The organism is Fretibacterium sp. (genome assembly GCF_057312375.1).
This window is the reverse complement of record NZ_DBHLDX010000011.1, coordinates 1-45,479: the sequence shown is the minus strand read 5'-3', so window position 1 is coordinate 45,479 and position 45,479 is coordinate 1. Positions and strand designations below refer to the sequence as shown.

The following is a 45,479-nucleotide window of genomic DNA, read 5'->3' as shown; positions in this document are numbered from 1 at the left end:
TGCGCCAGGTGAACTGCTGGCGCGAGGCCGCAGCGCCGCTCAGCGGCAGCTCGACCCATCCCCAGGGGGTTACCAGGATGAAGCGCAGCGTCACGCCCTGCTCGGTCAGCGCGTCCACGTGGGCCGCGTAGCGCATGACGTCGTCGAAGATGAAGGTGTCGCTCACGATCCAGACGCGCTTGCAGTTGGGGCGGTTGAAGAGCGCCGCGTAGTCGATGGCCGTGCGCAGGCCGCTCTCGTAGTCCGGGGGCGGCGTCAGGCTCACGACGATCACGTCCGCCCTGCCGTCGGGGCGGTGGGTGTTGGGGATCAGGTCGACGTACTCCTCCAGCTCCTCAAGGCTCTCGAAGAGCGTGTCCACGCCGGGGCCCTCATCGTCCTCATCCTCGCCCTCGAACAGGGCGGAGAAGGGGTCGACGCCGCGGTTGGCCGGCGCGTTGATGGTGTCCCGCATCCACCCCTGGATGCGGGAGAGCGCGTCCAGGATGTACTGCGGGTACTCCGTCATGGAGATCGCCGAGATGAGGTCGTTGACGGTCATATCCCTGCCGGAATCGTTCTTCTTCTGGTCCATGGTGTCTTCTCCTTCCCGGACGGGCCGCGTCCGGATACAGTATAGCACAGAGCTTTTGGAATGGCGGCGAAAAGGGGCCCCTAGGGCAGGAGCAGCTTTGCCGCGATGAGGAGCGTCCCGACGACGGTACTCAGGATCGTGTGGACCTCGCTCCGGCGAAGGACCGCCCAGCTGAAGGGCCCGCAGACCGTACCCGGCCATGAGCGGGGGAAGAAGGCCCCCACCCGCGCCCGATAGGCGCGGTACTCCTCGCCGAACCTCTGAAGGAGAAAGGACTCCTCATGGGGGATGATGACGAGGCCGTACAGGAGGACGAAGCCCGCGAGGAAGGCTCCCGCGGCCCAGGGGCCGGCCATCAGTCCCCAACCCAGCCCGATGAGGCCGTTGCCGAAGTAGAGGGGGTTGCGCATGAGAGCGTAGGGCCCCCAGGTGACCAGCCGCTCCGCTCCCACGGCCTCTCCACGGTAGCGCCCGATGGAGCCCGCGGCCCAGAAGCGCCACAGTTGCCCCAGCGCTACGGGCACAAGCCCCAGCGCCACGGAGCGCGGCGTCGGGCGCGCGACGGCCAGGATCAGGACGAAGAGGGCCGTCCACAGCCCGCCTCTCAGTTGAAAGGCCCGCTCGCGCAGCGTCACGGCTGCGGTCCCTTCGCCCTTTCGTCCTTCAGGGCCTCCTCCTCCGGTGCGGCCCCCTGGTGCAGGTCCTCCGAGACGCCCCAGCCCAACATGCGCACCACCACCACGACCCCCATGAAGATCGAGAGGTACTCCGTGAAGAAGCGCCAGATGATGGCCATGATGCCCGCCATGTTCCAGGGCATGAGCATCCCGAAGAGGAGGGCGCCGCCTCCTTCTGCGACGCCGCTGGCCCCTGGAGTGGGGACGAAGTAGAGGATGAACATGAACACGGCCTGGATGGCCACGGCCTCGCTGTAGCGGAAGGGAAGTCCCACCGCGTGCATCAGGATGGGCAGGACGGTGAAGAGCGCGAGCAGGTGCATGACGGAGAGGCCCGCCGCGAGGAGCAGGTAGAGCCGGCCCGAGCGGGATTGGAAGAGCAGCTTGAAGTTCAGGAGGTAGTTGTCCATCTCCCGGTCCAGCCACTGAAACGAGCGGATGATCGTCCGCTGGGAGCGCAGGAGCTTCAGCCGCCGGCCCCAGAGGATGAGGACCTTGGCCAGGCGCTTGAAGGCCTTTGGACGCGCTATGGTAAAGGCGATGAAGACCCAGGTGGCGAGGATGACGACGAAGACGTAGGAGACGATGCCCTTCAGGAAGGGGCTGCGCTGCAGGATCGCCGGGTCCAGCACCAGCACGGTGGGCACCACGACGCTCAGGATCAGGACGGTGAGCATCGTGCGCACCAGCGTGATGGCGATGCCCTTCCCGATGGCGACGCCCTTCTTGTACAGGACGTAGACCTGGAAGGGGCCGCCGCCGCTCTGCATGGGGGTGACGGCGCTGCCGAAGTAGTTGAGCCATGTCAGCACGAGCCCCATGGGAAGGCTGACGTGTTCCTGCGCCGCGCAGGACAGGGCGCAGAATCGTCCCGCGTCGCACAGCCAGGTGAAGAACACGACGCCGAGCGCCCCCAGGAGCGCGAGCTTATCCGCGTGAAGGAGCGAGCGCAGGGTTCCCGCGTCGACGCTCTTTGCGATGATGACCGAGTTCGCGGCAAAAGCCAGCAGGACGAACACGATAAGGCCTTTTCGAAGGGACAAGCGACATTCCTCCAGCAATAGAAATTTATGGCGGGCCGGCGACGGGACGAAGGCGTCAGCCGCCGGGGACGTTCCACCGCCGGAAGGTCAAAGGGGGCACAGCGGCCCCCACCCCCCTGGGGCGTTCCCCTCCCCGCGTGGGCGAGGTCATCTGAAAAACCTTCCGTATTCTAGCACAAGCACGACGCTCCCGCGACGGCCCTCAACTTTTCGCCCCCGTCGCCGATAACCTTAACGGGATAGCGGGCGGCGCATCGGGTGTAAAATATCGAGGTGGCGGACGAGGATGGATCCGCGCCGCCGTCTGGATTTCAAGCATTCAACAGGAGGTTGCTGTCATGGCTTCTACGACCGTGTCGGGCGTTGCGTCAGGGATCGACTGGGAGGGCATCATCAAGAAGATGACCGAGATGGCCTCCAAGCCCGCGCAGGTTCAGGTGAACAAGCGGAAGAACCTGAACAACAAGAAGACCCTCTTTGAGGAAATGAAGGTCGCGATGCAGAAGATGCACTCCTCGATCTCCTCGCTGAAGCTGCCCTCGACCTATCGGGCCAAGGAGGTGAAGGTGGAGCGCTTGGACTCGAACGGCTCCTACAAGGGCGTGCTGACGGCCTCCGTCACGAGCGACGCGGAGGTCAACGTCTACAACCTTGAGGTCCAGCAACTGGCCCGGGCTCAGTTGCAGCGGTCAAACTCCTTCTCGGGCTCGCTGTCCGACGTCTTCCAGGGTCCCTTGCAGGGCCTGACCAGCACCCGCCTTTGGATCAGCTCCGGGGGGCGGAAGGCCCAGGTGGACGTCCTCGCCTCGGACACCTTGGATTCGCTGGCCAAACGCATCAACACGACGATCAAGACCATGAACCCGCCCATGGGGGTCACGGCCTCCGTCGTGGACGGACGGCTGATCCTGAAGAGCGACAAGACGGGCCTGGAGGAGACGACCTCCAAGGAGGTCATCAAGCGCTCCGACCAGTCCTGGGACGCCCTCTCCACCCTCTCCATCGACCCGTCCACGCTGTCGGGCGGCGACGTCACCGTCACGGGGGACGGCAAGACTTGGATGAACGGCAAGGACTTCGACGTGGTGGGGAACCAAATCCGCTGGCGCGAGTACGACGACCAGACGGCCAAGGCCGGCGACACCTATCACGTGACCTATAAGGCGAAGGCGGGCGACGTCTACTCCAGGGAGATCACCCGGGCCTCGGGGGACCTCCTGGACCGCACCGCGCTGGACTTCGTTCCCCACAGCGCGACCCTGACCGCAGGCACGTCCAAGATCACGATCAAGGACGAGGACGGGGCCTCCTACGAGTACGGCACCGCCTTCACCCTGGCGGGCAAGTCCATCGTCTGGAAGGGCGACAACCGGCCGGCGGACGGCAAGAAGTACACGGTGACCTACGAGCCGGCGAATGACGAGGAGTTAACCCTCCAGGTGAAGCGGGGAGACACGGACGAGATCAAAGATTCGGGTAACGCTATAACCTATTCGTCGATTGCCGGGGGCACGGCCGTCATCACGCAGGGGGGTAAGACGTACCGGGAGGGCGAGGACTTCGACCTCATCGCGGGCACGGACGGAAAGGCCAACGTTCGCTGGCGCCGCGAGGCGGCCTGGAGCGCTCCAAAACCCGGCGCTGACTACACCCTCTCCGTCTCGGGGCTGACGGGAGGGGGCAAGACCTTTAGCGTGACGCGCACCGATACAGATTCGCTCATTATGAAGGACCGTGGGTTCTCCACGGCAGAGGGCACGATCGCGAAGGTGGAGTACGGCAATCTTTCCACGGCTGGCACCCTGGGGGTCGCGAATACCGGCTCGGGCTCGCCCAAGACGTTTACGTTCACCTGGACTCCGACGTCTACGCCCACGCATCTGACTGGCCTTCCCAATGCCGGCACGGAACTTACCGTCAACTACAAGCGTCGGGCGAACACCTTCACGCTGTCCGACAACGGCTCGGGGCTCCTGAGCGCCCTGGGGCTGGATCTGAAGGACGCGGAGCACTTCACGGAGGCTCAGGACGCCGTCATGCTGCTGGACGGGAACAAGGTGACGCGCTCCTCCAACGACATCGGCGCGGACTACGGCAACGAACTGATCAAGGGCATGACCCTCAAGTTGAAGGGCGTCGGCAAGGTGTCGATGGACGTGGAGCACGACGCGGAGAAGGCGGTCAAGGCCATTGAGGGCTTCGTGGAGAGCTACAACGACCTGATGGGCTGGATCAACACCCGCTCCTCCGAGAAGGAACTGGACAAGTCCGCCAAGGCCACGGTGGACGCCAACGACTTCCGCATGAGGTGGGGCGCGCTCTACGGCAACTCGCTCCTGCGCGACTGCAAGAGCCGCCTGCGCACCATTGTCTCTCAGGACTACACCTTTACCTTCAAGGAACGGAAGAGCGCGGACGCCCTCTACGGCACGATGGCCCGGAACGGGCTGGCCGGCGAGGCGACCCTGCGCGTGAAGGTGGGGGACCGCTCCGCCGATATCCCCGTGAAGCCGGAGGACACCCTGGAGACCATCGCGGAGAGGATCAACGACACCTCGAAGGGAGGGGTGGCGGCGGCCCTGCACTACGACGGCGAGGGGAAGGAGAAGAACTACGTCCGGGCCTCGGTGGAGGGCGACCGGCTTGTGGTCCGGGCGGCCGACAAGACGGAGGTTTCCCTCTCCGGCCAGGCCGCTATGAAGGCCCTCAAGCTGAACTACACCTACCGGGGCGCCTACCAGCTGGGGCTCAAGACGACGAAGGACGACTACGGCAAGAGCGGCAAGCTGGAGTTCGACTCGAAGGATTTCATGAAGGCCATGACGAGGAACCCCGAGGAGGTTCAGCAACTGATGGTGTCCTTCGCGGGCGAGATGGACACCTACTGCAAGTCGATGCTGAGGTCCTCCGAAGGGGGAACCTCCGGGACGCTGACCCGCGAGATCGGGGATCTCGCCAAGCAGATCAGCAACATCGACAAGGACCTGGAGAAGTTCCAGAAGCGTCTGGAGGAGAAGCAGGAAGCCCTGCGCAGGCGGTACGCCAGCGCAGAGAACCGGATCGCCAAGCTCTCGCAGCAGGCCAATGCCCTCAGCAACATCATTGGGATGATGCAGCAGAACAACAAGGGGTCGGGCTCGCAGTCCTCGTAGTCCGGCCCGTTGCAGGGTCCGGATGGTGCGAAGACGGCGCCGCGGCATGGAGTCCCTCCATGCCGCGTTTTTTATGCCTCGGACGGCGGACCTCAAGCCCTCCGCGCTATGTTATCATTATGTGCGGACGGCGCGGGGGAACCGACGCCCTACGGAGGTGCTTTTGTCTTGAAGGAGTTGGAGCGTGAAGGCGGGCACTATTTCGGTGAGATCGTGGAGATCATCGAGCGGCTGCGCGCGCCGGGCGGCTGCCCCTGGGACCGGAAGCAGACCATGGAGAGCCTGCGCTCCTGCATCACGGAGGAGGCCTACGAGCTGGCGGACGCCATCACGCGGCGCGATATGGCGGGCGTGAAGGAGGAGGCGGGGGACCTGCTGCTCCAGGTGGTGTTCATCGCGTCTTTGGCGCGGGAGTCCGGAGCCTTCGACATGAGGGACGTGGTCCGGGGAATATGCGACAAGCTGATCCGCCGCCACCCCCACGTCTTCGGCACGGAGGAGGCCCGCGACAGCGACGCGGTGCTGCGCAACTGGGAGCGCATCAAGGCCGAGGAACGGCAGGAGAAGCACCAGGACCTCTCCATCCTGGCGGGAGTGCCGGAGGGCCTGCCGCCCCTGCTCAAGGCCAGCCGCCTTCAGGGCAAGGCCGCCCACGTGGGCTTCGACTGGCCCGATGGCGACGCGGCCCCTCTCTTCGCCAAGCTGGACGAGGAGCTGGACGAGCTGTGGGAGGCCACGAGCCGTGGGGACGCCCGGGACGTGGAGGAGGAGCTGGGGGACGTGCTGTTCATGACCGTCAACCTGGCGCGCCGCCTGAAGGTGGACCCGGATGCGGCGCTATCCCGTGTCTGCACCAAGTTCAAGGACCGCTTCCAACTGATGGAGCGCATGGCCGCGGAGGAAGGCCGGACGATGTCCGACCACTCACTGGAGGAGCTGGACGCCCTGTGGGACCGCGCCAAGGAGCGCCTGCTCCGCGAGGAGGAGCGGGGCCGCGGGCCGTCCCCACGCTGAGGCCCTACGGTTTTTTTATCGAGTACGGAACGAATCGGCGGCTGATCGCCGAGGGATCACTTAAAGAATCGGCGCGGCGCCGGTCGCCGCGGACAGAGCACGGAGGTTTGTGATGGGTGAGGCAAGAAGGGTTCGCATCACGGAAACGGTGCTGAGGGACGCGCATCAATCCCTCATCGCCACGAGGATGAGCACGAAGGATATGCTGCCCATCCTGGAGAGGATGGACGAGGCGGGCTATTGGGCCCTTGAGATGTGGGGAGGCGCGACGTTCGACAGCTGCATGCGCTTCCTGGACGAGGACCCCTGGGACCGCCTGCGCCTGATCCGGTCCCGGGTCAAGAGGACGAAGCTGCAGATGCTCCTGCGTGGCCAGAACCTGGTGGGCTACCGTCACTATGCGGACGACGTGGCGCGGGAGTTCGTCAAGCGCGCCGTGGGCAACGGCATTGACATCGTGCGCATCTTCGACGCGCTGAACGACCTGCGCAACGTGGAAACGACGGCGGATCAGGTGAAGAAGGAGGGGGCGCACCTCCAGCTCTGCATTTCCTACACGCTGTCCCCCGTCCACACCCTGGAGGCCTTCGCGGAGATGGCCCAGAAGATGGCGGAGATGGGGGCGGACTCCATCGCCATCAAGGACATGGCAGGCCTCCTGAACCCCGTGGATTGCGCGAAGCTGGTCCGGGCCATCAAGGAACGGGTGAGCCTGCCCATCGAAATCCACAGCCACTCCACTACGGGCCTTGCGTCCATGACGTACTACGCGGGACTGGAGGCCGGCGCGGACATCGTGGATACGGCGATCTCCCCCTTCTCCCTGGGCACCAGCCAGCCCCCCACGGAGTCCATGGTGGCGGCGCTGGCGGGTGGGGAGTTGGACACGGGCATCGACCTCGAGAAGCTGCTCCCCGTGTGTGAGCACTTCAAGAAGGTCCGTGAGAAGTATAAGGCCCTTTTGCCGGCCGTGGCGGGTGTCAACATCAATATCCTGCGCTACCAGATTCCGGGCGGCATGTACTCCAACCTCGTGAACCAACTGAAGGAGCAGAACGCGCTGGACAAGCTGGAGGACGTTCTGAAGGAGGTGCCGGTGGTGCGCAAGGCCATGGGCTACCCGCCCCTCGTGACGCCCAGCAGTCAGATGGTGGGCACCCAGGCGACGCTGAACGTCCTGACGGGCCAGCGCTGGAAGGTGATCCCCAAGGAGATTCGCCTGTACTTCCAGGGCTACTACGGTCAGCCGCCGGCGCCGGTGGACCCGGAGGTCCGGAAGATCGCCATCGGCGACGAGGAGCCCATCACGTGCCGCCCGGCGGACAAGCTCGACCCGGAGATGGACGAAGCGCGCAGGGCCGTGAGGGCCTGGTCGCTGCAGCCGGAGGACGCGCTGACCTGGGTCATGTTCCCGGCGGTTGCGAAGGACTTCCTGCCGCGCAGGTTCGGCAGGGTGACGAAGCGCGACATCGGCTTCGGAGACCCCGTGGACGGCATGGCCTACCCGGTGTAAAGACGCCATGGACGAGCTGAGGCAGGGGCGCGCCGTGCCCCCATATGCGGAGATGGTGCCGCTGGTTGGCGAGGGCGCGATGGCGCGCCTCGTCGGGCCTCACGACGAGAACCTGGAGGCCGTGGAGGCCCGGTATCCCGTGTCCCTCTCCGTCCGGGAGGGGGCCGTGCGGGCGTCGGGGCCGGACGAGGAGCCCGTCCGCATCGTCGCCCGCCTCCTGCGGGAGCTGGCGGCGGTGGCGGAGAGCGGGCACGAGGTTCGGGCCGCCGACGTGAGGCGCGCGATGGACGCCCTGGCGGAAGGGCGCGAGCCGAAGCTGGAGGCGCTCTACAGCGAGGTCATCTGCACGACGGCGCGGGGCAAGCCCATCCGCCCCAAGACCGCGGGGCAGAGGGCCTACGTCCGGGCCATCCGGGCGAACGACATCCTCTTCGCGGTGGGGCCGGCCGGGACGGGCAAGACGTACCTGGCGGTGTGCGAGGCCGTTTCCATGCTCAAGGAGGGCAGGATTAGCCGCATCGTGCTGGTGCGGCCCGCCGTCGAGGCGGGTGAGAGCCTGGGCTACCTTCCGGGGGACCTGCGAGAGAAGGTGGAGCCCTACGTTCGGCCGCTCTACGACGCATTCTACGACCTCCTGTCCCCGGAGCGCTTCGCGCGCTGCGCGGACAAGGGCGTCATCGAGATCGTCCCCCTGGCCTACATGAGGGGTCGGACCCTGAACGACAGCTTCATCATCCTGGACGAGGCCCAGAACACGACCCCCCCGCAGATGAAGATGTTCCTGACGCGGCTTGGCTTCGGGTCCCGAGCCGTGGTCACGGGGGACGTCACGCAGATCGACCTGCCCCAGGGCCGCCCTTCCGGCCTCCTGAGCGTCCGGGAGATATTGAAGGGCATCGAGGGCATCGGGTTCTTTGACCTGACGGATGCGGATGTGGTCCGTCACGAAATCGTCCAAAAGGTGGTTCAGGCCTACGAACGCTATGAAAAGGATAATGCTTGATTCCGGCGCCGTGCCCGCGGACAGGGCGCGGCGCGCGGCGCTCCTGCGGGACTACCTCGTTCCCGTCCTCATCCTGCTGATCGCGGGCGTTTCCATCGTTCTGGTTCAGTGGGCGGTCCTCAGGAACTCGGAGCGCGGCTACCAGACGGGGCGCCCCTCGCCGGAGACCTACCGCGTCGTGTCGCCGATCCGGTACGACGACCACACGGCGGCGGAGGCGCTGCGCAGGATGGCCAACGAGAGCGTAGTGGGCGTCACCGTGCGCGACGTGGCGGCGAAGGACCGCCTGAATCGACGTCTTACGGAGCTTCGTGCGGTTCAGAGCCCCGCGCAGGAGGAGGTGACCTTCATTCCCGCTCCCCTCCTGAACGCCATCGTCAGCCTGAGCGACGACAGGCGGCAGAAGCTACTGGACCTGACGTCCCGCGTGGGGAACGCCTACATCGACCGGCTGGAGTCGGGCGACGCGATGGGGAACTCCACGAAGGCCGCGCTCTTGTGGACGGAGATCAACCGGGAGAACCCCTCCGCCGAGGACGCGAACCTGGTCTACCAGATCCTCGCGAAGCTCGGGGACCTCGTCTATCACGTGGACAGCAAGCTGACGGAAGGGGTGCGCCGCCTGGCGGAGAAGGGCATCCCGTCCATCGTCCGGCGCCTGGAGCCGGGGGACGTCATCGTCGAGCTGGGGCAGGTCGTCACGCCTCAGATCGCGTCCCTGCTCCACATGCAGGGCTACGCGGAGGACGCCTTCCCCATGGTGCAGCTGATCATCGTCCTGGTCCTGGTTATGGTCCTTCCGCTGTGGCTTGAGGTCCTGGGGCGCGACGTGGGGCACAACCGCCCCTCCTGGATGTGCATCGTCTTCACCGTCGCCGTTTCGTGGCTCTGCGGCGCTCTGGCGGCCCGCCTCGGCTCCGCCGGAGCCGGCGTCCTGCCTGCCGTCCTGACGGTCTGCCTCTGCGTTTCCGGGTCCTTCGCCTTCAGCGTGGCGCTGGCGGGGACGGCGTCGGGGGTGTTCATCATCATGGGGCTTTTGGTTTCGGACCTGCTCCTCCTGCTGTCCATGTCGGTGATCGCCTCCACGGCGGGCTTCTACCTGCTGATGCGCCTGGACTCGCGGGAGCAGCTGACGCGGCGGGTGTTCGCGCTGGCGGTCCTCATGGCCCTGACCAACGTCCTCATTCGCTGGCTCGAGGGCTTCCCGCTGGATGCGGATTCCTTCCGCATCTTTCCGGTCCCCGGCGCCTTCTGGATGGAGAGCGGACGGTTTGTCCTCGTCGAGCTGGTGATGTGCGTCGTCATCACCCTGCTGCTTCCGATGGTGGAGAGCTACATTGGAGTGCTGTCGATCCTGCGGCTGCGGGAGCTGAGCCACCCGTCGAGCCCCCTGCTGCGCGAGCTGCAGCGCTCCGCCCCCGGTACCTACCAGCACTGCCTCACGATAGCGACGCTGATCGAGGAGCCCGCCATGGCCCTGGGGATGGACATCAACCTGGTGAAGGCGGGCGCCTATTACCACGACATCGGCAAGCTTCACGACCCCCTTTTCTTCGTCGAGAACCAGGGAGGCGGCTTCAACCCCCACGACGGCATGAGCCCGACGCTGTCGGCCTACACCATCATCTCCCACGTCCGCTACGGGTTGGACAAGGCCCAGGAGAACGGCCTGCCGCGCCGGCTCCGGGACTTTATCGCGGAACACCACGGCACGACCTGCGTCCGCTACTTCTACAACAAGGCGCTGGCCAAGGCCAAAGAGGGGAAGGAGGGAGAGGTGGACCGTTCCTCCTTCTGCTACCCCGGCCCCCGGCCCCAGTCCCGCGAGACGGCGCTCCTGATGATCGTGGACTCCCTTGAGGCCGCGGTGCGCAGCATGGGACTAGACCAGGAGCTTCAGGAGCAGGGGTCGGAGGGAGTGGAGGCCTCCCACGACAGCGGCCGGACGGCGCACCCCAACCGGGGCCGCAGCCAGTCCATCAAGGCGTTGGAGCGGACCATCGATCAGGTGATCGCCAGCAAGATGGCGGAGGGGCAGTTCGACGACGTGGACTTCACCCTGAAGGACGTCACCTGCATCAAGGCGGCGCTCCTGCGGGCGCTGCTCAACATGTACCACACCCGGCGGGTCCGGAAGATCGAGCGTCCCCAGTCGGGGCGGACGGAGCCGATCGCCGGGAAGGAGTCGCCGGCGCCTTGAGCTGGACCGCCCGATCTGCGGCCGTGCCTTCGGGGCGCGGCCGCGCCCTTGTGGTATACTTTCAAAACGGCGTCCCCGCGGGCGGGAGCGCCGGATGGGGCGGCACCGTTGCCGCGCGACTTCGTCTTTTGCGGCCTTGGGGCCGTTTGAACTCTTTGGGGGGTATTTTCTCTTGAAGTTAGTGTTGAGCGTCGAGGCCCCGGAGGGCGGGGATCCTCAAAATCCCGTTCCGATATCCGCGTGGAGCGCGTTTGAACCGGTGCTGGAGGAGGAACTTCTGGACCTCTTCCCGGAGATGGCCGGCTATGGGAACGTGGAGGTGTCCATCTCCATCCTGAGTCCGGAGGAGATTCGGGCGGTGAACCAGGACTACCGGGAGTGCGACGAGGCGACGGACGTGCTGTCCTTCCCCATGTGGGAGGAGGACGGACGCTTCACGCCGGACTCGATGCTGGCCGGCTCCGTCCTGCCCCTGGGGGACGTGATGATCTGTCCGGGGGAGGCGCGCGCGCGAAACGACGCGGCGTCGGAGGAGGAGGCGCTGTGCCTGGTGCTAGCCCACTCCTTCCTGCACCTCCTGGCCTGGGACCACGACACGGAGGAACGACAGGCCGCCATGTGGGATCGTCAGGCGCGCCTTCGGGATCGCCTTTTGGCCGCGCTGGCCTCCGCCGGACGGGAGGCGCGCTGAGATGGGAGGGATCGACGCGCACGCCCTCGCCGGCGCGTTGAAGGACGGCCTGTGGTTCCTGTTCCTGTTCCTCCTCTCCGCCCTTTTCAGCGCGGCGGAAACGGCCATCACGACGACGGGGCGGAGCCGTCTGTTCCTCCTGCAGGAGAGCCGGCCGTTTCTCCGCTCCGTGCTTCAGTGGATCGTCGACGACGTGCAGCAGCCGCTCACGGTCTGCCTGATCTCCAATAACGTCGTAAACATCGCCGCCAGCACGCTGGCCTCCAGCATCGCGCTGCACGTGTTCGGACCTCGCGCGCTGGTATGGGTGGTGCCCATCATGACGCTCCTCATCGTCATCTTCGGCGAGATCCTGCCGAAGAGCGCTGCGATGGTCCACCCCGAGGGCATCCTGCTGTTCACGTCCCCCTTCCTTCGCTTGCTCTCCTTCGTCCTGCTGCCCTTCGCGTGGCTGATGCGGAAGTGCGTGAACTTCATCGGCTTCCTGCTGCACCTGAACCTGGAAACGAAGAAGGTGTTCGTGACGCGGGACGAGATCGAGCAGGTGGTGAAGATCGGGGAGGAGAGCGGCGCCCTGGAGGCCTCGGAGCGCCGCATGATCGACGGGATCATCGACTTCGACGAAACCCGCGTCCACGAGATCATGGTGCCCCGGACGGACATGCTGACGCTCGAGGCGGAGGACACGCTGGAGGAGGCCGTGAACCTTTTCATCGAGCACGGGCACTCCCGCATCCCCGTCTACGAGGAGAACCTGGATAACGTCGTCGGCATCCTCTACGTGAAGGACACGCTGAAGTGCCTGCGGGACGCGGACCTGAGCTGCGAGGTGCGGAGCCTGCTGCGCCGGCCCATCTTCGTTCCGGAGACGATTCGGACGGCGGAGCTGCTGGAGGCCATGCGGCGGGACCACATCCACATCGCCATCGTCGTGGACGAGTATGGCGGCGTGGCGGGCCTCGTGACCATGGAGGACATCCTGGAGGAGATCGTTGGGGAAATCCAGGACGAGTACGACCAGGAGGCGCCCGACATCCAGAGGATGGAGGACGGCAGCTACCTCGTCCAGGGCAGCACCAGCCTCGAGGACCTGAGCGAGGCGCTGGGCTGTCCCTTCGAGTCCGAGGACGCGGAGAGCCTGGGAGGGCTGGTGCTCCTCCTGTCGGGGGGCTTCCCACGGGCGGGCGACGAGTTCCTCTATCGGGATTGGCGAATCAAGGTCGTGGACCTTGGTGAGCACCGGATCAAGGTCCTGAGCATGAGGCGGAAGGACGCCGGGGCTTCCGCTTGAGGCGTTTTGAGGGGGAGGGGATCGTGATGGACGGAGAGGGACGGAGCGCGTGGCCCTTCCGAGAGGTGACGCCGGAGGCGCTTCTGGCGAGGGCGGAGGCCGCCGCGTGGCGCGCCTACGTGCCCTATTCGCGCTTTCGCGTGGGGGCGGCACTGCTCATGGAAGACGGCGCCGTGGTGACCGCCGGCAACGTGGAGAACGCCTCCTACGGCCTCACCCTCTGTGCGGAGCGCTGCGCCGTGGCCGTCATGGTCGCGCAGGGGCGGCGTTCCCCCGTGGCCGTGGCCGTGGTTGGGTTTGGGGTGGAGGAGCGGGAGCGCCGCGGCGTCGTCCCCTGTCCCCCCTGCGGTGCCTGCCGTCAGACGCTCATGGAGTTCAACCCGGAGCTGCGGGTGGTGCTGGCCTCGGAGGAGGGGCCGCAGATCTTCGCGCTGTCGGAGCTTCTGCCTCACGCCTTCACGCTGAGCGAGGGGGGCCGCCGGTGAGTGGGGCTGCGGCGGCGGGCCTCCGGTGCGGCGTGGTGGCGCTGGTGGGGCGCCCCAACGTGGGCAAGTCCTCCCTGGTGAACGCGCTCCTTCGGGCGCGGGCGGCCGTGGTGTCCCCCAAGCCCCAGACGACGCGCAGCGCCGTGCGCTGCATCTACAACGACGAGCGGGCTCAGATCGTCTTTACGGACACGCCGGGGCTCTACTGCCCCAGGGACAGACTGGGGCGCTTCCTGACGGAGTCCGCCGCGGCGGCGCTGGAGGACGCGGACGCCGCCTGCTGGATCGTGGAGGCGGGGGACCGAAGCCTCCGAGCGGAGGACCGGGAGGCGGCCCGGGCGCTGGCGGACTTCAAGGGCCCCGTCGTCCTGGTGGCGAACAAGGCGGACGCCGCGGACCCCGAAGGGGCCTTTGAGCTCTACGGCAGGTTGCGCCCCTTCGCGGGCCGTGCCGCCGTTTCGGCAAAGATGGGGCGGGGGATCGAGGCCCTCGTGGACCTGCTCCTGCCCTTTTTGCCGGAGGGGACGCCCTGGTACGACCCGGACGTCCTGATGGACACGACGGAGCGGTTCATGGCCTCCGAGGCGATCCGAGGCCACGTGCTGGCCCTGCTGCGGGACGAGGTGCCCCACTGCACGGCGGTGGAGGTTCAGGAGTACAAGAGCCCGGAGGAGTACCCGGACCGGAAGCGGCTCTACATCCGCGCAGCCCTTATCGTGGAAACGGAGGGGCAGAAGGCCATCCTCATCGGCGCGTCGGGGTCCATGATCAAGCGGATCGGCCGCGCCGCCCGGACGGAGCTGGAGGAGATCACGGGCCTGCCGGTCTACTTGGACCTGTGGGTAAAGGTTTCCCCGCGCTGGCGACAGTCGGAGGCCGTGCTGCGCCGTCTGGGCTATGCCTGATGCCGAGGCAGGGGCTCCTCTCGGCGTCGGGCACGGTGCTGTCCCGCCGGAGGGCAGGGGAGGGCGGGCTGAGGCTGACGCTCCTGCTGAAGGGGCAGGGCCTGACCTGGGCCTCGGCCCCCGGAGCGGAGCGGGGCCGCGTGCGCCTGGGCGGAGGGACGGAACCCTTCGTGTGGGGCGTCTTCGGCCTGTACCGAGGGCGCAGCGGCGGGCTCTACGTGAACAGCGTGGACGTCGCGAAGGACATGCTCTTCCTCCGGCGCCGGCCCGAAGCGTTGCGGCTGGCCGTGAGCTGGTCCAGGCTCCTGACGCGCCTTTTGATGGCGGACCACCCGGCGGACGACGTGCTGGCGAACCTCTACTGGAACATGACGCTCCTGGCCGCACCTGAGGTCCCCGTGCCGGCGGTGAACTGGCGCTTCCTGCGGCGCTGGCTCGTCCTGTGGGGGCTGGCGCCGGACCTGACGCGCTGCGCCCGCTGTGGGGCGCGGCCGAAACGGGCGGCCTGGACGGAGGAAGGGCTGCTGTGCCCGGACTGCGCGCCGGACGCGGCGCGGACCCATCCGGCCTTTACGGCCGAGGAGCTGGCGCTGCTCCTGCGCGTGGCGGAGTCCTCCGCGGACGCGCTGCCCCGCGCCTTCGGCTCTTTTGAGGGACGGGGGCCGGCCGGAGGCGGAGAGCCCTTTGCCGTCGCCGCACGCTGTGCGGCGGGCCTGCTGGAGGGCGGGGCGCGGTAGCCGCGCAGGGCGGCGTCGAGCGCCTTCCGAGCCCGCGTCAATTTCGTCAATTTAAGAGAGAGCGCTTCCGAACGCCTTTGCTGCGCCTGAGGCGGCTTGTCTTCTGCGGCCGTCGATGCGTCAATCAGCGCGATTCAGCGCTTCCCTAAGGAGAGATGAGGTTTCATGAACTTTCAGGAACTGTGCTTTCGGCTTCAGCGCTTCTGGAGCCAGAAGGGCTGCGTGGTGCGGCAGCCGTACGACGTCGAGGTCGGCGCGGGGACGATGAACCCCGCCACGGCGCTGCGGGTGCTGGGGCCGGAGCCGTGGCGAACCGCCTACGTGGAGCCGTCGCGCCGTCCGGCCGACGGGCGCTACGGCCAGAACCCCAACCGCCTTCAGCACTACTATCAGTATCAGGTCATCATCAAGCCGGCGCCGGCCAACATCCAAGACCTCTACATTGAAAGCCTGACGAGCCTGGGGATCGAGCCCGAAGAACACGACATCCGCTTCGTCGAGGACGACTGGGAGAACCCCTCCACGGGCGCCTGGGGCCTGGGGTGGGAGGTGTGGCTGGACGGGATGGAGATCACGCAGTTCACCTACTTCCAGCAGCTGGGCGGCGTGAACATGGAGGCCGTTCCGGCCGAGCTGACCTATGGCCTGGAGCGCATCGCCATGTACGTTCAGAAGGTGGACAGCGTCTACGACCTGAAGTGGACGGACAGCGTCACCTACGGCGACGTACACCTCCAGGGCGAGATCGAGCACTCCCGCTACAACTTCGAGGTGGCGGACACGGACATGCTCTTCAAGCTGTTCCGGGCCTACGAGGCCGAGGCGGGCCGCATCCTGGACGCCGGCCTGGTGCTGCCCGCCTACGACTACGTGCTGAAGAGCTCCCACACGTTCAACCTCCTGGACGCCCGCGGGGCCATCAGCGTCACGGAGCGCACCAGCTACATCGGGCGGGTCCGCGCCCTGGCCTGCCGCTGCGCTGCGGCCTGGCGCAAGCAGCGCGAGGACATGGGCTTTCCGCTGATGGGGCGGTTTGACGCCGCCCGCGCCGGAGAATCGTTCTTCGAGGGGGGGAATGCGTGATGGCGCTGAAGAACGTGGTGCTGGAGATCGGAACGGAGGAGATCCCCTATCGTTTTATACCGGACGCGCTGGCGGCGCTGAAGCAGGGGGCCGCCTCCGCCCTGACGGGAAGCCGGATTGGCTTCAAGGACGTGAACGCTTACGCCACGCCTCGCCGCCTGGTGCTGATCGCGTCGGGGGTTGAGGAACAACAGCAGGCCCTGATGGAGAGCTTCAAGGGGCCGCCCTTGGCCTCGGCCTACGACGACGAGGGGAACCCCACGCGGGCGGCCCTGGGCTTCGCGAAGAGCCGGGGCGTTTCGGTGGACGACCTGAAGAGGGATACGGTGAAGGGCGTTGAGTACGTCATGGCGGAGGTCCGCGAGGAGGGCCGCGCCACCCGGAGCGTCCTGCCGGACCTGCTGCGCGGCCTCATCGAGGGGCTGACCTTCCCCAAGAGCATGTACTGGAACGATCCCGGCGTGCGCTTTGCGCGGCCCATCCGCTGGATTCTGGCCCTTGCGGACGACCAGGTGATCCCCTTCAGCTTCGCCGGCGTGGAGAGTGGACGGATGACGAGCGGGCACCGCTTCATGGGCAAGAAGGCCATCGAGGTGAAGGACGCTGCGGACTTCATGGGGGCGCTGTTCGAGAACAAGGTCATCCTGGACCAGGACCGGCGCCGCCAGGAGATGCTGGCAGCGGTCACGAAGCTGGAGAACCAGTTCGAGGGGAACCTGAAGGCGGAGCTGCCGCCCGAGCTGGTGGAGGAGAACCTCTACCTGGTGGAGTACCCCGTTCCTTTCGTCGGCTCCTTTGACGCGCGCTACCTGGAGATTCCTGAGGAGGTGCTGGTCACCTCCATGAAGAAGAACCAGAAGTACTTCCCGGTCCGCAACGCGGACAGCAAGAAGCTGGCGAACTTCTTCATCGGCGTCAGCAACAACCGGGCGGAGAACATGCAGGTGGTCCGGGAGGGCAACGAGCGCGTCCTGAGGGCGCGCCTTGAGGACGCCGCCTTCTTCTGGAAGGAGGACCTCAAGCGCTCCCTCTCCTCCTACGTCGACCGCTTGAAGGACGTGACCTACCAGGAGAAGCTGGGAAGCATGAAGGAGAAGGTGGAGCGGACGCAGAAGCTGGCGCTCTGGCTGTGCGGGGAGCTGAAGCGGAAGGACCTCGCCCCCCTGGTGGAGCGCGCGGCCTGGCTCTCCAAGGCGGACCAGGTGACGAGCATGGTCTTTGAGTTTCCGGAGCTTCAGGGAGTCATGGGCCGGGAGTACGCCCTGCGTTCCGGGGAGGACCCCCGCGTGGCGAAGGCCATCTTCGAGCACTACCTCCCCCGCTTCGCGTCGGACGCTCTGCCGACGGACGACGTGGGGGCCATCCTTGGCGTTGCGGAGCGCCTGCACATCATCACGGCCTGCTACAAGGTGGGGCTTGAGCCCACGAGCGCCCAGGACCCCTATGCGCTGCGGCGCGCGGCCCGCGGCATGAACGAGATCCTCTGGGCCAGGAACCTGGACCTCGACGTGGATGCCGCCGTGGACGAGGCCTGCCGCATCAACGAGGTGGACGGAGACACGCGGCTTCGGATCGGGGCCTTCCTGTCTGAAAGGCTGAAGGGACAGCTTTATGAACGTGGCTACGACAAGGACCTGGCTGTCCTGGCCATCTCCGTCATCGGCCGGATGCCCAACCAGGCGCTGCGCCTGATGGAGGTCCTCACGGAGGTCCGGGAGCAGGAGTGGTTCGTGAACCTGGTGTCCGCGGCGGTGCGCGTGCGCAACATCCTGCAGAAGGCGGGGCGCGAGGTGCAGCGGGGTGAGCGCCTGGAGGCGGACCCCTCCCTCATGACCGTTCAGGCAGAGCGCGAGCTGGACGCCGCCGTTTCAAACCTGGAGCCCTCCGTGCGCATCGCCCTGGAGTCCCACGACTGGCAGGCGCTCATGGAGCTCCTGGCGAAGCTCTCCCCTGTGGTGACGACCTTCTTCGACGAGGTGATGGTGATGGATCGGGACGAGGCCGTGCGGAACAATCGCCTGATGATCCTGGAGCGGTGCGGCGCGCTGTTCAGCGAGGTGGGCGACATCGGCTCCATCAAGCTGGCGTCCGCGGAGGAGCTGGCGCCGAAGGGATAGGCGGGCCTTCATGGTCCGATGGGGGCGGCCGCGTGCGGCCGCCCTTTTTTCAGAGCTTGGCGGGGAGGGAAGGGACTTGGGACAGGACAGGGAGTTCGCTCAGCGGGTGCGCCGCCTGAAGCGCGAGCTCTACGACGAGTACGGCTTCTTCTACTATGTGCCGATGGCGGAGTCCTACGCGGTGCAGCTTCCCGTCACCGTCAGCTGCAGCTATGGGCGCTGCCTGTTCTGCGACCTGAACCAGGGCATGCGGTTCCGCGCGCTCTCCATGGAGGAGATCGCCGCGAACGTCGAGCGCCTTCAGGCGATCCACGAGCGGGACCGCAGGCCTCCCACGCGCTTCCTCCTGGCGGGAGGCAACCCCCTCGTGCTGGGGACGGAGGCGCTCCTGCGCATTGCGGGGATGGTGCGCAGTGCGTTCCCTTCGTGCGCCTACATCTCGGCCTTCGCGCGGGCGGACGACGTGCTGCGCAAGACCCCGGCGGAGCTGGAGGCCCTGCGCGGCGCCGGGTATGACCGCTTCTGCCTGGGCGTCGAGTCCGGGTCGGATCGGGTGCTGCGCTACCAGGAGAAGGGCGTGGGGCGCGAGGAGAACGCTCGCGCTATGGCGGCGCTGGAGGCGGCGGGGATAGCCTTCTCCGTCTACGTCATGCTGGGCCTGGGAGGGCGGGAGATGTCGGCGGACCACGTGGAGGGGACGGCCAGCCTGCTGAACGCGGCCCGCCCCTTCGAGCTGACGGTGGTGACGCTCGTGATCTTCAAGGGCGCCCGCCTGGCGGAGCGAGTGCGCGCCCGCGAGTTTCGGCGCCTCTCGCCCCTGGAGGCGATGCGGGAGGGGCGGGACCTCCTGTCCCGGCTGACGCTCTCCACGGTGTGGAACGCCACGCACAAGACGAACCTCTTTCCCATCAAGGGGCGCATCCCCCTGCATCGGGAACGGCTGTTGCAGCGCCTGGATGAGGCCGACCGGGAGTTGTCGGGCCCTGGCGCGGGGGAGCGCGATCTCCTGCGCTGGCGCAGCTGGGGGGTGGAGTAGTGGGGACGCCGCCGCTTTCTCCGCGCGAAGGCCTGTGCTAGAATTTTTCATAAGGAAGCTGCACACGCGAACCAGGGAGGTGGAAGGATGGACAGGCCTCAGGCCGTCACGGCGGCGGATCAGGCGTACCGGGAGATTCGCCGCTGCATCCTGTTGCGGCAGTACGCCGCGGGGGAGCGGCTGTCGGAGGTGGAACTGGCGCGCCAGGCCGGCGTCAGCCGCACGCCGGTGCGCGAGGCCCTGCGCCGTCTGGGGGAGGAGGGCTTCGTCGTCGTCGTGCCCAGCCAGGGCGTGTGGGTGGCGGACCCGACGCCGGAGGGCATGGAGCAGGCCTACGAGGTGCGGGAGGTGCTGGAGTGCAAGGCCGTCGCCAAGGCGGCCGCCAACGTCACGCCGCTTCTGATCGCGCGGCTTGAGGCGAAGGTTGCGGAGGAGGAGAGCATCATCCAGAACCGGGACATAGACCGCTACATGACGGTGAACACGGATTTCCACATGACGCTGGCCATGGGCAGCGGCAACGGGGTGATGGTGGACTTCATCCGGCGCATCCTCATGATCACGGGGGTCTACATGGCCTTCTTCAACCCCTTCTTCGACGAGTCGACCCTGGAGGAGCACCGTCGGATCGTGCGCGTGGTGAGCACGGGCGACGTGGAGGGCAGCGTTGCCGTCATGCGGGAGCACATTCGGCTCCGCGTCCCGAATGCGGAGTGGCGCCTGCCGGGCGGAGCGTGACTGACGGCCCGTGAGCAAAGGCGAACGGCAGCCGGAAGGCTCCCCGAAGGGGAGGAGTGTGGGGACGGCGAGTGTTTTTCATAAGACGTGCCTGTCTGACATCTCCCGCCAACGCCGAAAGGCAATAAATTGTCCTCTTTCGGCACAGCCGACCGGCTGGCCGCCGCAATCCTCCCGAAAGATCGGCTTGCGTGAGGCCGGTCGTCTGACCGAGCTGCGGAAGTCCCCCGGACTTCCTTCGCCTTCAGCCGACCGACACGACGCCGACCGCCTGTCGGCATCCGTAAGTCGTGTCGTCTGGCTGACCCCCTTCAGTCCTTCGGACCACCTCCCCTTATAGGGGAGGCTTTTTGTTTTAAGGCTGGCGTGCGAAGCCAAACGTGGCAGGTGCGCTGAAAAAAGCAATAAATTGACAACGGCTTTGCCCTGAGTGTATACTTTGTATACACTGGGTACAAACGCACTGAATCAATACAACAGCACAGGAATGTCAATTTTCAAAAAACGCGCAGACTGATGCGCGGGGAGGAGGAGTCGCGATGGAGGACCACATCTCTCTGAAGGGCAAGGTCGCCGTGATATCGGGTGGCGCCGGAGGCATCGGGCTGGGCACGGCGCGGGTGCTCGGACGGCACGGCGCGTCCGTGGTGCTGCTGGACCTGAAGGCGGAGGCGGGAGAGGCCGCCCGTTCCGAACTCGCCGGCATAGGCATCGACGCTATGTTCGTCCGCTGCAGTGTCACGTCGGAGGTCGAGGTAACGGCAGCCGTGGACGCCGTGGTCGAGAAGTACGGCAGGATCGACATCCTGTTCAATAACGCGGGCGTCACGGTGCGCAAGACGGTGGTGGACCTGACGGAGGCGGAGTGGGACTTCGTGCTGGGAGTGGGTTTGAAGGGGACCTTTCTGCTCTCAAAGCACGTCATCCCCGTCATGGCGAAGGGCGGTGGCGGCAGCATCATCAACACCGGGTCCGGCTGGGGCCTGAAGGGTGGGGACAAGGCTGCGGCCTACTGCGCCGTGAAGGGCGGCATCGTGAACCTCACCCGAGCCATGGCCATCGACCACGGTCCTCAGAACATCCGTGTGAACTCCGTCAACCCCGGTGACACGGACACGAACATGCTGCGCGACGAAGGCCGTCAACTGGGGGAGGAGGAGGGCGCGTTCCTGAGGGATTCCGCAAAGGGCCGTCCACTGGCGCGCCTCGGCACGCCGGAGGACATCGGACGCGCCGTGCTGTTCCTGGCCAGCGACCTGTCGTCGTGGGTAACGGGCGCCGCCCTCGTCGTGGACGGCGGCGGCATTGCTTAACGGACGGACCGGGGAGGTCTTAATCCATGTCAAAACGCAACGTCCCCTACATACCGAACTCGGACCCCGCCATCCAGGCTGAGATGCTGAAGGCCATCGGAGTGAGGTCCATCGATGAGCTGATCGAGCAGAACATCCCGAAGGAGCTCCTGATGAAGGAGCCGCTGAAGCTCCCGGCGCCCTTCACTGCGGAAGGCGAACTGGTGCGCCACGTGTCGGCCATCCTGGACAGGAACCGCACGGCGCAGGAGCTGACGTGTTTCCTGGGCGCGGGCTGCTGGAACCGTTACGTCCCCGCGCTGGTGGACGAGGTGATCGGCCGCTCGGAGTTCCTGTCCGCCTACGCCGGCGAGCCCTACGAGGACCACGGCCGCTTTCAGGCCTGCTTCGAGTACGAGAGCATGATGGCGGAGCTCCTGGACTGCGACGTCGTCAACGTTCCAAACTACGACGGCTCCCAGGCGGCGGGTACGTCGCTCCGCATGGCGACGCGCGTGACGAAGCGCAACGAGGTGCTGGTCACGGCCGCCCTGAACCCGGACGTGCTGGAGGCTGTGAGGACCTACCTCGATCCGGACGTTGCACTGACCCTCGTGGACTACGACCGGAGGACGGGCCGGATGGACCTGTCCGACCTGAAGAAGAAGCTGAGCAGCAATGTCGCGGCCGTCCTGGTGATGAACCCGAACTTCTTCGGCATCGTCGAGGAGGAGGCGGAGGAGGTCGCTCGAATGGCCCACGGGGCGGGCGCGCTCTTCCTGGTCTACGCGGAGCCCTCGCTGCTGGGCGTGATGAAGCCCCCCTTCCAGTACGGCGCGGACATCGCCTGCGGCGATATCCAGGGCCTGGGCATCCACATGAACTACGGCGGTGGCGTGGCGGGCTACGTCGCCTCGAAGGACCGGCCTGAGATCGTTCGGGAGTACCCTTCGCGCCTGTTCGGCCTGGCCCCCACCACCCACGGGGAGTGGGGCTTCGGGGACGTCATGTGGGAACGTACGTCCTTTGCGAACCGCGACCACGCCAAGGAGTTCGTCGGCACCCACGCCGCCCTGTGGAGCATCGCCGCGGCCGTCTACCTGGCGAGCATGGGGCCGGAGGGGATGCGCGAGCTGGGGCAGACGATCCTGCAGCGCAGCCTTCTGGCCCGCAAGCGCCTGGCCTCCGTGCCCGGCCTGACGGTCTGTCCCCTGTCCGGAACGCCCTTCGCGGAGTTCGTCGTCCGGTTTGAGGGGCGAAGCGTGGCCGAGGTGAACGAGGCGCTCCTCGCGCGCGGCATCCTGGGCGGGTACGACCTCAGCGCGAAGTTCCCGGAGCTGGGGCAGTGCGCTCTCCTCTGCGTGACGGAGCGTACGACGGAGGAGGACATCGACGGGCTGGCCGCGGCCCTGACGGAGATCCTGGGCTGAGGGGAGGCATTTTCCATGGACAAGATCGCGGACAAGAGGGATACGAGCCTGGCGAAGTTTCATCAGGCCAGTTGGAACGAGCCCATCATCTACGAGCTGAGCGTGAAGGGGCAGCGCGGCGTACTGGTCCCGCAGGTGTCGGAGAAGGTGGCTCTGGAGGTCGGGGACGGCGTGTCGAGCCTTCCGGCCTGCATGAGGCGTGAGACGCCGCCGGACCTGCCGGAGATCGGCCAGCCTCAACTGGCGCGGCACTACAACCACCTGTCCCAGGAGAACCTGGGGGTGGACAGCAACATCGACATCGGTCAGGGCACCTGCACGATGAAGTACAGTCCAAAGGTCAACGACCGGCTGGCCTCCGGCCCCAAGGTGGTGGACATGCACCCGCTGCAGCCCGATGGGACGGCCCAGGGCATCCTGGAGATCGTCTGGCGGCTGGGGCAGCTCTTTGGCGAAATTTCGGGGCTGGAGTGCTTCAGCGTCCAGCCCGGCGGCGGCACCCACGGCATCCTGGCCCTGGCCTCCATGGTTCGAGCCTACTGGCGAAAGAGGGGGGAGGAAGGGCGGGACACCATCATCACCACGTTCTTCTCTCATCCCTCCGACGCGGCCTGCCCCGTCGTCAAGGGGTACAAGGTCATCGTGCTGCCCCCGGATGAGGAGGGGTTGCCGGACCTGGAGGCCTACAAGGCCGCCTTGGACGAGCACACGGCCGCCATCTTCATGACGAACCCGGAGGACACGGGCATCTTCAACCGACGGATTCGGGAGTTCACGCGGCTGGCCCACGAGGTCGGAGCCCTCTGCTGCTACGACCAGGCCAACGCCAACGGCCTCCTGGGGATCACCCGCACGGTGGAGGCGGACTTCGACATGTCCTTCTTCAACCTGCACAAGACCTTCTCCTCTCCCCACGGCTGCGGTGGCCCCGCCGTGGGCATGATCACCTGCCGGAAGGAGTTCCGCGACTGTATGCCCGTCCCGTTGGTGGAGCACAGTCCTGAGCGGGGGTACTACCTGGACTTCGACCTGCCTCACACCTGCGGAAAGGTCAAGTCCTTCTGGGGCGTGGTTCCGGTGGCGGTGCGCGCCTACGCCTGGATCATGAGCCTGGGCGCGGAGGGCCTGAAGGAGGCGTCCCGCGTCGCCATCCTGAACAACAACTACTGCATGAAGCGAATCCTCGACATCAAGGGGGCCTCCATCAGCTTCCCGGCCCACGCGCCTCGCGTGGAGCAGGTGCGCTATAGCTGGCAGAAGCTGAAGGAGGACACGGGCTTCGGCACGGCGGACGTCTCACGCCGCATCCCGGACTTCGGGACGCACTACTGGTCCAGCCACGAGCCCTGGGTCATCCCGGAGCCCTTCACCATCGAGCCCAGCGAGTCCTATTCCAGAGAGGACCTGGACACCTACTGCGACATTCTGAAGGAGATTGCAAGGGAGTGCTACGAGGAGCCGGAGGTCATCCGTGCGGCCCCGCTGAACAGCACCGTACACCACACGAGCCACGATTACTTCGACGACCCGGACCGCTGGGCCCTGTCGTGGCGGAACTACCGGCAGAAGTACACGGGCTACTTTCAGCCTCGGAAGAAATAGATGAAGATCGGCTTCCTCGTCAACCCCGTGGCCGGGATGGGGGGCACCGTGGCCCTGAAGGGGACGGACGGCGCGGAGACGCTGCGCAGGGCGCTTGCACTCGGCGCCGTTCCCCGCGCCCACCTTCGCGCAGGTTCGGCCCTCTCCGCGGCCCTTCCCGTTCCCGATGGGGTTCGTTTCCTGTCCTGCGGCGGGGAGATGGGGGAGGCGATCCTGTCGTCCTTGGGCATCCCCTGCGGCGTCGTCTACGCGCCGGAGGGGAGGACGAGCGGCGAGGACACCCGACGGGCGGCCCGCGCCATGGCGGAGGCCGGGGCGGACCTCATCGTCTTCGCCGGCGGGGACGGCACGGCCCGCGACCTGTGCGCGGCGCTTGAGGGCCGCGACGTCCCCGTGATCGGCGTTCCGGCGGGGGTCAAGATCCACTCCGCCGTCTACGGCGTCACGCCCGCCCGGTCGGGGCAGCTTTTGGCGAAGTTCATGAGCGGCCAGGTGAGGGACTTCACCCGCGCCGACGTGATGGACATCGACGAGGAGGCCTTTCGTCAGGGCCACGTCAACGCCCGGCTCTACGGCTGCCTGACGGTGCCTTTGGACCGGAGCTGCCTTCAGGATCGGAAGTCGGGAGGCATGGCGCGGGACGAGTACGACCGCACGGCCATCGGCGCCTGGCTGGCGGACCAGATGAGGCCGGGGCGGCTGTACCTGGTCGGGTCCGGCACGACGACTCAGGCTGTGATGGACGCCCTGGGCCTGCCGGATACGCTCCTGGGCGTGGACGCGGTGAGGGACCGACGCCTGGTGGGGCTTGACCTGACGGAACGCGCGATCCTTGAGATGGCGAGGCCGGAGGACACGACCCTCATCGTGACGGTCATCGGTGGGCAGGGGCACGTGTTCGGCCGGGGAAACCAACAGATCAGTCCGGAGGTGATCCGAACCACGGGGCGCGAGAACATCGTCGTCGCCGCCACTCCGGCCAAGCTGAACGCCCTGTTTCCACGTCCGCTCCTGGTCGATACGGGCGACGCGGACCTGGATCGGGAGCTGTCGGGCTACGTTCCGGTGGTTACGGGCTGGGCCCGCCGGCAGATGTGCCGGCTGTCGCGGTGAACGGGGCCGCACTTTGCGGGTGTCGGCAAGTCGTTTATTGTGTTCATCTTGAGGTTGAAAAAATTGAGAGAATTGTGCAATAAGTTAATTCATACTGCTTAACTTTGGGAGGAAAACGCGATGGCCAATGAGGACCAAGCAGGACGAAAGGCGACGACGACAGAGCGGAGGAAACCGACGAACCTCGAGGCGTATTCAACGATTTTTTTCCTGTTGCTGACCTTTGGCCTGGGGGCGGCCTACGGCCTGAACTATGTGCCCCTGATGGTGGTTGTGGCGGCGTATGCAGCGATTATCGCCAAGCGCTGCGGGTACACGTGGCGTGAGATGGAGGCCGCGGTGGGGGAGCGCATCGGGCGCTCCGTCCCCGTGATCATGATCCTTCTAGCTATCGGGTTTATGTTGGGTGGACTTATGTTTTCGGGGACGCTGCCGATGCTGATCTACTACGGCCTGCAATTCGTCAGCCCCCGCTGGATTGCCCTGTGCGCGTTTTTGCTCTGCTGTACCTTTTCCACGGTGACGGGGACGTCAAACGGCTCTGCGTCCACGGCGGGGCTTGCGATGATGGGGCTCGCGATGGCGATGCCGAACGTCAACCTGGGCCTTGTGGCCGGCGCCTGCTATGCCGGTTCCCAGTTCGGCGACAAACTCTCCCCTCTCTCCGACACCACGGTCCTCGCCTCGCTGACGACGGACAACGACATCTTCGATCACATCGTGAACATGTCGAAGACCGTCCTGCCGGCTGCGCTGATCTCCGTCGCGGTCTACGTCGTGATTGGGATGAACAGCCCGACCGAGGGCAGCGTCACCAGCGAGGAAACTGCCCAACTCCTGTCCTCGCTCAGCTCCATGTTCAAGTTCAACGCGCTGCTGCTGCTGCCCGTCGTCTTTATCGTCTGGGGGTCCGTCACGCAGAGGCCGTCCACGGTGATCCTGTTCGGGTCCGGCTTCATCGCGGTCCTGATCGGCGTCCTCTACCAGGGCTTTTCGGCCACGGACGCCGTTAACGTCCTCTACAGTGGCTTTGACTCCAGGATGGTACTGACGGCGCACCCCGACTTCAATCTGGAGACCATGGGCAAGGCCGCGAAGACGCTGCTTGAGCGCGGCGGCATCGCGGACATGAACAAGACGTTCGTGGCGACCTGGCTCTGTTTCTACTTTGCGGCGATCGCCGAGAAGTGCGGATGCCTTGACGTCATGCTGGACAACCTCATGGGCTTTGTGCACTCCACGGGCAGCCTGATCCTGACGACGGGCATCGCCGTGGTGGTCCTGATCGCCGTGGGCGGCAGCTCCACGGTGGCCCTGCTGCTGGGGGGCAACATGTTCAAGAAGAAGTACGAGGAGATGGGGGTCAACACGCTGAACCTGTCCCGAACCCTCGAGGACTTCGGCACGGGCTGCTCCGGCTTCTTCCCGTGGACGTCGTCGGGCATCCTGTACGCGAGCGTGCTCTTCTCCTCCAGCTTGACCTTCCTTCAATATTCTTTCTTCAGCTGGCTGGTGTGGATATTCGCCATCGTCTACGGCTTCACGGGCATCTGCATCCAGAAGCAGCCGACGGCCAAACAGCTTGCGGCGCAGCGCGAGAGGGAAGAAAGCGCGGCGGGGGCGTGAGCGGCCATGTATTCCGACGTTCACGTTCACACCTGCTTTTCAAGCGATTCCAACACGCCTCCGGAGGCACAGCTCGAACGCGCCATCAAGCGCGGGCTGAAACACATTTGCATTACGGACCATCAGGACTACGATTATCCCGGCTGGCACGGCAACGTCTACCTGCTCTCGGAGACGGGAGACGTCGAGGGCTACCTGAAGAAGCTCCAAGAGGTCAAAGAGGCCTACCGCGATCGCATTGAAGTGTTCATCGGCATCGAGTACGGCCTGATGCCGCACCTCTCGGAACGCATTGACATGGAGTACGCCAGGTATCCCTTCGACATGGTGATCGGCTCCACCCACTGCTTCAGCGGGCGAGACACGGAGGACCCCTCGCTCTACGAAGGGCGGTCCAAGGAGGCGGCCATTCGGGAGTACCTTGAGACGCAGCTGGAGAACCTGACTTCCATCAACGGTTACGACACCGTTGGACACTTGGATTACGTCCTTCGGGATATCCCCGGAAAAAACGAGGGGTTTCGCTACGAGACGTATGCGGACGTCCTCGACGAAACCATGAGGACGATCATCCGGAAGGGCAAGGCGCTTGAGCTGAACACGAAGTCGTTGGTGATCGGCATGGGGGACTCCAGCCCCGGGCGGGACGTGTTCCGAAGGTACAGGGAGTTGGGCGGCGAATTGATCACCCTGGGCTCGGACGCTCACTTTCCGGAGCGGATTGGGGCGTGTTTCGACGTGGCCGGCGAAATTTTGCGGGATGCGGGCTTCAGGGAGTATTACGTTTACAGGAAACACAAGCCTGTACCCATGCCGCTTTGAGGCGAGGACAGGAGCGGGGACCGAGGCGGGGTTGCGCGCCCCGGCCCCGATTGTCGTTGAGGGCCAAAGGTTCATGTGATTTTATTGATGCAACGGAAAATGGCACGGAGGTGGAGGATATGGCGCGTTATGAGGAGCTCAAGGGGCGGCGCGTGATGGTGACGGGCGCTGCCAGCGGCATCGGGCTGGCGACGGCCTGTCGGTTTGCGGAGGAGGACGCGCGGGTCTTTGTCGTGGACTACAACGCGGAGGCCCTGGAGGAGACGCGGAAAGCACATCCGGAGTTCGCCGGCTTCTCCCCCGCCGACGTTTCGAGGGAGGAGGACGTGGCCGCGGCCTTTCGACAGATGGACCGGGAACTTGGCGGCATCGACGTCCTGATCTCCAACGCCGGGATCAGCGTGCGGAACGGCGTTCTGGACGTGTCCTACAGCCAGTGGAACCGCACGATGGGCATCAACCTGGGGGGCATGTTCCTGTGCGCGCGGGAGGCGGGGCGTCGCATGAAGGAGCAGGGGGGCGGCGTCATCCTGATGACGGCCTCCACCAACGGCACGGAGGGGCACCGCTGGTACGCGGACTACAACGCCTCGAAGGCCGGCGTCATCCTCCTGACCAAGACGATGGCGCTTGAGCTGGCGCCCGTCGTGCGCGTCAACTGCGTCTGCCCTGGCTACGTCCTGACACCCATGCAGCGCGCGGAGTACACGGACGAGATGTTGGCGAAGGTCAACGAGGGCATCCCCATGAAGCGTCATGCGGAGCCGGAGGAGATCGCCGCGCTCTACGCCTTCCTGGCGTCCGACGACGCCCGGTACATCACGGGCGCGGACGTCCGCATCGACGGCGGCGAAACCGCGGGGCTGTATTGACGCTGCGCCGCGCTTGCACTGCACCGAGTCCTGTGCGATAATTCTTGAAAAATTTTGTGCCGCAACGGAAACGGCCGTCGTCTTTCAAAAAATATGAGCCGTGAGTGTGCGTTGAACCTTGAGAACGAGCGCTCACGGCCTTGATCTATACTTAAATTTAAGGAGTGAGCTTTTAATGATCGCACTGTTGAAACTGAGCCCTATCGCCGTCCTGGCGGGGATGATGATCGGCGGCATCGACATCCTGCTCTCCGCGCCCGTCGCCTTCGTCTGCGCCGTGCTCGTCGCCATGGCGACGGAGCACTACAGCTTCGGTGAGCTCCAGGACGCCGCGCTGGACAACCTGCGGCACTTCCTGATCGTGTTCCTGATCCTCCAGGCGGCCTACGCCGTGGCGGAGTGCTTCATGTCCACCGGAGTGGCGGCCGCCATCATCAATATGGCGCTCTCCATGGGGATGACGGCCAAACTCGTGGCGCCTGCCTGCCTGGTCGTGACGGCGATCCTCTCCGTGGCGACGGGCACGTCCTGGGGCACCTTCGCCGCCTGCGCGCCCATCTTCCTCTGGCTGAACCACATCGTGGGCGGCAGCACGGTGCTGGTGGTCGCGGCGGCGGTGGGCGGCAGCTGCTTTGGGGACAACATCGGCCTGATCTCCGACACGACGGTGGTCAGCTCCGGGATGCAGAACGTTTCCGTCATCGACCGCGTGCGCCATCAGGGCGTTTGGTCCGCGCTGTGCCTGGCGCTTGGGGTTGCTGCGTTCTACCTCGCCTCGGTCAGCATGGGCCTCTCGGACGTGGCGGGCAGCGCGGAGGAGGCCATCCGTCAGATTCCTGACACGGTGTGGGCCGCCCTCGAGGAGAAGCGCCCCGCGGCTGTAACGCTGCTGCACCAGGTGCAGGCCGGTGTGCCGTACTACATGGTGATCCCGCTGGTGCTGGTGCTCATCATGGCGGCGCGGGGCACCAGCACGCTGATCTGCCTGGGCACGGGCATCCTGAGCTCCCTGATCTTCGGCTTCGCTGCGGGGACGGTGACGAGCCTCTCCGCCTTTGGGGAGCGCGTCTACGCGGGCTTCTCCGACGCGGGGGGCTGGTCCATCGCCATGATGCTGTGGGTGGGGGCCTTTGGGGGTGTCATGCGCAAGATGAACGCCTTTGACCCCATCGCGGCCGCCGTGCTGAGGTGCGTGTCCAAGGTGCGGCAGCTAATGTTCGCCAACGCGGCGCTGTGTCTCCTGGGCAACGCGGCCCTGGCGGACGAGATGGCGCAGATCGTCACCCTCAGCCCCATCATCCGTAACCTGACGGAGCAGAACGTGGAGGGCGACCCGAAGGCCATGTATCGGCTGGCGCTGCGCAACGCCACCTTCGCGGACGCGATGGCCGTGCTGGGCGCGGAACTCATCCCGTGGCACGCCTACATGGCGTTCTTTGCGGGGATCACCTGGGCGGTGTATCCGCTGGCGGTGGGCACCGTCTCGCTGGGCGGCATCATCCTGCACAACTACTTCGCGTGGATCGCCGTCGGCTCCATGCTGGTCCTGACTTGGACGGGGTGGGACCGATTCATCCCCCTCTTCGCCCTTCCGACGGAGCCGGAGGTGCGCCTCCGCAGGGCGGCGGACCCTGAGCCTAAGGAAAAATAAACCTTAAGACCCATGCGCAAAAACACCTTATCCTGTAAGATATAGCCAAGCTGATCTTCAGGTGGGGACACGTGAGGACGGCGACATCGTCGGCCAAGGCGAAGTTTTTCGATTCTGACGGCAGGAGAGGAGGTGCAGAACCCCCAAGATGCCATAAGGGACGGGAAGCCAAGGCGCTGGTTCGGCAGGGTGTTTCTCTCGACAGGGGAAGGGAATGGGAAAAGGGAACAAGGCAACTTCTCCCGGAACCCCCCGAATCGCAGGGCAGTGCCCCAGGGACGAGGACGGTGCATGTCAAAAGGTATTTTGACAACCAAATAAGGGGGTTTCACAAGATCATGAAGAAGTTTGCAGCAGCAATTGCAGTTGCGGTGCTTTTTGCTTTCGCGGCGCCCGTGTTCGCGGCCACCAACCCGTTCATGGACGTTCCGATGAACCACTGGGCTTATGACGCCATCGGTCAGCTTGCCGCTCACGGCATCCTTTCCGGCTATCCGGACGGCACCTACAAGGGCAAGCAGCCCACCACCCGTTACGAGATGGCTTCCGCTCTGGCCCGTGCCCTTGCGGTCGTCGACATGACGAAGGCCAGCAAGCAGGACGTGGAGATGCTGAAGAAGCTCGTCGTTGAGTTCAAGGATGAGTTGGAGGCTCTGGGCGTCAAGGTCGAGAACCTGGACGAGAGGGTCAGCTTGCTTGAGGATCGCCTGGGCGGATGGCATATCCACGCTCAGATGCGCCTTGACGTTAATAACTACGACGATCGCGATGCTCCTGAGTCGGAGAACAAGGTCTACTTGCAGCGTGGGCGTCTGTGGATCGAGCGGTGGTTCGGCGACGAGGAGAACCCCATGCACGCCGTGATCCGTATGGACGAGGGGAACAAAAACTGGAGCCGTTTCTATGTCGATATTCCGTTCTTCTTCGACACGACCTTCACGGCAGGTCGCTTCAACTGGGAGCTTGAGGATGAGTACTACATCGGTGGTGCGACGGCCCTCCCGGCGACGGGGACCTTTGCGGCCTACGACAGCATCCTGACGGACCGGACACTGGATGGCCTTGGCATTCAGAAGCAGTGGGGCATGGGCAAGTTCTTCGCCTACGTGGCACACCCCAGCGAGGAATACTTCGATCACAGGGATAAGGACCTGAAAGCGTTTGGGGCGTGGGAGCTTGTTGTGGCGGCTCAGCTTCAGTTCACGGAGCGCTTCGGCTTCGACTTGGGTGCTCAGGCCTTCCTTGGTGACAACGCAGAGTATGTTGATACCGCAACCAACAGCGGTTGGAGTTTCGACAACCTGTGGACGATCTATGCGGGCCTTCGCTTCAACTTCAACGACGACATCGCGCTGAAGGGCATCTTCTACCACCAGCAGCTGAACGGCGATGTCTGGGCGCAGAACGCTGCAGGCACCTACGTCTGGCAGGAGGCTGACCTCGACAGCACGAACCACTGGAAGTTGATCGTGGACGTCAAGCAGGAGGCTCTGAAGTTCACCAGCCTGTGGCTGGAGTATGGCCAGATGGACGAGGGCTTCATCGTCCCGACGGGCCTTGGTGACAATGGAGCGCTGTTCACCAGCAAATACTTTGGTGAAGTGCTTCCTGACGACCTGAAGTACTGGCGTGCGGCACTGGGCCAGACTTGGAACGACAAGTGGGCCACCCACCTGTTCTACAACGGCTACAACTTCGACGATATGGACGACCTGACGGAGTGGGGCCTGGGCGTTCAGTACACCTACAACCCCAGCGTGAAGTTTGGTCTTAACTTCGTGAAGATCGACTGGGACAGCGACAACATTAATGATGACCACGTCATTCGCTTCCGTACCCAGGTTACGTTCTAGTCACGAGAATCACGAACGGTCTTGAATTAAAAAGAGAGCGGGAGGCTTTTGCCTCCCGCTCTCTTTTTGCCTCCCTTGAAATCCGTGACAGCCCCCTGCATACGCAGACGGCCAACGTAGCGCAGTGAGTTGTGCCGGTCGCTTAGGGGCTTCATTAGGGGGCGAAAAAACGCAGGCGCCCCCCACGAGGGGAGCGCCTGTCCTTTGGCCTTCGCCGGCAGCCTCACGGTTGCCCGCTCCGCAGTGCCTCAACCTCGTCAGGGGAAAGGCCGGTGAAGTCAACGACCTGCTCCAGCGGGACGCCCCTCACCAACATCCGCCGCGCCGTGGAGGCAATGCCTTCAGCCTTACCTCTGGCTTCACCCTCAGCCAGGCCCTTTGCCCGGCCCCTCGTCATGCCCTTCGCTTCCGCCTTACGCTCTGCCAGCCTGAACGTGTTGTGGTAGTCCGTCTCCTCGCGCTCGTACATTCGGTACAGCGCAAGGTTCCCTGGCGTGCGGAAAAATAACCGCTCTCCACGCCTCAGCCGCTCAATCCCCGCGTCCTGCTCCGCCAGCCGTTCCATCTCCGCTTCCCCTCCTATTCGTCCAAGGTACCGCAACAGACGCTCCAATCCCGTCTCCGCCCCTCGCTCCAGACCACCGGACTCGTACAGACGACGCAGCTTCCCCAGCTCAAAAAATTGAAACTCCAGAAGGTCGTTGCGGCAGCGGTGATCCTCCACGTCCAGAATGCGGTGCACGGAGCGCCACTTCAGCGAACGCTCCTTGAAAAGACCGTGCTTCAGAATCGACACGAACACCACAGGCCGCAGACAATCGTACCCCTCCCCACGCGACAGCTGGTCGCTCAGGCTGCACGCCGCGTAATACGTCACCCGCTCAAAAAAATTCTCCTCGTTCGCAAGCTGAACCTCAACGTGGAAGACCCGCCCGTCCCTGGAGCGGGCCAGAACGTCCAGGAAGGACGTGTGCCCGCCGAACCGCGGCGGGTCGCTCTCCCGGTCCAGACACTCCACGCCCGACACCTTCCGCTCCGGCCCCAGAACGTCGTTCAGTAGGCGGAGAAGGTTCGCCCGGTTCTCCTTCGCGGCAAACAGGTACTTAAAAAGGACGTCGTTCAGCGGGTTCACAGGGTGCGCCCGCACCTCGGCTCCATCCTTCGCCATGCCTCCGCTCACCTCTTTCACCGTCCCGAACATAGCACACTCCGCCGCAAAAGGCAAGAAAAAACGCCCAAGAAGGCCTCAACACCCCTTCGGGCCAGCCCCTCTGTTCCGGTTTGGGTTTTGCTTCAGGGGAGGATATCCGTCAGGTCCTCGTCCGGCGGGGTGTCCGCATCCTGTTCCAGCTCGTCCGTCGAGGCCTCGTCGCCGTTCTCATCCCCGCTGGCCGCCTCCACGATCTGTTCGTCTACCGAGGCGGGTGCTGTGGCGTCCAGCGCGGGGGAATGTAACTGCGGTCCCGCTGCGTCGAAGCTGGGCTCAAGGCTGGGCCCCAGGGAGGGATTGCCCCGCAGGTCGTCGATGAAGTGCTCCAGGGACTGCCTGACCTGCTGGAAGGCTTCCATGCCCATCAGCTTCTCCGTCCATGGAAACTGCCGCAGCGTTTCCTCCGGCAGGGCCAGGAGGGCCCCGCCTGCCGCGACAACCAGGAGGAGCAGTAGCGCCAGGGTACAGCCACACCCCGCGCCCTGACGCTTCCGGGCCTGCATCGCAGACTGTGGCTCCCGGCGCGCCGGGCCCTCAAGGCGCGGAACGATGTCGAACCCCATGTCCAGCAGAAGGTTTTCCCGTGCCGTCGCGTACTCCTCCCCGGTGATGTACTCCTCGTGCAGCAACTCCTCCAGGTCGTCCAGCCTTTGTCTGATGCCGTCCTTCATGCGTCAACCCATTCCTCGCTCTCATTAAGTCAGGAGGGGCAGGGTCGCCCACCCCTCCCTTTGTTTTATCCGGGAGTTCTCCCTGTGTTTTCGTGCGCCTTAAACCGTTTGGAGCCTCAGTTGAACAACCCCTCCAGTCCCTTCTTCAGCTCTTTGCCCAGCTCCTCTTTCAACTGGTCCTTGATCTGGTCGCCCTGGCTCTTTTGAGCCTCGTCGTCCTGCGAGGCAGGCTGCTGTCCCTGGCCCTCGTTCCCCGATGGGATGATGGCGTCCAGGACCCGATCCGTTATCCGGTCCACGGCGTCCTTGCTCTCCGGTGCCTCGGGCTGAGGCGCGGCCGTCCCTCCGCCGGGCTGAACCTGAACCGCTGGCGTGCCCTGATCCGCGCTCGTCGTGACCGCCGCGCCCTGCGACTCGTCCTTCAGCGTGGAGGGGCCGATCTTGAGGTCCTTCACGGAGGGCGCATCTGCCTTGCCCTTCAGCGTCAGGGTGACGGTGCGGAAGTCCGCCCGTGCGCCGCCCTTCTGCGCCCCCTCGAGGCCCCCTCCGAGCGCCTGTTTCAGGGTGTCGGCAACGTTTGCGCCGCCCTCCAGCAGGCCGCCAAGGGCGCCTGTGCCACCGCCCGTCAGCGCGTTGACGAGCTGGTAGTTCACCATGAGCTCAATGGGAACGTTGAGCGTCTTGTCGAAGTTGATCACGCCGTCGGAGGCGATCTTAGCGTAGCGGTACAGCGGGTCGCCCTTCGGGGCCGTCGCCTCTGCGCCGGCGTGAAGGATCAGCTTGCCCGTCTTGACGGTGAAGGGCGCCTTGACGCTGACGTAGCGGACGCCCTGCGTACCGTAGAGGCGCGTCACGACGTCCAGCCCGCTGAAGCCCGTGACGGCCCCCTCGCCCATGGTGAACTGACCCGTTCCGGCGTAGCTCAGGCCCTTCGCCGCGCTGCCGTTGAGCTTCAGGCTGAGTTGGCCTCTGCCCGTAACCCTGCCGCCCAGGCCGCCCGTCACGTCCTGGAGCAGCGCGTTCACGTCCAGTCCGTCGGCGGAGAGCTCGTCGCTGAACTTCAAGGACCCCGTATCGAAGGTCAGACTGTTCCTGGCGCTGCCGCCGTAGAGCCTCGCCGTGCCTCCCGACGAGGCGAAGGTGGAGCCGTTGTAAGATAGGGGCAGGTTGACCTCCGTCAGGTTCAGGCCGAAGGCCTTCAGGGCCGGAGAGGTGAGGGCCCCCTTGCCGGAGAGTCCGCCCGAACCGCCCGTCACGTTGAAGGCCAGGTCCGCCTTGCCGTTGATCTGCCCCGCGACGTCCGGGTAGTCCTTCGTCAGGGCAGCCAGGTCCAGGGCCGTGCCCTGGATGGAGAGGTTGGCGGACAAGGGGGCGAACTGTACCGTGCCGGAGGCGCTGAGGGGCGCGCCGCCCACCTCAGCCTTGAAGGTGTTGATGCGAAGCTCCTTCTGTGTTCCCGAGGCGTCGGCCGTCAGGTTCGTCAGGGTGAGCCCCTGGGCCGTGACGGAGGGGGCGCTGCCGTTGAAGCTGAAGGTCGGCGCTCCCACCGTTCCCCCGATGCCGACGTTGCCCGTCAGGACGCCCTTCAGGTCCAGCCCCGATGCCTGAGCCAGGGGCTTCAGGTCCAGTCGGTCCAGGTTGAAGGTCAGGTTCAGCTTGGAGTCGGGCGAGGAGCCTGCCGTTCCGCTGCCCGTGATGGATCCGCCGCCGCTTCGGGCGCTGAAGCCGGCCAGGCTGATGGCGTCCCCGGCCTTGCTCACCTTCGCCGCCACGTCCGTTAGGGTCGTTCCCGACGCCTCCACACTGGCCGCGCGGGCGCTCAGCTCCAGCCGGTTCAACGCCGCAATTCCGCCGTCGAGGGCCGTGGAGAGCTCCAGGCCGCGAACCGTCAGGAGGTTCATGACGGAGAGGTTGGCGCTGGAGGCCACCAGGTCCACGTGGGGAGCCGGCAGGCGCCCCGTCAGCTTGATTCCGGCGCTCACGTTCCCCTTCAGGGAGTAGTCGCGCACCTGGGGCGCCAGGACTTCCAATGCCGCTGGCGCGATGGTGAGCGTCGCGCTCATGTCGATGGAGGGCTTGGCGGCGGTCAGGGGGCCCAGCTTGCCCGATAGGGTTACGGGCATCCCGTTCAGCGTGCCGCTGCTCTTCTGGATGGAGAGCGTTCCACTGGCGTAGGCGAAGCTCACGGAAGGCTTGTCCAGTGCGTACTGCTGGCCAGAAAGCTTCGCGGAAACCGCAGGGCTCTCGATCGTGCCGCTGATGGAGGGGTTGGAGGTACCGCCTCGGATGGCGAGCCGCGTCGTAACCTGCCCTGCCAGGTCGTACTGTGACGCGCTGGGGATCAGTGAGGCGACGCGGGGCAGGTCCAGCCCCTGAAGCGTGGCCTTGAGGTCCATCTTGGGGCCGGTCAGGAGCGAGGCGACCTTGCCGTTCAGGAAGCCCTTCGCTCCCTCGAAGTTGAACTTGCCGTCCAGGGTGGCACTGTCGCTGTTGGCGAGCTTCAACTGAGCCCTGACGTCCGTTGCCGTCCGGCCCTGCCAGCTCACCTTGGGGGCCGTCAGGTTCACGGCGCCGCTCAGGGCCTTCACGGGGCCCTGGATGTTAGCGCTGAAGGAGGAAACGCGCCCGCCCAGCCCCGCGAGGGTTGGGAAGGTCTTCTCCAGCCCCTCCAGCGCGGCGTCCGTCCCCTCCAGCTTGATCGTGACGGAGGGTGCCTTCCCCTCCTCGACGTTGACGGCCGCGGTCCCCGTGATGGGGACGTTCAGGGCCGAGGCGTCGATGTTGCTGATGGAGATGTGTCCTCCGCTGTAGTCCACGTTGGCCGCCACCCGCTCCACGGGGTAGCCTCCCAGCCGGGTGCCTCGATAGTTCACGGTGCTCGTGATCTTGAGCGCCGCCGTCGTGCCGCTGGCCTCGACGCTGAGGTTCGCCGTTCCGCTGTAATCGTTCGAGTCCAGCGCGGGCAGGATCGCCATGAGTTCTTGAAGGTCCAGTCCCTGTACGGCGCCCTGTAGGTCGAGTGTCGTGACCGTGTTCTGCTCCGAGAGGGGATGGATGCCGCCGGTCACGCTGATCTTTCCCTGGCCGAAGCTCACGTCGGAGCGGTTGATGCCGATCGTCGTGCCGCCGGACACGTCCAGGTTCGCATCCCCCCGCACCGGGACGCCGTTAACCGTGCCGTCCGCATCGACGTCCAGGTTCCTGCCACGGACGTTCGCCCCGACCTCCTTCACCTGGACGACGCCCCACTTCGACGTGAAGCGGCTGTCCGTCAGGCTGATGCGGTCCAGGGGAAGCTCGCCGCCGCCGTTCCCGCCTTCGGGAAGCTTCAGCTTCTGAACCTCATCGATAAACTGATCGAGGTCCATGTCCACCCCGCCGACCGACAGGTTCGCCAGCCGCAGAGACCCCCTCAAAAGCGCCGAGAAGTTCAGGCTGGCGGAGAGGGATCGCGCGGAGAGAAGGCGGTCCCCACTTTCGGTGGCAACGGAGAAGTCCGAGATTCGATAGCCCTTCAAGGGGTTTCCGCTGACGCCCTCGGCCGTCAGCTCCAGCTGGGCCTGCTTCTTCAACTGTTCCTTTGCGATGCCGAGGATCAGGTCGCCCCCGATGTCGACGAAGGACAGGATGCCTCCGATGACGGCGAGCAGGGCGACGAGGCCAAGGAGAAATTTGACGGCGCCGTGCCCTCCTCCCCTCGCAGCCTTCCGACCGGGCCTTGCGCGTGCTCCGTCTTCCATTGAAACGCACTCCCCTTCGTGAAATAATAATGGTTCGTACCGCGCCATGAACGCGGCGTTTCGTTGCTTAACCGTTTAATAATAGGACGAAACGTCCTAAATGCCATCCGTGAAAAACATCAGGCGAGAGTGTCAAGGCCGCCGGGCGGCCCTTCAAGGGTGAACAGGTCCGTTTCGGTGCAGGTTCGGCAGGCGTTTCCACGTTAAAAGAGGTCTGCCCGTTGATCGGCATCAACGCTAACTGCATAAGCAATTATCTTGTTGCCTTCATGTTATTATATACAGGTAAGACGGTGAACGCTCCTGAGATACTTTCTGAGAAAATGCGGTGCTGGATGCTGCTGACTTTTGAGGAGGGGGATTTTAGGATGGCTTCGATCGGTGCCAACATCAAGGCGCGCCGCCGGGCGCTGGGCATGAACCAGGAGGAGCTGGCCAGGAAGCTTGGAGTGACGCAGGCGAACATCAGCCGCATCGAGTCGAGCGTCAAGGGGCTCAGCTCGGACATGCTGCTGCCCATCGCCTCGGCGCTCTCCTGCGACGTGCGGGAGCTCCTGGGTCTGAAGTGCGACGACAAGACGGAGCTGTCGGCGCTGGGCGAGGACGCCCGCACCTTCGTGACCCGAACGCTCGAGAACGACCCGCAGCTGGCCCTGTACCTTCGCAGCTTCGTGAAGGACCAGGACTCCTTCACGGAGGAGGACTGGAAGTTTCTGGCCTCGAGCCTGAGGCTGGCCCTGGGCTACGCCGTGGACGCCATCAAGACGCGCCGCGTCCGGGAGGGGTTTTGAGGGCAATGTTTTGGGACGGGCTCCTGGGCCCTGCGCGGGAGGCTGCGGCCTCCCTCCTGCGATCGACGATGCCTCGGATGTCCGCGCCGCCGGTGAGCTTGAGCGTCATCTGCGACCACTTGGACATCGAGGTTTACGCTCAGCCCTGCGACGCCTTCGGGGCGCTTTTGGCGGAGGTGCGAGGACGGCGGATCCTGATGGTCAACACCGCGATCCCCCTCGTCCGGGCGCGCTTCTCCATCGCCCACGAGCTGGGACACGCCCTCCTGGGGCACCGCTCCGCCCTGGAGCGGCCCTCCCTGTCGGACGAACGGCAGGAGCGCCAGGCCGACCTCTTCGCGGCGGAGCTCCTGATGCCCCTTGCGATGGTCGCCGCCGAGGCTGGAGCCGGCCCGGAGGCTCTCGCCCGGCGCTATCGGGTGTCCCGCCAGGCCATGACGCTGCGGCTTCGCTCCATCTCTGCCCTCGTGAAGGCCGAGCGCCCCGATCCGGTCCCGGCACTCTCTCATGGCGGCACGTTTTGCCCGTCGGCCTGAACGAGGCCTGTCCGTTTTTACGGTTTAGTGCGATAATAAACAACTTACCATATCTATCTTTGGAGGCAGCCCGCGAGGTTGGGCGCCTCCGCCGAGGAGGTCCGTTTGGATGTTTCTGGTGACGACAGCGGCGGTTTTCGGCGCGCTTGCGCTGGTGCTCCTTTGGAGGCGGCCCGCGCACGCCTGTATGACGGTTTTGGTGGGGCGCAGGGCCTCCGAGAACGGCGTGGTCCTGGTGGGGCACAACGAGGACAGCCGCGGACGCTACGTGATGCTGACCCACATGACGGACCCCGTCATCCGGACCGTCCCGGAGACCGTCCGCTTTGAGCCGTGCTGCGCGGAACTGCCCCTGCCGGAGGCGAGTGCGGGCCTCCTGTGGTCCGAGGCGCGCCGGGGAGGAAAGGGTGGGGGCGAGTCCTACTGCGACCTGTTCATCAACCGGAACGGCGTCGTCGTTTGCAGCGACAACTGCTCGGACTCCCGCGAGGATGCCCCGGACCTGATGGACGGCGGCATCGGCTACGGCCTGCGCCGCCTCGTGGCCGAGGGAGCCAGGAGCGCCGCTCACGCCGTGGAGATCGCCGCGGACCTCATTCAGCGCTACGGCTATGCGGACAGCGGGCGGTCCTACCACTTCGCGGACAGCGAGGAGTGCTGGGTGGTGCAGGTGATGAAGGGCAAGCACTTCGCCGTCAAGCGGGTGCCGGACGACGAGGTCTTCATCATCCCGAACCACTACACGATCCACGAGCCGGACCCGGACACGCCGGGGCTTCAGGCCCTCGTGGGCTACGCGACGAAGCGCGGGTGGTACAGCCCCGCGGACGGTCCCTTCAACTTCGCCAGGGCCTGTCAGGCCCCGGCGTCGCGGGGGGCGATCTACAACATGCACCGGCACGTGCGAGGGCTTGAGATACTGCTGGAGCGCGACCTGAGCGGCCTCCTCGACCGGCCGGAGGACCTTCCCTTCTCCGTGAAGCCGGCGCGCCCGGTGGGGATCGGCACGCTGAAGAAGATCCTGCGGACGCACTTCGAGGGCACGGCGTCCGACATCTCGGAGGGGGGCTCCCACCACTTCATGAGCACCCGCCCGATCTGTGCCGTCACGACCCTTGAGAGCAACATCGTGGAGGTGCGCCACGCTCCGGAGCGCATCCTTGCGCGCCGCGCTCTGGGCCGGCCCTGCCTCTCCCCCTACATGCCCTGGTACCTTGGCATCGCCGAGGTACCGGAGGGGTACGGCTATGCGGCGGGGGCGAAGGAGGCCCTCGCGACGCACTTCTCCGTGCCCGCAACCGACCTGGACTGGCGGGAGGACAGCGCCTGGTTCCGGACCACGGCGGTTCAGGCGGCTGCGGAGCTCCTGGGCGGGGCCACGGAGGAGGCCGTGCGCTCCAGGGTCTGCCTGATGGAGGATCACATGGAGGACGAGCTCCGCATGATGGACGCCCAGATCGAGATGCACATGCACTCGGACCCCAACGTCGCCAGGGCCATGATGGAGGGACTGGTCCGCGCCTGGGGCGTGACGGTTCGGGAGGGGATGCACGCGCTCTTCAGCGACCTGAAGGTCCTGGTGGGGACGCCCGACGGGGAGCTGGATGCGTCGCAGGCGGGCGCCCGCTTCTCCGTGCGCTGGGACGCGCAGGGACTGACCCCCGCTGCCCTGGACCCGGAGCGATGCCTCGCTGGGCCGCACTACCTGCCGCAGGAGAAGTGGTCCGTCGGGTCCGCGCTGGAGGTTGCGCCGGACGGCGCTTCCTTCAAGCTGACCTTCGGCGGCGGCGCGTGGATGGAGGACGCAGACCCCTGCCTTACGGACCTCGCCGTCCTGCTGACGGCACGGGATGGAACGCGCCGGGCGGCCTGCGTGCGGCTGAGGGTGCGCCGGGACATCCCCCTGAAGGGGTAGGCTCATGGCCTCTCTCGTGGAGGAGCTGGGGCTGGGCGTTGGCGCGCTGTCCAGGGGGCCGAGGAACGCCCTGACGGACGTGCCGGGCGTGCGCGTCGGCCACGCCACGGTGGACGACGGTGGCGTCCAGACGGGCGTCACGGCCGTGATTCCGGCGCCCGGAAGCCTGTTTCGCCAAAAGGTCCCAGCGGGGTGTGCCGTGTTCAACGGCTTCGGCAAGAGCATGGGGCTCCTGCAGATTCAGGAGAAGGGGACCATTGAGACGCCCGTCGTCCTGACGGGGGTCTCGAGCGCCGGGGCGCTGTACGAGGCGCTGTTCCGCCGCTCCATGGACGAGCACCCTGAGATCTGCACGACGGCGGGCAGCGTGAACCCCGTGGTGTGCGAGTGCAACGACAGCTACCTGAACGACGCACGGGCCGTGCGCCTGGGCCGTCCCCAGTTGGACGCGGCGCTGGCGGCGGCCGCGGAGGACTTTCAGCAGGGCGCGGTGGGCGCGGGGCGGGGAATGACCTGCTTTGGGCTGAAGGGCGGCATCGGCAGCGCCTCGCGGCTGGCGGCGGCAGGGAAGGAAACGTACACCGTCGGCGTCCTGGTCAATGCGAACTTCGGCGTCATGACGAACCTCGTTCTGGCGGGGCGTCCTGTCGGGGCGGCACTTTCGGCCCTCCTGGAGGCACGCCGGACCGAGGAGGAGCGGGAGTCCGGCTCCATCATCCTGGTGCTGGGCACGGACGCGCCCCTCACGGCGCGGCAGTTGACGCGGATGGCGCGCCGGTGCTTCGTGGGCGTAGGCCGGACGGGCTCCTTCGTGGGGGACGGCAGCGGCGACGTTGCCGTGGCCTTTTCGAACGCCTTCCGCATCCCCCACGAGGTGTCGGAGGACCCCGTCCTCCGCGTTCCCTCCCTTCACGAGAACTGCATTGACCCCCTGTTTCAGGCCGCTGCCGAGGCTGCGGAGGAGGCCATCCTGAGCGCGCTCCTGTGGGCGGAACCCGTTCGGGGGCGCGGGGGGCACGTCCGCCATGCCCTGCGGGACTTCCTGCCGGAGCTTGACGCCGCCGGTCTGCTGTCCACGACGCGCTGAGCGATGGCTGGACGACGGCGAAGCGCTTCGTTTTGGAGCGGTCCCCGCCGCCTTCGGAGGGGAGCGAACCGCGTCATGGAGCGGATGCTGAAGCGCCTCGTCCTAGCCTTTCTGGCCCTTCTGGCCGGATGGCTGGGGCTTGAACACTGGCAGGGGCGGACGGAGGACGTCCTCTCCGCTCCGGTGGTGCGCGTCGTGGATGGGGATACGATCGTCGTGAGCGTGGAGGGCTCGAACCGGAAGGTGCGGCTCATCGGGGTGGACACCCCGGAAACCGTAAAGCCCAACACGCCGGTGCAGTACTATGGAAAGGCGGCCAGCGACTTCACGAAGCGGGAGCTGACGGGACGGCGCGTCTGGCTGGAGTACGACGCCGAGCCGACGGACCGCTACGGACGCCACCTGGCCTACGTGTGGCTGACGTCCCCGCCCGAAAGCGCGGACGAGGCGTCGGTGCGGCGGGGCATGTTCAACGCGCGGCTCCTGACGGGAGGCTATGCGCGGGTGCTGTCCATCAAGCCGAACACCCGCTACAGGGAGCTCTTCGCCCGAATGGAGGAGGAGGCCCGCCGTTCGAAGATCGGGTTGTGGGGCAGGAAGGCCGGCCGGTAGGACGGCACAGGACGCGATCGCGTCATTGACATTATCCTTCGTCTGGCTCATAATCAGACGCGAGGGATCTTAATGCGGGGAAGGCCCGACGCGGCCTTCCCCTTTTTTGCCTATGGGGGTATGCAGGTTTCAATGAACGAAGTGCAGGGAATGAACGAAGTGAGTAAAACGAGTGAAGTGAATGAAGTGAGTGGAGTAAGTGAAGTGAAGGGCGAGAACGAGGCCGGGGAGGGGGGGACGCCCTTCGGCGCGCCCTCAAACCTGGACCTGAGCGAGATATCGAGAGACGAGTACCGCGAGCTTGAGAGCTACGGGCGGGAGCCCGTCGACGAGGGGTTTGACGTCTACGGCCTTCGGGACGAGCTCCTGCGCGCGCTGGAGGAGAAGGGCTTCGAGCACCCGACGCCCGTGCAGCGGCGCGTGCTGGGCGCGGAGTGGCAGGGACGGGATCTGATCGTCCGGGCGCGGACGGGCAGCGGCAAGACGCTGGCCTTTCTCCTGCCCCTGCTCCAGGAGGTTTCGGTGGGGGAGAGGCAGCCCCGAATTCTGGTGCTGTCCCCGACCCGCGAGCTGGCGCAGCAGACGGCCAAGGAGGCGGAGTGGCTGACGCGCCACCTGAGGTTGGGCGTCGTGGCGCTGGTGGGCGGCATGGAGATGGGGCCCCAGCTGCGCGCCCTGCGCGGGGGCGCGGCCGTCGTCGTGGGGACCCCCGGTCGGGTGCGGGACCACATCGAACGCGGAACCCTGCTGACGGAGGGCATCCAGCACGTGGTCCTGGACGAGGGGGACCTGATGCTGGACATGGGCTTCCGCGACGAGCTGGAGGCCATCCTGGGGGCCATGCCGGAGGAGCGCCGGACGTGGCTCTTCTCCGCCACGATGCCGGACGAGATGCGGGAGCTGGCGGACCGCTACCTGAAGGCCCCCTTGATCCTCTCCCTCGTGGAGGAGGGGGCGCAGCACGCGGACATCCTGCATCGGGTCTACATGATCCCCTCCCGCCGCCGTTTCGAGGGGCTGGTGAACATCCTGCTGTGGGAGCACCCAAGGCGCTGCCTCGTGTTCTGCCACACGAAGATGGAGTCCATCGAAATCGCCCAGAAGCTGCAGGACGAGGGCTTCACCGCGGCGGCCCTTCAGGGCGACATGACGCAGAACGAGCGCATGGCGGTGCTCGCCTCCTTCAAGTCCGGCTCCATCCCCTGTCTGGTGGCGACCAACGTGGCTGCGCGGGGGCTGGACGTGGAGGGCGTGACGCACGTCATCCAGCTTGGACTGCCGGACGACCAGGAAACCTTCGTCCACCGCAGCGGCCGCACGGGAAGGGCGGGCAACGAGGGCACGAACCTGATCCTGCTCTCGCCGCCCGAGGCGGGGCGCTTCCGTGACATGCTGCGCTCCACCCGGATGAAGGTGGAGTGGGAGGACATCCCGGACCTGGACCGCATCCACGCGACGCAGCGCGAGGTGATGGAGCGCGAGCTGCTCTCCGCGCCCCTCGACGGGGACTACGAGGAGTGCCTGAGCTGGGCGGAGGACCTCCTGTCGCGCGCGGAGCCGAGGGTGCTGACCGCGAAGCTCCTGGCCTTCCTCTCCTCCCGCACGGCCAAGGGGTACAGCCTCAGCGCGGAGCTGGATCGAGAGCGGGAGCGCCGTCGGGGAGGACGCTCGGCGGTTCGGACGCGGGAGAGTGCGGCGCCGGGCCGCAGGCAGCGCGGCGTCATGACACGGATGCGCAGCAGCCGCGGGCCGGTGACGGACGTGGGGCGAATCCTGAACGCGCTCTGTACGGCGCTGAAGGTGGAGCGCTGCGAGGTGGGCGCCATCCGCCTGAAGGACGATCACATCCTGGTGGAGCTTCAGCCGCTGGCCATGTCTCGCCTGGAGCAGGGACGGGCGGGGCTGGCGCGCTGGGGGCTCTTCCCGGAGGACGAGGCTCCCAGTCGCGGGCGGCGCAGCCTCCGCGGCGAGGTCCGCAGCCGGCGCGGAGGCGTGAGAACGGGGCTTCGCAGGAGCCGGGAGGAGTATTAGGGAGGGGACGAGTGGGGCGCGGACTTCGGCTGCACCCCATTCCTTTAGCGAGGCGGCGCTACAGCGCCGCCTCGTGCTTTTGGAGGTCGATGACGACGACCGCGGAGGTGACGGCGCGGCCCTCTCCATCGTAGGGCTTTGCGTAGCCCTTCTCCTCGATCTGCCGCTGCCCTTCGGCACGCAGTCCGTCGATCTCTCCCGCGCTCCGGGCCAGCTTGAACTCCAGCACGACGACGCGGTGGGGAAAGAGGACCAGGACATCGCTTCGCCCTCGATTGGTCGGGACCTCCCCGTGGGCCGTGATGCCCGCCCCCCGCAGGAGCATCAGGAACAGGGAGCGGTACAGGGACTCGTCCCGCCGCGTGA

The 45,479-nt window shown here is 65.9% G+C and carries 36 protein-coding genes; 29 read left to right on the top strand and 7 right to left on the bottom strand.

The window, feature by feature from the left end; translation table 11 throughout:
* The 3 genes from ACO41U_RS03340 to ACO41U_RS03330 form a co-directional block, all read right to left on the bottom strand.
* Nucleotides 1–574, bottom strand: a 574-nt coding sequence (locus ACO41U_RS03340; protein ID WP_485941580.1) for a hypothetical protein, incomplete at its 3' end; no start/stop codon positions are given.
* A gap of 80 nt (nt 575–654) precedes the next feature.
* On the bottom strand, nt 655–1,209 hold the full coding sequence (locus ACO41U_RS03335; protein ID WP_485941578.1) for a methyltransferase family protein: 555 nt from the start codon (nt 1,207–1,209) through the stop codon (nt 655–657).
* Nucleotides 1,206–2,294, bottom strand: coding sequence for a lysylphosphatidylglycerol synthase transmembrane domain-containing protein (locus ACO41U_RS03330; protein WP_485941576.1), 1,089 nt, complete (start codon nt 2,292–2,294; stop codon nt 1,206–1,208). The genes ACO41U_RS03335 and ACO41U_RS03330 overlap by 4 nt, the downstream gene beginning before the upstream one ends.
* A gap of 338 nt (nt 2,295–2,632) precedes the next feature.
* Between ACO41U_RS03330 and fliD the strand changes: the two genes are divergently transcribed.
* From fliD to ACO41U_RS03215, 23 genes are all read left to right on the top strand, one after another.
* Nucleotides 2,633–5,446 (top strand): flagellar filament capping protein FliD, encoded by a 2,814-nt coding sequence (gene fliD / locus ACO41U_RS03325; RefSeq protein WP_485941574.1) that lies wholly within the window; start codon nt 2,633–2,635, stop codon nt 5,444–5,446.
* Between the two features lie 168 nt (nt 5,447–5,614).
* Entirely contained in the window at nt 5,615–6,460 is an 846-nt protein-coding gene (gene mazG / locus ACO41U_RS03320) for a nucleoside triphosphate pyrophosphohydrolase (protein WP_485941572.1), read from the top strand.
* Nucleotides 6,461–6,572: 112 nt separating this feature from the next.
* Nucleotides 6,573–7,973 (top strand): pyruvate carboxylase subunit B, encoded by a 1,401-nt coding sequence (locus tag ACO41U_RS03315; RefSeq protein WP_298780766.1) that lies wholly within the window; start codon nt 6,573–6,575, stop codon nt 7,971–7,973.
* Between the two features lie 7 nt (nt 7,974–7,980).
* On the top strand, nt 7,981–8,976 hold the full coding sequence (locus tag ACO41U_RS03310; protein WP_298780768.1) for a PhoH family protein: 996 nt from the start codon (nt 7,981–7,983) through the stop codon (nt 8,974–8,976).
* Nucleotides 8,969–11,176 (top strand): HDIG domain-containing metalloprotein, encoded by a 2,208-nt coding sequence (locus ACO41U_RS03305; protein WP_298780773.1) that lies wholly within the window; start codon nt 8,969–8,971, stop codon nt 11,174–11,176. Before ACO41U_RS03310 ends, ACO41U_RS03305 begins: the two co-directional genes overlap by 8 nt.
* A 181-nt stretch (nt 11,177–11,357) precedes the next feature.
* Entirely contained in the window at nt 11,358–11,867 is a 510-nt protein-coding gene (ybeY, locus tag ACO41U_RS03300; protein WP_298780843.1) for an rRNA maturation RNase YbeY, read from the top strand.
* Nucleotide 11,868: 1 nt separating this feature from the next.
* The gene (locus ACO41U_RS03295) at nt 11,869–13,158 is read left to right on the top strand and encodes a hemolysin family protein (protein ID WP_298780775.1); all 1,290 of its coding nucleotides are present in this window, start codon (nt 11,869–11,871) and stop codon (nt 13,156–13,158) included.
* Between the two features lie 26 nt (nt 13,159–13,184).
* Nucleotides 13,185–13,643, top strand: coding sequence for a cytidine deaminase (locus ACO41U_RS03290; RefSeq protein ID WP_485941569.1), 459 nt, complete (start codon nt 13,185–13,187; stop codon nt 13,641–13,643).
* Nucleotides 13,640–14,548: a GTPase Era gene (gene era, locus ACO41U_RS03285; protein WP_298780779.1), complete on the top strand. Its 909-nt coding sequence runs from the start codon at nt 13,640–13,642 to the stop codon at nt 14,546–14,548. Before ACO41U_RS03290 ends, era begins: the two co-directional genes overlap by 4 nt.
* A complete protein-coding gene (gene recO, locus ACO41U_RS03280; protein WP_298780781.1) occupies nt 14,548–15,285 on the top strand; it encodes a DNA repair protein RecO in 738 nt (245 codons plus the stop codon). The genes era and recO overlap by 1 nt, the downstream gene beginning before the upstream one ends.
* A 165-nt stretch (nt 15,286–15,450) precedes the next feature.
* A complete protein-coding gene (gene glyQ, locus ACO41U_RS03275) occupies nt 15,451–16,368 on the top strand; it encodes a glycine--tRNA ligase subunit alpha (protein WP_298780784.1) in 918 nt (305 codons plus the stop codon).
* Nucleotides 16,368–18,485: a glycine--tRNA ligase subunit beta gene (gene glyS / locus ACO41U_RS03270; protein WP_485941566.1), complete on the top strand. Its 2,118-nt coding sequence runs from the start codon at nt 16,368–16,370 to the stop codon at nt 18,483–18,485. The genes glyQ and glyS overlap by 1 nt, the downstream gene beginning before the upstream one ends.
* Nucleotides 18,486–18,561: 76 nt before the next feature.
* Nucleotides 18,562–19,521 carry a radical SAM protein gene (locus ACO41U_RS03265; RefSeq protein ID WP_298780790.1) on the top strand — a complete coding sequence of 320 codons (960 nt, stop codon included), beginning with the start codon at nt 18,562–18,564 and terminating at the stop codon, nt 19,519–19,521.
* Nucleotides 19,522–19,608: 87 nt separating this feature from the next.
* On the top strand, nt 19,609–20,259 hold the full coding sequence (locus ACO41U_RS03260) for a GntR family transcriptional regulator (RefSeq protein WP_298780792.1): 651 nt from the start codon (nt 19,609–19,611) through the stop codon (nt 20,257–20,259).
* 539 nt (nt 20,260–20,798) lie between these two features.
* Entirely contained in the window at nt 20,799–21,572 is a 774-nt protein-coding gene (locus ACO41U_RS03255; protein ID WP_485941563.1) for an SDR family NAD(P)-dependent oxidoreductase, read from the top strand.
* A gap of 26 nt (nt 21,573–21,598) precedes the next feature.
* Nucleotides 21,599–22,981, top strand: coding sequence for an aminomethyl-transferring glycine dehydrogenase subunit GcvPA (gene gcvPA, locus ACO41U_RS03250; RefSeq protein ID WP_485941561.1), 1,383 nt, complete (start codon nt 21,599–21,601; stop codon nt 22,979–22,981).
* Between the two features lie 15 nt (nt 22,982–22,996).
* Entirely contained in the window at nt 22,997–24,583 is a 1,587-nt protein-coding gene (gene gcvPB, locus ACO41U_RS03245; protein ID WP_485941559.1) for an aminomethyl-transferring glycine dehydrogenase subunit GcvPB, read from the top strand.
* Nucleotides 24,584–25,696 (top strand): ATP-NAD kinase family protein, encoded by a 1,113-nt coding sequence (locus ACO41U_RS03240; protein WP_485941557.1) that lies wholly within the window; start codon nt 24,584–24,586, stop codon nt 25,694–25,696. It abuts the gene before it with no gap.
* 120 nt (nt 25,697–25,816) lie between these two features.
* The gene (locus ACO41U_RS03235) at nt 25,817–27,322 is read left to right on the top strand and encodes a Na+/H+ antiporter NhaC family protein (RefSeq protein WP_485941555.1); all 1,506 of its coding nucleotides are present in this window, start codon (nt 25,817–25,819) and stop codon (nt 27,320–27,322) included.
* Nucleotides 27,323–27,328: 6 nt separating this feature from the next.
* Nucleotides 27,329–28,144 carry a histidinol-phosphatase HisJ family protein gene (locus ACO41U_RS03230; protein WP_485941553.1) on the top strand — a complete coding sequence of 272 codons (816 nt, stop codon included), beginning with the start codon at nt 27,329–27,331 and terminating at the stop codon, nt 28,142–28,144.
* A 119-nt stretch (nt 28,145–28,263) separates the two neighbouring features.
* Nucleotides 28,264–29,016, top strand: a complete 753-nt coding sequence (locus ACO41U_RS03225) for an SDR family NAD(P)-dependent oxidoreductase (RefSeq protein ID WP_485941551.1) — start codon at nt 28,264–28,266, stop codon at nt 29,014–29,016.
* Nucleotides 29,017–29,191: 175 nt separating this feature from the next.
* Nucleotides 29,192–30,667 carry a Na+/H+ antiporter NhaC family protein gene (locus ACO41U_RS03220; protein ID WP_485941549.1) on the top strand — a complete coding sequence of 492 codons (1,476 nt, stop codon included), beginning with the start codon at nt 29,192–29,194 and terminating at the stop codon, nt 30,665–30,667.
* Nucleotides 30,668–31,005: 338 nt separating this feature from the next.
* A complete protein-coding gene (locus ACO41U_RS03215) occupies nt 31,006–32,520 on the top strand; it encodes an S-layer homology domain-containing protein (protein WP_298777723.1) in 1,515 nt (504 codons plus the stop codon).
* A 223-nt stretch (nt 32,521–32,743) separates the two neighbouring features.
* Here the strand turns inward: ACO41U_RS03215 and ACO41U_RS03210 are convergent, their stop codons facing one another.
* The 3 genes from ACO41U_RS03210 to ACO41U_RS03200 form a co-directional block, all read right to left on the bottom strand.
* Complete coding sequence (locus ACO41U_RS03210; protein WP_485941547.1) at nt 32,744–33,688, bottom strand: Rpn family recombination-promoting nuclease/putative transposase; 945 nt, start codon at nt 33,686–33,688, stop codon at nt 32,744–32,746.
* A gap of 125 nt (nt 33,689–33,813) precedes the next feature.
* On the bottom strand, nt 33,814–34,401 hold the full coding sequence (locus tag ACO41U_RS03205) for a hypothetical protein (RefSeq protein ID WP_298777735.1): 588 nt from the start codon (nt 34,399–34,401) through the stop codon (nt 33,814–33,816).
* A gap of 116 nt (nt 34,402–34,517) precedes the next feature.
* Complete coding sequence (locus ACO41U_RS03200; RefSeq protein WP_485941545.1) at nt 34,518–38,141, bottom strand: hypothetical protein; 3,624 nt, start codon at nt 38,139–38,141, stop codon at nt 34,518–34,520.
* A 368-nt stretch (nt 38,142–38,509) separates the two neighbouring features.
* Here ACO41U_RS03200 and ACO41U_RS03195 point away from each other — a divergent pair, with 368 nt between their 5' ends.
* From ACO41U_RS03195 to ACO41U_RS03170, 6 genes are all read left to right on the top strand, one after another.
* On the top strand, nt 38,510–38,932 hold the full coding sequence (locus ACO41U_RS03195; protein WP_298777741.1) for a helix-turn-helix domain-containing protein: 423 nt from the start codon (nt 38,510–38,512) through the stop codon (nt 38,930–38,932).
* Between the two features lie 5 nt (nt 38,933–38,937).
* A complete protein-coding gene (locus ACO41U_RS03190) occupies nt 38,938–39,468 on the top strand; it encodes an ImmA/IrrE family metallo-endopeptidase (protein ID WP_485941582.1) in 531 nt (176 codons plus the stop codon).
* A gap of 109 nt (nt 39,469–39,577) precedes the next feature.
* Nucleotides 39,578–41,383 carry a C69 family dipeptidase gene (locus ACO41U_RS03185; protein ID WP_485941542.1) on the top strand — a complete coding sequence of 602 codons (1,806 nt, stop codon included), beginning with the start codon at nt 39,578–39,580 and terminating at the stop codon, nt 41,381–41,383.
* Nucleotides 41,384–41,387: 4 nt separating this feature from the next.
* On the top strand, nt 41,388–42,470 hold the full coding sequence (locus ACO41U_RS03180) for a P1 family peptidase (protein WP_485941540.1): 1,083 nt from the start codon (nt 41,388–41,390) through the stop codon (nt 42,468–42,470).
* Nucleotides 42,471–42,545: 75 nt separating this feature from the next.
* Nucleotides 42,546–43,082 carry a thermonuclease family protein gene (locus ACO41U_RS03175; RefSeq protein WP_485941538.1) on the top strand — a complete coding sequence of 179 codons (537 nt, stop codon included), beginning with the start codon at nt 42,546–42,548 and terminating at the stop codon, nt 43,080–43,082.
* A 204-nt stretch (nt 43,083–43,286) separates the two neighbouring features.
* Nucleotides 43,287–45,113: a DEAD/DEAH box helicase gene (locus ACO41U_RS03170; protein WP_485941536.1), complete on the top strand. Its 1,827-nt coding sequence runs from the start codon at nt 43,287–43,289 to the stop codon at nt 45,111–45,113.
* 58 nt (nt 45,114–45,171) lie between these two features.
* Here the strand turns inward: ACO41U_RS03170 and ACO41U_RS03165 are convergent.
* Nucleotides 45,172–45,479 (bottom strand): PD-(D/E)XK nuclease domain-containing protein (locus tag ACO41U_RS03165; protein ID WP_485941534.1); only part of this gene is annotated, 308 nt, incomplete at its 5' end.

Bases quoted from the DNA above. Each gene is read 5' to 3' on its own strand.
- ACO41U_RS03190 (WP_485941582.1), top strand. From the start codon at position 38,938: ATGTTTTGGGACGGGCTCCTGGGCCCTGCGCGGGAGGCTGCGGCCTCC.
- ACO41U_RS03240 (WP_485941557.1), top strand. From the start codon at position 24,584: ATGAAGATCGGCTTCCTCGTCAACCCCGTGGCCGGGATGGGGGGCACC.
- ACO41U_RS03235 (WP_485941555.1), top strand. From the start codon at position 25,817: ATGGCCAATGAGGACCAAGCAGGACGAAAGGCGACGACGACAGAGCGG.
- gcvPA (WP_485941561.1), top strand. From the start codon at position 21,599: ATGTCAAAACGCAACGTCCCCTACATACCGAACTCGGACCCCGCCATC.
- fliD (WP_485941574.1), top strand. From the start codon at position 2,633: ATGGCTTCTACGACCGTGTCGGGCGTTGCGTCAGGGATCGACTGGGAG.
- glyS (WP_485941566.1), top strand. From the start codon at position 16,368: ATGGCGCTGAAGAACGTGGTGCTGGAGATCGGAACGGAGGAGATCCCC.
- ACO41U_RS03305 (WP_298780773.1), top strand. From the start codon at position 8,969: ATGCTTGATTCCGGCGCCGTGCCCGCGGACAGGGCGCGGCGCGCGGCG.
- ACO41U_RS03290 (WP_485941569.1), top strand. From the start codon at position 13,185: ATGGACGGAGAGGGACGGAGCGCGTGGCCCTTCCGAGAGGTGACGCCG.
- ACO41U_RS03295 (WP_298780775.1), top strand. From the start codon at position 11,869: ATGGGAGGGATCGACGCGCACGCCCTCGCCGGCGCGTTGAAGGACGGC.
- ACO41U_RS03310 (WP_298780768.1), top strand. From the start codon at position 7,981: ATGGACGAGCTGAGGCAGGGGCGCGCCGTGCCCCCATATGCGGAGATG.
- ACO41U_RS03260 (WP_298780792.1), top strand. From the start codon at position 19,609: ATGGACAGGCCTCAGGCCGTCACGGCGGCGGATCAGGCGTACCGGGAG.
- ACO41U_RS03255 (WP_485941563.1), top strand. From the start codon at position 20,799: ATGGAGGACCACATCTCTCTGAAGGGCAAGGTCGCCGTGATATCGGGT.
- ACO41U_RS03210 (WP_485941547.1), bottom strand. From the start codon at position 33,688: ATGGCGAAGGATGGAGCCGAGGTGCGGGCGCACCCTGTGAACCCGCTG.
- glyQ (WP_298780784.1), top strand. From the start codon at position 15,451: ATGAACTTTCAGGAACTGTGCTTTCGGCTTCAGCGCTTCTGGAGCCAG.
- ACO41U_RS03205 (WP_298777735.1), bottom strand. From the start codon at position 34,401: ATGAAGGACGGCATCAGACAAAGGCTGGACGACCTGGAGGAGTTGCTG.
- ACO41U_RS03215 (WP_298777723.1), top strand. From the start codon at position 31,006: ATGAAGAAGTTTGCAGCAGCAATTGCAGTTGCGGTGCTTTTTGCTTTC.
- ACO41U_RS03175 (WP_485941538.1), top strand. From the start codon at position 42,546: ATGGAGCGGATGCTGAAGCGCCTCGTCCTAGCCTTTCTGGCCCTTCTG.
- ACO41U_RS03220 (WP_485941549.1), top strand. From the start codon at position 29,192: ATGATCGCACTGTTGAAACTGAGCCCTATCGCCGTCCTGGCGGGGATG.
- recO (WP_298780781.1), top strand. From the start codon at position 14,548: ATGCCGAGGCAGGGGCTCCTCTCGGCGTCGGGCACGGTGCTGTCCCGC.
- ACO41U_RS03195 (WP_298777741.1), top strand. From the start codon at position 38,510: ATGGCTTCGATCGGTGCCAACATCAAGGCGCGCCGCCGGGCGCTGGGC.
- ACO41U_RS03200 (WP_485941545.1), bottom strand. From the start codon at position 38,141: ATGGAAGACGGAGCACGCGCAAGGCCCGGTCGGAAGGCTGCGAGGGGA.
- gcvPB (WP_485941559.1), top strand. From the start codon at position 22,997: ATGGACAAGATCGCGGACAAGAGGGATACGAGCCTGGCGAAGTTTCAT.
- ACO41U_RS03315 (WP_298780766.1), top strand. From the start codon at position 6,573: ATGGGTGAGGCAAGAAGGGTTCGCATCACGGAAACGGTGCTGAGGGAC.
- ACO41U_RS03230 (WP_485941553.1), top strand. From the start codon at position 27,329: ATGTATTCCGACGTTCACGTTCACACCTGCTTTTCAAGCGATTCCAAC.
- ACO41U_RS03180 (WP_485941540.1), top strand. From the start codon at position 41,388: ATGGCCTCTCTCGTGGAGGAGCTGGGGCTGGGCGTTGGCGCGCTGTCC.
- ACO41U_RS03225 (WP_485941551.1), top strand. From the start codon at position 28,264: ATGGCGCGTTATGAGGAGCTCAAGGGGCGGCGCGTGATGGTGACGGGC.
- ACO41U_RS03185 (WP_485941542.1), top strand. From the start codon at position 39,578: ATGTTTCTGGTGACGACAGCGGCGGTTTTCGGCGCGCTTGCGCTGGTG.